Origin of the sequence: Mesorhizobium sp. M7A.F.Ca.US.007.01.2.1 (assembly GCF_003998165.1) — a bacterium.
Taxonomy (GTDB): Bacteria; Pseudomonadota; Alphaproteobacteria; order Rhizobiales; family Rhizobiaceae; genus Mesorhizobium; species Mesorhizobium ciceri.
This window is the reverse complement of the sequence record NZ_RZQP01000022.1, coordinates 1-51,024: the sequence shown is the minus strand read 5'-3', so window position 1 is coordinate 51,024 and position 51,024 is coordinate 1. Positions and strand designations below refer to the sequence as shown.

44 protein-coding genes are annotated in these 51,024 nt (G+C 62.2%); 32 read left to right on the top strand and 12 right to left on the bottom strand.

Annotated elements, in window-relative coordinates:
* Window positions 1-27: 27 nt before the first annotated feature.
* Window positions 28-1,983, bottom strand: coding sequence for an acetate--CoA ligase (acs, locus tag EN949_RS06800; protein WP_013529021.1), 1,956 nt, complete (start codon window positions 1,981-1,983; stop codon window positions 28-30).
* Window positions 1,984-2,285: 302 nt separating this feature from the next.
* On the opposite strand from acs, the gene EN949_RS06795 reads away from it, so the two are divergent.
* Complete coding sequence (locus tag EN949_RS06795) at window positions 2,286-2,558, top strand: usg protein (protein WP_013529022.1); 273 nt, start codon at window positions 2,286-2,288, stop codon at window positions 2,556-2,558.
* A 241-nt stretch (window positions 2,559-2,799) separates the two neighbouring features.
* Here EN949_RS06795 and EN949_RS06785 read toward each other — a convergent pair whose 3' ends face one another.
* Both EN949_RS06785 and EN949_RS06780 read right to left on the bottom strand, forming a co-directional pair.
* Window positions 2,800-3,834: an aldo/keto reductase gene (locus tag EN949_RS06785; protein WP_063169459.1), complete on the bottom strand. Its 1,035-nt coding sequence runs from the start codon at window positions 3,832-3,834 to the stop codon at window positions 2,800-2,802.
* Between the two features lie 54 nt (window positions 3,835-3,888).
* Window positions 3,889-5,070 carry an MFS transporter gene (locus tag EN949_RS06780; protein ID WP_127365736.1) on the bottom strand — a complete coding sequence of 394 codons (1,182 nt, stop codon included), beginning with the start codon at window positions 5,068-5,070 and terminating at the stop codon, window positions 3,889-3,891.
* Between the two features lie 125 nt (window positions 5,071-5,195).
* Between EN949_RS06780 and EN949_RS06775 the strand changes: the two genes are divergently transcribed.
* Window positions 5,196-6,074: a LysR family transcriptional regulator gene (locus tag EN949_RS06775; RefSeq protein ID WP_127365734.1), complete on the top strand. Its 879-nt coding sequence runs from the start codon at window positions 5,196-5,198 to the stop codon at window positions 6,072-6,074.
* Window positions 6,075-6,118: 44 nt separating this feature from the next.
* Here EN949_RS06775 and EN949_RS06770 read toward each other — a convergent pair whose 3' ends face one another.
* Window positions 6,119-7,168, bottom strand: coding sequence for an aldo/keto reductase (locus tag EN949_RS06770; protein WP_127365733.1), 1,050 nt, complete (start codon window positions 7,166-7,168; stop codon window positions 6,119-6,121).
* Between the two features lie 110 nt (window positions 7,169-7,278).
* The gene (locus tag EN949_RS06765; RefSeq protein WP_063173292.1) at window positions 7,279-7,941 is read right to left on the bottom strand and encodes a YggS family pyridoxal phosphate-dependent enzyme; all 663 of its coding nucleotides are present in this window, start codon (window positions 7,939-7,941) and stop codon (window positions 7,279-7,281) included.
* A gap of 155 nt (window positions 7,942-8,096) precedes the next feature.
* Here EN949_RS06765 and leuS point away from each other — a divergent pair, with 155 nt between their 5' ends.
* The 3 genes from leuS to EN949_RS06750 all read left to right on the top strand — a co-directional run bounded on the left by leuS (window position 8,097) and on the right by EN949_RS06750 (window position 14,266).
* Window positions 8,097-10,721, top strand: a complete 2,625-nt coding sequence (gene leuS / locus EN949_RS06760) for a leucine--tRNA ligase (protein WP_127371019.1) — start codon at window positions 8,097-8,099, stop codon at window positions 10,719-10,721.
* A complete protein-coding gene (gene lptE, locus EN949_RS06755) occupies window positions 10,708-11,286 on the top strand; it encodes an LPS assembly lipoprotein LptE (RefSeq protein WP_013529029.1) in 579 nt (192 codons plus the stop codon). Before leuS ends, lptE begins: the two co-directional genes overlap by 14 nt.
* A 298-nt stretch (window positions 11,287-11,584) precedes the next feature.
* Window positions 11,585-14,266 carry a DNA translocase FtsK gene (locus EN949_RS06750; protein WP_127366566.1) on the top strand — a complete coding sequence of 894 codons (2,682 nt, stop codon included), beginning with the start codon at window positions 11,585-11,587 and terminating at the stop codon, window positions 14,264-14,266.
* 103 nt (window positions 14,267-14,369) lie between these two features.
* On the opposite strand, the gene EN949_RS06745 is transcribed toward EN949_RS06750, so the two are convergent.
* Both EN949_RS06745 and fsa read right to left on the bottom strand, forming a co-directional pair.
* Window positions 14,370-14,753 (bottom strand): hypothetical protein, encoded by a 384-nt coding sequence (locus EN949_RS06745; protein WP_127218570.1) that lies wholly within the window; start codon window positions 14,751-14,753, stop codon window positions 14,370-14,372.
* A 345-nt stretch (window positions 14,754-15,098) separates the two neighbouring features.
* Window positions 15,099-15,755 carry a fructose-6-phosphate aldolase gene (fsa, locus tag EN949_RS06740; RefSeq protein WP_024504222.1) on the bottom strand — a complete coding sequence of 219 codons (657 nt, stop codon included), beginning with the start codon at window positions 15,753-15,755 and terminating at the stop codon, window positions 15,099-15,101.
* Between the two features lie 90 nt (window positions 15,756-15,845).
* On the opposite strand from fsa, the gene EN949_RS06735 reads away from it, so the two are divergent.
* From EN949_RS06735 to EN949_RS06700, 8 genes are all read left to right on the top strand, one after another.
* The gene (locus EN949_RS06735; protein ID WP_127371020.1) at window positions 15,846-18,029 is read left to right on the top strand and encodes a primosomal protein N'; all 2,184 of its coding nucleotides are present in this window, start codon (window positions 15,846-15,848) and stop codon (window positions 18,027-18,029) included.
* Between the two features lie 54 nt (window positions 18,030-18,083).
* The gene (locus EN949_RS06730; RefSeq protein WP_063169453.1) at window positions 18,084-18,779 is read left to right on the top strand and encodes an aspartate/glutamate racemase family protein; all 696 of its coding nucleotides are present in this window, start codon (window positions 18,084-18,086) and stop codon (window positions 18,777-18,779) included.
* 95 nt (window positions 18,780-18,874) lie between these two features.
* Window positions 18,875-19,270 carry a DUF4345 family protein gene (locus tag EN949_RS06725; RefSeq protein ID WP_013529034.1) on the top strand — a complete coding sequence of 132 codons (396 nt, stop codon included), beginning with the start codon at window positions 18,875-18,877 and terminating at the stop codon, window positions 19,268-19,270.
* A gap of 246 nt (window positions 19,271-19,516) precedes the next feature.
* On the top strand, window positions 19,517-20,077 hold the full coding sequence (locus EN949_RS06720; RefSeq protein WP_013529035.1) for a F0F1 ATP synthase subunit delta: 561 nt from the start codon (window positions 19,517-19,519) through the stop codon (window positions 20,075-20,077).
* Window positions 20,077-21,606 (top strand): F0F1 ATP synthase subunit alpha, encoded by a 1,530-nt coding sequence (gene atpA, locus EN949_RS06715; protein ID WP_013529036.1) that lies wholly within the window; start codon window positions 20,077-20,079, stop codon window positions 21,604-21,606. The genes EN949_RS06720 and atpA overlap by 1 nt, the downstream gene beginning before the upstream one ends.
* Window positions 21,607-21,638: 32 nt before the next feature.
* Window positions 21,639-22,523, top strand: a complete 885-nt coding sequence (locus EN949_RS06710) for a F0F1 ATP synthase subunit gamma (protein WP_013529037.1) — start codon at window positions 21,639-21,641, stop codon at window positions 22,521-22,523.
* A gap of 70 nt (window positions 22,524-22,593) precedes the next feature.
* Entirely contained in the window at window positions 22,594-24,186 is a 1,593-nt protein-coding gene (gene atpD / locus EN949_RS06705) for a F0F1 ATP synthase subunit beta (protein ID WP_027163462.1), read from the top strand.
* Window positions 24,187-24,288: 102 nt separating this feature from the next.
* Window positions 24,289-24,696, top strand: coding sequence for a F0F1 ATP synthase subunit epsilon (locus EN949_RS06700; RefSeq protein ID WP_013529039.1), 408 nt, complete (start codon window positions 24,289-24,291; stop codon window positions 24,694-24,696).
* Window positions 24,697-24,747: 51 nt separating this feature from the next.
* Here EN949_RS06700 and EN949_RS06695 read toward each other — a convergent pair whose 3' ends face one another.
* Window positions 24,748-26,268 (bottom strand): mannitol dehydrogenase family protein, encoded by a 1,521-nt coding sequence (locus EN949_RS06695; protein ID WP_063169452.1) that lies wholly within the window; start codon window positions 26,266-26,268, stop codon window positions 24,748-24,750.
* Window positions 26,269-26,363: 95 nt separating this feature from the next.
* On the opposite strand from EN949_RS06695, the gene uxaC reads away from it, so the two are divergent.
* The 8 genes from uxaC (at window position 26,364) to EN949_RS06655 (ending at window position 33,612) form a co-directional block, all read left to right on the top strand.
* Window positions 26,364-27,824 (top strand): glucuronate isomerase, encoded by a 1,461-nt coding sequence (uxaC, locus tag EN949_RS06690; protein WP_164782479.1) that lies wholly within the window; start codon window positions 26,364-26,366, stop codon window positions 27,822-27,824.
* Window positions 27,825-27,857: 33 nt separating this feature from the next.
* Window positions 27,858-28,835 (top strand): TRAP transporter substrate-binding protein, encoded by a 978-nt coding sequence (locus tag EN949_RS06685; RefSeq protein ID WP_024504231.1) that lies wholly within the window; start codon window positions 27,858-27,860, stop codon window positions 28,833-28,835.
* A gap of 59 nt (window positions 28,836-28,894) precedes the next feature.
* Window positions 28,895-29,422, top strand: coding sequence for a TRAP transporter small permease (locus tag EN949_RS06680; RefSeq protein ID WP_024504232.1), 528 nt, complete (start codon window positions 28,895-28,897; stop codon window positions 29,420-29,422).
* Window positions 29,423-30,703: a TRAP transporter large permease gene (locus EN949_RS06675; RefSeq protein ID WP_013529044.1), complete on the top strand. Its 1,281-nt coding sequence runs from the start codon at window positions 29,423-29,425 to the stop codon at window positions 30,701-30,703.
* Window positions 30,704-30,807: 104 nt separating this feature from the next.
* Window positions 30,808-31,581 (top strand): FadR/GntR family transcriptional regulator, encoded by a 774-nt coding sequence (locus tag EN949_RS06670; RefSeq protein ID WP_063173283.1) that lies wholly within the window; start codon window positions 30,808-30,810, stop codon window positions 31,579-31,581.
* Window positions 31,582-31,603: 22 nt separating this feature from the next.
* Complete coding sequence (gene kduI / locus EN949_RS06665) at window positions 31,604-32,455, top strand: 5-dehydro-4-deoxy-D-glucuronate isomerase (RefSeq protein ID WP_127371136.1); 852 nt, start codon at window positions 31,604-31,606, stop codon at window positions 32,453-32,455.
* Window positions 32,452-33,210 (top strand): 2-dehydro-3-deoxy-D-gluconate 5-dehydrogenase KduD, encoded by a 759-nt coding sequence (kduD, locus tag EN949_RS06660; protein ID WP_127367430.1) that lies wholly within the window; start codon window positions 32,452-32,454, stop codon window positions 33,208-33,210. The genes kduI and kduD overlap by 4 nt, the downstream gene beginning before the upstream one ends.
* 66 nt (window positions 33,211-33,276) lie before the next feature.
* On the top strand, window positions 33,277-33,612 hold the full coding sequence (locus EN949_RS06655) for a cupin domain-containing protein (RefSeq protein ID WP_127367429.1): 336 nt from the start codon (window positions 33,277-33,279) through the stop codon (window positions 33,610-33,612).
* Between the two features lie 272 nt (window positions 33,613-33,884).
* Here EN949_RS06655 and EN949_RS06650 read toward each other — a convergent pair whose 3' ends face one another.
* Window positions 33,885-35,306 carry a coniferyl aldehyde dehydrogenase gene (locus EN949_RS06650; RefSeq protein WP_127371135.1) on the bottom strand — a complete coding sequence of 474 codons (1,422 nt, stop codon included), beginning with the start codon at window positions 35,304-35,306 and terminating at the stop codon, window positions 33,885-33,887.
* 447 nt (window positions 35,307-35,753) lie between these two features.
* Here EN949_RS06650 and EN949_RS06645 point away from each other — a divergent pair, with 447 nt between their 5' ends.
* Entirely contained in the window at window positions 35,754-36,416 is a 663-nt protein-coding gene (locus EN949_RS06645; protein ID WP_245267641.1) for a sulfotransferase, read from the top strand.
* Window positions 36,416-38,257, top strand: coding sequence for a DNA helicase RecQ (gene recQ / locus EN949_RS06640; RefSeq protein ID WP_127365758.1), 1,842 nt, complete (start codon window positions 36,416-36,418; stop codon window positions 38,255-38,257). The genes EN949_RS06645 and recQ overlap by 1 nt, the downstream gene beginning before the upstream one ends.
* Before the next feature lie 275 nt (window positions 38,258-38,532).
* On the opposite strand, the gene EN949_RS06635 is transcribed toward recQ, so the two are convergent.
* Window positions 38,533-39,429: a LysR family transcriptional regulator gene (locus EN949_RS06635; RefSeq protein WP_127365759.1), complete on the bottom strand. Its 897-nt coding sequence runs from the start codon at window positions 39,427-39,429 to the stop codon at window positions 38,533-38,535.
* A 277-nt stretch (window positions 39,430-39,706) separates the two neighbouring features.
* On the opposite strand from EN949_RS06635, the gene EN949_RS06630 reads away from it, so the two are divergent.
* Entirely contained in the window at window positions 39,707-40,441 is a 735-nt protein-coding gene (locus EN949_RS06630; protein WP_127365760.1) for an SDR family oxidoreductase, read from the top strand.
* 74 nt (window positions 40,442-40,515) lie between these two features.
* Window positions 40,516-41,115: an NADPH-dependent F420 reductase gene (locus EN949_RS06625; RefSeq protein WP_127365761.1), complete on the top strand. Its 600-nt coding sequence runs from the start codon at window positions 40,516-40,518 to the stop codon at window positions 41,113-41,115.
* A 94-nt stretch (window positions 41,116-41,209) separates the two neighbouring features.
* Here EN949_RS06625 and EN949_RS06620 read toward each other — a convergent pair whose 3' ends face one another.
* Both EN949_RS06620 and EN949_RS06615 read right to left on the bottom strand, forming a co-directional pair.
* Complete coding sequence (locus EN949_RS06620; RefSeq protein ID WP_063173274.1) at window positions 41,210-41,491, bottom strand: hypothetical protein; 282 nt, start codon at window positions 41,489-41,491, stop codon at window positions 41,210-41,212.
* Between the two features lie 341 nt (window positions 41,492-41,832).
* Window positions 41,833-43,914, bottom strand: coding sequence for a sensor histidine kinase (locus tag EN949_RS06615; RefSeq protein ID WP_127365762.1), 2,082 nt, complete (start codon window positions 43,912-43,914; stop codon window positions 41,833-41,835).
* An 11-nt stretch (window positions 43,915-43,925) separates the two neighbouring features.
* On the opposite strand from EN949_RS06615, the gene EN949_RS06610 reads away from it, so the two are divergent.
* From EN949_RS06610 to EN949_RS06580, 7 genes are all read left to right on the top strand, one after another.
* Window positions 43,926-44,639 (top strand): response regulator transcription factor, encoded by a 714-nt coding sequence (locus EN949_RS06610; protein WP_127365763.1) that lies wholly within the window; start codon window positions 43,926-43,928, stop codon window positions 44,637-44,639.
* A gap of 223 nt (window positions 44,640-44,862) precedes the next feature.
* Complete coding sequence (locus EN949_RS36435; RefSeq protein ID WP_164782478.1) at window positions 44,863-46,674, top strand: collagen-like protein; 1,812 nt, start codon at window positions 44,863-44,865, stop codon at window positions 46,672-46,674.
* Between the two features lie 85 nt (window positions 46,675-46,759).
* Window positions 46,760-47,560, top strand: a complete 801-nt coding sequence (locus EN949_RS06600; protein WP_127365764.1) for a DUF6065 family protein — start codon at window positions 46,760-46,762, stop codon at window positions 47,558-47,560.
* Window positions 47,541-48,275 carry a L,D-transpeptidase gene (locus EN949_RS06595; protein WP_082826592.1) on the top strand — a complete coding sequence of 245 codons (735 nt, stop codon included), beginning with the start codon at window positions 47,541-47,543 and terminating at the stop codon, window positions 48,273-48,275. Before EN949_RS06600 ends, EN949_RS06595 begins: the two co-directional genes overlap by 20 nt.
* 428 nt (window positions 48,276-48,703) lie before the next feature.
* Window positions 48,704-49,120, top strand: a complete 417-nt coding sequence (locus EN949_RS06590) for a hypothetical protein (RefSeq protein WP_245268594.1) — start codon at window positions 48,704-48,706, stop codon at window positions 49,118-49,120.
* A 71-nt stretch (window positions 49,121-49,191) separates the two neighbouring features.
* The gene (locus tag EN949_RS06585; RefSeq protein WP_127365765.1) at window positions 49,192-49,794 is read left to right on the top strand and encodes a DUF3011 domain-containing protein; all 603 of its coding nucleotides are present in this window, start codon (window positions 49,192-49,194) and stop codon (window positions 49,792-49,794) included.
* 990 nt (window positions 49,795-50,784) lie between these two features.
* The coding region (locus EN949_RS06580) for a DUF1403 family protein (protein ID WP_127371656.1) at window positions 50,785-51,024 on the top strand (240 nt) is incomplete at its 3' end.

Below are 51,024 nucleotides of genomic sequence, written 5' to 3'. Positions count from 1 at the left end.
CGCTGACAGTGCCCAGCGCGGCCTGCATCAGCTCTTCTTGTTCTGCCGGTTGGCGACCAGATCATCGACGACGGCCGGGTCGGCCAGCGTCGAGGTGTCACCCAGGGCAGAAAAATCGTCCTCGGCGATCTTGCGCAGGATGCGACGCATGATCTTGCCGGAACGCGTCTTCGGCAGGCCCGGCGCGAACTGGATCTTGTCGGGCGAAGCAATGGCGCCGATCTCCTTGCGGACATGGGCAACAAGCTCCTTGCGCAGCTCCTCGGTGGGTTCGGCACCCTTCATCAAGGTGACGTAGCTGTAGATACCCTGGCCCTTGATGTCGTGGGGATAGCCCACGACCGCGGCCTCGGAAACCTTCTCATGGCTGACCAGCGCCGATTCGACTTCGGCCGTGCCCATGCGGTGGCCGGAAACGTTGATGACGTCGTCGACGCGGCCGGTGATCCAGTAATAGCCGTCGGCGTCGCGGCGGCAGCCGTCACCGGTGAAGTACTTGCCCTTGTAGGTCGAAAAATAGGTCTGCACGAAGCGGTCGTGATCGCCATAGACGGTGCGCATCTGGCCCGGCCAGGAATCGGTGATGCACAGATTGCCGTCGGCCGCACCTTCCAGCACCTTGCCCTCGCCGTCGACCAGCTGCGGCTTGATGCCGAAGAAAGGCCGCGTCGCCGAACCCGCCTTGAGGTCGGTCGCACCTGGCAGCGGCGTGATCAGGATGCCGCCGGTCTCGGTCTGCCACCAGGTGTCGACGATCGGCACCTTGCCGTTGCCGACGACGTTGAAATACCACTCCCAGGCTTCCGGGTTGATCGGCTCGCCGACCGAACCCAGCACGCGCAGCGACTTGCGCGACGTCTTCTTCACGTGCGCATCGCCGGCGCCCATCAGCGCGCGCAACGCCGTCGGCGCGGTGTAGAAGATATTGACCTTGTGCTTGTCGATGACTTCCCAGAAGCGCGACTGCGACGGATAGTTCGGCACGCCTTCGAACATCAGCGTGGTGGCGCCGTTGGCGAGCGGGCCGTAGACGATGTAGCTGTGGCCGGTGACCCAGCCGACATCGGCGGTACACCAGTAGATGTCGCCGTCATGGTAGTCGAAGACATATTGGTGGGTCATCGAGACGTAGACGAGATAGCCGGCGGTGGTGTGCAGCACGCCCTTCGGCTTGCCGGTCGAACCCGACGTGTAGAGAATGAACAGCGGGTCCTCGGCCTTCATCTTCTCGGGCTTGCATTCGGCTTTCACCGTCGCGATCTCGTCGTGATACCAGACGTCGCGGCCTGAAACCCAGCCGGTCTTGCCGCCGGTGCGTCGCACGACCACCACCTTTTCGACTTTCGTTCCGGCTTTCGCGGCGATCTCGATCGCCCTGTCGGTGTTTTCCTTCAAAGGGATCGGCTTGCCGCCGCGCAGGCCTTCGTCAGCCGTGATAACGAAGGTCGACTTGCAGTCGTCGATGCGGCCGGCCAGCGCATCCGGCGAGAAACCGCCGAAGACGATCGAATGGACGGCGCCGATGCGCGTGCAGGCCAGCATCGCATAGGCGGCTTCCGGGATCATCGGCATGTAGATGGTGACTCGATCGCCTTTCTTGACGCCGTGTTTCTTCATCACATTGGCGAGCCGGCAGACATGCTCGTAGAGCTCGTTATAGGTGACCTTCTTGTCGTCGTAGGGATTGTCGCCTTCCCAGATGATGGCGGTCTGGTTGCCGCGCTTCTTCAGATGCCGGTCGATGCAGTTGTAGGAAACGTTGGTCAGTCCGTCCTCGAACCATTTGATCGAGACCTTGCCGTCGAAGGAGGTGTTCTTGACCTTGCTGAACGGCTTGAACCAGTCGATGCGCTTGCCGTGCTTGCCCCAGAATTTGTCCGGGTTCTTGACGCTGTCGGCATACCATTTCAGGTAGGTGTCATTGTCGATCAGCGCGTTTTTCTTCCACGCCGGCTGGACGCGATGGACATGAACCTCGGACATTCCTGACTTTCCTCCCGAACCAATCGCCGGCTTGAAATGCCGGCGGGATCGCGGCGACACGGCCGCGAATTCGGCGGCATTATTACCAGTTCCGCCGTTACGGCAACATTAGACGTTGGATTCGCGCGGCGGGATGCCGCAGGGAGCTTCTCCAGGGCTGTCAGCACTCGAAGAGGTGCGCTGCTAACCGCATGTTTTCGCAAGCTAAAGCCGGTTCAGATGAAGAAAAAATCAATAGACGGTTAATCAGCGGCGCGCACAATCAGCCGTGGGAGGACAGGCGAATCAACCTGGGGACCGTCATGCGCGACCATGCCGAAATGGACCTGATGCTCAAAGGCTATGGCTTGACCACTGCCAAGATTCTTTATCACTTTCCCGATCACCCGCATCTGCTGCAGAGCTTCATCTGGCAGGACTACGATCTCGCGCCGAAGTTTCCGGTGCTGATCAAGTTCATCGAATTCTGGAAGGCCAAGCTGGACGGGCCGCTGCATTCGATCAGCTACACCCACCAGAAGCTGATCGCGCCGAATGAATGGCGCAAGGTGGATGGGGAGTTTGTGCTGCACTAGGGGCAAGTTTCGCAGCAACGGCTTCTTGAGGTCGGCGTTCTACGACGCCCCCCTCTGTCCTGCCGGACATCTCCCCCTCAAGTGGGCAGATTGGCAGCTCCACCGACAACGCCGCCCCTTGTTACGCCTGCGATTGGCGAAAGTCGCCGCGACATCCGATCTCCCCCTTGAGGGGGAGATGGCCGGCAGGCCAGAGGGGGGCGCTGGCCCGCGAACCTTGCGCCATGACGGCCCGATGCGCTCAAACCACCGGCGGGTTCAACCGGGCAAAGCCTTCCTGCCGCCGATACGGGAAGTACGGGTAGGGCGCGGTGACTTCGCTTGCCGCGTCGAGCTGCCTTATCTGCCCCGGCGTCAAGGTCCAGCCGACGGCGCCGAGGTTCTGGCGCAACTGCTCCTCGTTGCGGGCGCCGATGATGACCGACGATACGGTCGGGCGCTGCAGCAGCCAGTTGATGGCGATCTGCGGCACGGTCTTGCCGGTTTCCTCGGCCACGACATCGAGGGCATCCATCACTCGATAGAGATGCTCGTCCTCGACCGGCGGACCGAAGCTTGCCGTGTCGTGCAGCCGGCTCTTTTCCGGTAGGGACTGGCCACGGCGGATCTTGCCGGTCAGGCGGCCCCAGCCAAGCGGGCTCCACACCAATGCACCGACGCCCTGGTCGAGGCCGAGCGGCATCAGCTCCCACTCATAGTCGCGGCCGACCAGCGAATAGTAGACCTGATGGGCGACATAGCGCGGATAGCCTTGGCTGTCGGCTTGCGCCAACGACTTCATCACTTGCCATCCGGAGAAGTTGGAGACGCCGACATAGCGCAGCTTGCCGGCACGGATCAGGTTGTCCAGCGTCGACAGCACCTCCTCGATCGGCGTGCCGGCATCGAAGGCGTGTAGCTGCAAAAGGTCGATGTAGTCGGTGCCGAGGCGCCTCAGCGCATCATCCACGGATCTGATCAGCCGCGAACGTGACGAGCCGTAATCGCCCGGCCCATCGCCCATCGGCAGCGCGGTCTTGGTCGAGATCAGCACGGCATCGCGGCGGCCTTTTATCGCGTCGCCAAGCACCTGTTCAGAAGCGCCGTTCGAATAGACGTCGGCCGTGTCGAACAAATTGACACCGGCCTCCAGGCAGATGTCGATCAGCCGCCGCGCTTCCCTGGCGTCGCTGTTGCCCCAGGCGCCGAACAGCGGGCCGGAACCGCCAAAGGTTCCCGCGCCGAAGGAGAGTGCGGGCACTTTCAAGCCCGATGCACCGAGACGTCGATAATCCATCTTTTTACTCCTGGTGGTATGAAGGGGTGTCGAAAGCGGGTTTGCAGAGGACGGTCACGAGCGGATGGAGGCAGGCTCGCCGAGCGCTGGGGTGCGATCGAGACGCAGCGCCAGTCCCGCCACGGCGAGTGCCGCGAGCGGCAGCAGGGCGGCGACCCAGGTGAGGGAACCCAGACCAAGGCCGTGGGCAATCACCGCGCCGCCAAGCCAGGCGCCTGCGGCGTTGCCGAGATTGAAGGCGGCGATGTTGAAGGACGAGGCGAGGCTTTGGCCGGCACCTTGCGCCTTGTCCAGCACCCACATCTGCAACGGCGCCACGGTGGCAAAGGCGGCGGCACCGAGCAGGCCGACATAGATGACGGCCATCACCTGGCTGTGGATGGCGAAGGTCATCGTTGCGAGCACCAGGGCCAGCACCACCAGACTGCCCAGCACGGCCGGCACAAGCCAGCGGTCGGCGACCTTGCCGCCAAGCAAATTGCCGGCGATGAGACCGCCGCCGAAGACGAGCAGGATCGGCGACACGGCTGCTTCCTTGAAGCCGCTGATCTCGGTCAGCAACGGAGCGATATAAGTGAAGACGGCGAAGACGCCGGCATAGCCGAGCACGGTGGTGGCGAGGCCGAGCAGGACGGGGGTGCGGCGCAAAACGGCGAGATCGGCGCGCAGGTCGCTCTTTTCGGGCGCCGTCCGGCTGCGTGGCACCAGAGCCAGGATGACGGCGAAGGCGGCCACACCGACCACTGTCACGGCCCAGAAGGTCGCGCGCCAGCCGAAGGCCTGGCCGAGCCATGTGCCGAAGGGCACGCCGAGGATGTTGGCGATGGTCAGGCCGGTGAACATCAGCGCGATCGCCGAGGCTTGTCTGTTGGGCGCGACCAAGCCGGTGGCGACCACCGAGCCGACGCCGAAGAAAGTGCCGTGGGCAAAGGCGGTGATGATGCGGGCGCCCATCAGCGTCCAGTAGTCGGGCGCCAGCGCGCAGGCGAGATTGCCGAGCGTGAAGATCGCCATCAGCGCCAGAAGCACGGTCTTGCGCGGCCAGTTGCCGGTGGCGATGGTCAGCAACGGCGCGCCGATGACGACGCCAAGCGCATAGCCCGAAATGAGCTGGCCGGCGGCCGAGATCGAAACGCCGAGATCCTTGCTGACATCGAGCAGCAAACCCATAATGACGAATTCGGTGACGCCGATGCCGAAGGCACCGGCGGCGAGGGCGTAGAGAGCAAGAGGCATGGCGGTTCCCACTTCGGCGATGATGAGCGCCTTGTCCAAATCCGCGCCCGACCCGGAAGATCGTGTTGCCATGCATTGTGAACCAGACTTGCTCCAGGCATATTTTCTGTGAAATAGATTCACAGATGGCCAGATCCGACACCAACCGCTCCGGCGAGATCGAAGTCTTCGTGCACGTCGTCGAGGCGGGCAGCTTTTCGGCCGCGGCACGCGCGTTGCGCATGACGCCATCGGCGGTTAGCAAACTGATCGCGCGGCTGGTCAGCCGCTCGACGCGCAAGCTGCAACTGACGCCGGAAGGCAGCGCATTCTACGAGAGCGGGCTGCGCATCCTGGCCGACATGGCGGCGGCCGAGCGCGAGGCTGCGGCGGGTGCGGCGCCGCGCGGGCGGCTGCGCGTCAACACCTACGTGCCCTTCGGCGTGCACCGGCTGATCCCGCTTTTGCCGCGCTTCCTCGAACGCTACCCCGAAATCTCGGTCGATCTGGTGCTGACCGACAGCGTCATCGATTTGATGGCGGAGCGTGCCGATGTCGCCATCCGGGCCGGGCAACTCGGCGAATCACGGCTGGTGGCGCGCAAGCTCGGCCAAAGCCGGATGGTGGTGGTTGCCGCCCCGTCCTATCTTGGAGCGCGTGGGACACCGCGCCTGCCTGCCGAACTCGACCGTCATAATCGGCTTGCCTTCGGCTTTGCCCGCTACAGCGACGGCTGGCCGTTCGCGGACGGTACATCCTTCACGGTTCCCGTCAGCGGCAATGCGATGGCCAGCGATGGCGAAGCGATGCGGCTGATGACGATTGCGGGTGCGGGCATTGCCCGGCTGGCGCGCTGGCATGTCCAGCCCGATATTGCCGCCGGCCGGCTGGTGCCGGTGCTGGAAGACTTCAACCCTGGCGATGTCGAACCGACACATGCCGTCTATGTCGGCCACGGCAAGCACCTGCCGGCCAGAGTGCGGGCTTTTCTCGATTTTCTGGTCGAGACCGTGCGGATGGCCTGACATCTCCGGAGCCACGGCTCCCGAGATGTCAGCGGGGGCTGTATTTATGCTTTCGGCGTGAACGCCGCCGGACGGCGGCCCGCTGCCTGGCGCTCCAGCATCCAGCCTGGATATTCGGACGGCAGGGCGCTGACCTCGTCGAGACGAACCAGATCGTCGGTGTCGAGCTTCACCTCAGTGGCGGCAAGGTTCTGCTCCAGCTGCTCCATGCGGCTGGCGCCGATGATGACGCTCATCACGAAGGGCTTGGCCAGGACATAGCCGAGCGCCACCGTGGCGACGCTCACATCATGTTTTTTGGCTATGTCGCGCATGACGGCAACGGCCGCCCAGGCGCGGTCCTCATTGACCGGCGGGAAGTTGAAGGACGCGCGGCGGCCTTCGCCATTGCCGGGTGCGCCGGGGCCATATTTGCCGGAGAGCAGGCCACCGGCCATCGGCGACCACACCATCAGGCCGAGTTTTTCCTCGTTGAGCAGCGGCACGATTTCGCGCTCGAGATCGCGGCCGGCGATCGAATAATAGGACTGCACGGTCTCGAAACGGGCGAAACCCTTGCGCTCGGCGATGCCGAGCGCCTTGGCGATGCGCCATGCCGCCCAGTTGGAGACGCCGACATAGCGGACCTTACCGCTGGCAACCAGATCGTCGAGCGCTCGCAGCGTCTCGTCGATCGGCGTCACCGTGTCGGTGCCGTGCAATTGATAGAGATCGATATGGTCGAGCTGCAGCCGCTCCAAGCTGGCATCGACCGAATCCATGATGTGGCCGCGTGACGAGCCGCGCTGGTTGGGGCCTTCACCCATGGCGCCATGCGCCTTGGTGGCGATGACCACATTCTGCCTATTGATCTTGAGATCCCTGAGCGACTGGCCGAGCAACCGTTCGGATTCGCCAAAGGAGTAGACGTCGGCCGTATCGAAGAAATTGACGCCGGCGGCAAGCGAATGGGCAACGATCTCGTTGACGCCCTTCTGGTCGAGGCTGGCGATCAGGCCCCATTGGGCATTCTGACCGGCGGCGCCGAAGGTCATGGTGCCGAGGCACAGTTCGGAGACGAACATCCCCGTGTTTCCAAGCTGGTTGTAGCGCATGGTGGCGGCTCCAGAGAGTTTGTGAAGACGCAAAGCAAATAGGAACGGTACGTTTCGTTTCCAGTCCTGGAGCAACGAGCCTCTCGGATTGGCCCAAAGGCCGTTGCGTCTCAGCGAGTGCCGAAGATCGCCGAACCGACGCGGACGCTGGTGGCGCCGAAGGCGATTGCTGTTTCGTAGTCGCCGGACATGCCCATCGAGAGTTTGGCGACGTCGGCTTCCTTGCTAAGCTTCTCCAGCAGCGCGAAGTGGGGACCGGGGTTCTCATCGGCCGGCGGGATGCACATCAGGCCTTCGATAGCGAGGCCATGCACCTCGCGGCAGCGGGCGACGAAGGCCACGGCGTCGCGGGGCTCGATGCCGGCCTTCTGCGGCTCGGAGCCGGTGTTGACCTGGACATAGAGTTTTGGCGCGCGGCCCTGTTTGGCGATCTCCTTGGCGAGTTCGGCGGCGATCTTCTCGCGATCGACCGTCTCGATGACGTCGAACAGTGCTACCGCTTCCCTAGCCTTGTTGGATTGCAGCGGGCCGATCAGATGCAGTTCGATGTCGGGAAATGCGTCCTTCAGATCAGGCCATTTGGCTTGCGCCTCCTGCACCCGGTTCTCGCCGAAGACGCGCTGGCCGGCTTCGATGACCGGGCCGATGTCGGCGGCATCAAAGGTCTTTGAGACCGCGACCAGGGTCACGGCGCCGGCTTCGCGGCCGGCCTCGCGTTCGGCGGCGGCGATCTTCGCCTTGACCGCGAAAAATTGCTGAACGGCGTCACCCATATGCAAATCCTGCTGTTTTGACCGGCGTTTTTGTCAGACGCGGTACCCATATGGTTGACGGGTTTGCCAAACCATGGTGAACACCCGGACCACATTCCCTGAACTGCCGAGCCATCGCCCGCAGTTCGCGCATGCTTTTAAGTGAAAAACGTCCCATGGCAACCGAACGATACAATCCGCGCGCGTCAGAGCCCAAATGGCAGAAGGCCTGGGACGCCAAGAAGCTGTTCGAAGCGCACAATGACGATCCGCGCCCGAAATACTACGTGCTGGAGATGTTCCCCTATCCGTCGGGGCGCATCCATATCGGTCATACCCGCAATTACACGATGGGCGACGTGGTGGCGCGCTACAAGCGGGCCAAGGGCTTCAACGTGCTGCACCCGATGGGCTGGGACGCCTTCGGCATGCCGGCCGAAAACGCGGCGATGCAGAATAAGGTCCACCCCAAGGAGTGGACCTACCAGAACATCGCCACCATGCGCGAGCAGCTCAAGGTCATGGGGCTGTCGCTGGACTGGGCGCGCGAATTCGCCACCTGCGACGTCGATTACTACCACCGCCAGCAGATGCTGTTCCTCGACTTTGTCGAGAAGGGGCTGGTGACGCGCAAATCCTCCAAGGTCAACTGGGATCCGGAGGACATGACGGTGCTTGCCAACGAGCAGGTCATCGACGGGCGCGGCTGGCGCTCGGGCGCGCTGGTCGAACAGCGCGAACTGACGCAGTGGTTCTTCAGGATCACCGACTTCGCCCAGGATCTGCTGGATTCGCTCGAAGGCCTCGACGAATGGCCGGAAAAAGTGAAGCTGATGCAGCAGAACTGGATCGGCCGCTCGGAAGGCCTGCTGATCCGTTGGCCTCTGGCCGACGCCTCTGATGGCGAGCATGAGCTGGAAGTCTATACGACAAGGCCCGACACCATCTTCGGCGCTTCCTTCATGGCTGTCGCCGCCGATCATCCGTTGGCCAAGAAGGCCGCTGCGCACAATCCGGCACTGGCGAAGTTCATCGAGGATATCGGCCATATGGGCACCTCGGTGGCGGCGCTGGAGACAGCTGAGAAGAAGGGTTTTGACACCGGCCTCCGCGTCGTCCATCCGTTTGACGACAACTGGACGCTGCCTGTCTATGTCGCCAATTTCGTGCTGATGGAATACGGCACCGGCGCCATTTTCGGCTGCCCGTCCGGCGACCAGCGCGACCTCGACTTCGCCAACAAATACGGCCTGCCGGTGATTCCGGTGGTGATGCCGGAAGGCGAGAATCCGGCGACGTTCCAGATCATCGATGAAGCCTATGTCGATGACGGCGTGATGATCAATTCGCGCTTTCTCAACGGCATGAAGCCGGATCAGGCTTTCGACGAAGTCGCCAAACTGCTGGAGCAGAAGACGATCGGCAACCGGCCGATGGCCGAGCGCAAGGTGAATTTCCGCCTGCGCGATTGGGGCATTTCGCGCCAGCGCTACTGGGGCTGCCCTATCCCGATGATCCATTGCGAGGCTTGCGGCGTGGTGCCGGTGCCGAAGGCGGACCTGCCGGTGAAGCTGCCCGACGATGTCGATTTCGACCGCCCGGGCAATCCGCTCGACCGTCATCCGACATGGCGGCATGTGAAATGTCCGCAATGCGGCAGGGATGCGCGGCGCGAAACCGACACGATGGACACGTTCGTCGATTCGTCGTGGTATTTTGCCCGCTTCACCGCGCCGTGGGCACATGAACCGACCGATCCCAAGGCGGCCAACGAATGGCTGCCGGTCGACCAGTATATTGGCGGGATCGAGCACGCGATCCTGCATCTGCTCTATTCGCGCTTCTTCACCCGCGCCATGCGGGAGGCCGGCCATGTCGATCTGGCCGAGCCGTTCAAGGGCCTGTTCACGCAAGGCATGGTGGTGCACGAAACCTATCGCGTTGGCTCGGCATCGAACGGCCGCTGGCTGGCGCCCACCGAAGTTCGGCTGGAGGACGTCGACGGCAAGCGCAGCGCCATCGAGATCGCCACCGGCGAGACCGTCTCCATCGGCCCGCTGGAAAAGATGTCGAAGTCGAAGAAGAACACGGTGAGCCCGGAAGACATCACCGATGGCTACGGCGCCGATACGGCGCGCTGGTTCATGCTGTCGGATTCGCCTCCCGAGCGCGATGTCGAGTGGACCGACGATGGCGCCGCCGGCGCGCATCGCTTCATCCAGCGCATCTGGCGCCTGGTGTCGACGGCGGCGGAAACACTGGCCGGCATCAAGCCCGTGGCGGCCAGCAGCGGCGAGGCCGCGGTGGTTTCCAAGGCCGCGCACAAGATCCTCAAGGCGGTCGGAGAGGATATCGAGAAGCTCGCTTTCAACCGCGCCATCGCCCGCATCTACGAACTGGCCAACGCGCTGACCACGCCGCTTAACGAGGTGGCCGAAGGCAAGGCCGATGCAGCGCTGAAAGGCGCCTGCCGGCAGGCGGTGGAGATTCTCGTGCATCTGATCGCGCCGGTCATGCCGCATCTGGCCGAGGAGTGCTGGGCAACGCTCGGCGGCACCGATCTCGTTGCCGAACGGCCGTGGCCGGTCTTCGATCCGGCGCTGGTCGTCGACAACGAAGTCACCTATCCGGTACAGGTCAACGGCAAGAAGCGGGGGGATTTGACAATTGCCCGCGACGCGGACCAAGGTGCGGTCGAAAAAGCGGTATTGGCTCTCGACTTCGTGCAGAAAGCACTCGAAGGGAAGGCTCCGCGCAAGGTGATCATCGTGCCGCAGAGGATCGTCAATGTCGTTGCCTGATCGGGAAAAGACAGAGTTGAGCCATTTGCTGCGCCGCATGGCGCTTGCCGGCCTGATAGGTTCGCTCGCGCTTGTCTCGGCCTGCACGGTGCGGCCGCTCTATTCGAGCGCGCCACTGTCGGGTTCGCAGGCCAGTGCCAGTGCCGAACTGGCGTTGATCGGCATCAAGCCGGTCAATACGCGTTACGGCCAACAGGTGCGCAACAATCTCATTTTCGGGTTTGGACGAGGCGCCGGCGAGCCGGCCTCGCCGGCCTATTCGCTCAATCTCGGCGTGACCGAAGCGGTCGAGTCCGCGGCACTTGTGCAGGTCGGAACCGACGAAGACGAGCCGACCGCCGGTTCCGTGACGCTGACCGGCAGCTATACGCTGGCCGATGCGAAGACCGGCGTGGTGATCGCATCCGGCAAGCGTTCGATCACCTCGTCCTTCGACAGGCCGCGTCAGGAATTCGCCGCATACCGGGCGCAGATCGACGCCGAGAATCGCGCTGCGCGAGAGTTGGCGGAAGCGCTGCAGCTGTCCATTGCCCAGGACCTTGTCCGGCACGGCAAGACCGGCTAGCGCACCTCATCTGCTTCACGAAAACGGTGGCGCCCCAGGCATGACGGGATGATCGTGGGATCATGACCAGATTCCCGAACAGAGCCAGATTCTGAACAGAGATTGTCCGAAGAGACCCATCGGCCTGCTACGGCACAGCGAGTAGATCGCGCCACCGGCGAGGCGACGATCGTGCCACGTCGCTCGCAGACTGCCACGAAGATTTTGGCGCTCAGGATCGTCGGCGACCCATCCGGGAAGCAACTGTTAACCACTCGCTCCCTATTGCTCGGCAGACATTTCACAGTGAGTCTTGAGAATGGAAGCCAAGCGTTTTTCCCGGGTCAATTTGTCGACGGCCGCACCGCCTGATGATCCCGAGGGGAAGCGCTTCGAGAGCATTGGCGACAGGGGTGATCAGCGAAGTTCTTCCGCCGCAGGCGCCCTTGATCGTATGGCTCGCAAGGAGCCGGACGGTCGGCAGCCCGCCACACGCCAGGCCGGCTATTCCGCGCCTATGGTCGATCTCGGCGGCAACAAGCGGCCCTATATGGAGCCGCGGAGTGGCTCGGACGACACGCCTTCGAAAATCGGCGATATCGAGAGCCCTGCCTGGCAGGAATATTTCTTCCTTGCACCCAACGTGCGTTTTACACGCACGCCGGATTATGAGGCCAGGAAGCATCATCCGCAGCACGAGCGTGTCGTCGAACACGGCGCGACGCGCCCGGCACAGCAAGCCGTTGCGCAACCCATGGTCGGCAGGGCGTCCTCCGCGCCCTCGCTCCTGGCATTGCCGGCGTCGGTGAAAAGCCCTGCCTCCCAGCCGCAGACCGGGCACGCCACGCAAGGGCCACTGCCGCCGGCTGCTGCTTTTGTCCCGTCCGTGCGCGCCAGGGAGAGGGTGCCAGCCGTTGCGCCGGTGCCGCCGAGGACGGTCGCAACGGGACGGGCATCCGCGCGTGCGTCCGTTGCTCCGGGCGCCCCGATCAAAACCGAAAGGCTGCGCTGGCCATATCTTTCGGATCATGCCTTCTTCGAGGCTATGGCACCCTATCTGGTCGACGTTTCGCCGCCGGCCCGGCAAACCGGTTCAGCGTCGCCTGCGCCGCTCGCCGCAGCGCCAGTCACCACTATGCCGATCGACATCCGTCCGACGACAGGGACCGATGCCACCGCCTTGTTTCGTGTCATCGACTGCCTGCCGGGCCAGGCCTTGAAGCCGTTGCCGGATGTTTGGCCGGCCAATTCGAACCAGGCCGTCGCCCAACCTGACGTGCCGGCGAGCAATGCGCCGTCGCCGATCCAGCCTGTCGCAATTCCAGCCGCCAAAAGCGTCGCCGTTTCCGCGCCGGCCGCGCCAAGTGCGAACGTCCCTGCCAAGGCCGTTGGCGCCCGCTCTGCACGCTTGCCTGGGGCTGGAAAGGTCGTGCTGTCAACCGCGGGCGATCCCTATGAGCTTCCCTCGGAAGAGCTGTTGCAGCAGCCACCGGAGGGACAAGGCTTCTACATGTCGCAGGAGCGGCTCGAGCAGAACGCGGATCTCCTGGAAAGCGTGCTCGAAGACTTCGGCGTGCGTGGCGAGATCATTCATGTTCGTCCCGGCCCGGTCGTCACGCTCTATGAATTCGAGCCGGCGCCGGGCGTCAAATCTTCTCGCGTCATCGGGCTTGCCGACGATATCGCCCGCTCCATGTCGGCGATTTCGGCGCGCGTCGCCGTCGTGCCCGGCCGCAACGTCATCGGCATCGAGCTTCCGAACGAGATGCGCGAAACCGTCTATTTCCGGGAACTGATCGAATCCGAGGGCTTCCGCAAGACAAGCTGCAAGCTGGCGCTGTGTCTCGGCAAGACGATCGGCGGTGAGCCGGTCATCGCCGAGCTGGCGAAGATGCCGCATCTGCTCGTGGCCGGAACCACCGGCTCCGGCAAGTCGGTCGCCATCAACACCATGATCCTGTCGTTGCTCTATCGGCTGAAGCCGGAAGAATGCCGGCTGATCATGGTCGATCCCAAAATGCTCGAACTCTCTGTCTATGACGGCATCCCGCATCTGCTGACGCCCGTCGTCACCGATCCCAAAAAAGCCGTCACCGCGCTCAAATGGGCGGTGCGCGAGATGGAGGACCGCTATCGCAAGATGGCGCGCCTCGGCGTGCGCAACATCGACGGCTACAACGAGCGCGCCGCCCAAGCCCGCGACAAGGGCGAAACCGTCGTCATGACGGTGCAGACCGGCTTCGAAAAGGGCACCGGCGAACCGCTTTTCGAACAGCAGGAAGTAGACCTGGCGCCGATGCCCTACATCGTCGTCATCGTCGACGAGATGGCCGACCTGATGATGGTCGCCGGCAAGGAGATCGAAGGCGCCATCCAGCGTTTGGCGCAGATGGCGCGCGCTGCTGGCATCCACCTGATCATGGCAACGCAGCGCCCCTCGGTCGACGTCATCACGGGCACGATCAAGGCCAATTTCCCAACCCGCATTTCCTTCCAGGTGACGTCGAAGATCGACAGCCGCACCATCCTGGGCGAGCAGGGCGCCGAGCAGCTGCTTGGCCAGGGCGACATGCTGCACATGATGGGTGGGGGACGCATTTCCCGCGTGCACGGTCCCTTTGTCTCCGACGCGGAGGTCGAGCATGTGGTCGCACATCTGAAGGCACAGGGCCGCCCCGAATATCTGGAAACCGTGACGGCCGACGAGGATGAGGAAGAGGAGGAAGACGACCAGGGCGCGGTCTTCGACAAGGGATCGGTTGCAGCCGAAGACAGCGATGCGATCTACGACGAGGCGGTCAAGGTGGTGGTGCGCGACAAGAAGTGTTCGACCTCCTACATCCAGCGCCGCCTCGGCATCGGCTACAACCGCGCCGCATCCCTGGTCGAGCGTATGGAAAAGGAAGGATTGGTCGGCGCACCCAACCATGTTGGCAAACGCGAAATCATCATGGGCCGGCGCCAGCCGGCGACCGTGCCTGAGGATGACGGCGCGGACTGAGCGACCCCGGCCGTTATGGGATCATGCTTCAGGGGATGCTTCAGCTGCGGGTCAAGCTCGTGAATTCCATCACCTATCCCAGCCTAAACCTTAAGCATCTACACTAGCGGTTAGTGACGGCCTTTCCAATGCTGACGACCACATAGGATAACCAGCCAATGACATGCCCGAAGAAATAGATGCACAGTCCCAAATATGTAAGCAACGCAATCACAAATAGCTTCTCACCTAACGCAACATTCGTCACGAAGCCTTGAGGCAACAGGGCAAGAATCCAACCGAAGTGAAGGCCCCAGCTACACCCCCATTGACCACACGTCCGGTTGGCACTCAGCACCGTTGCGCCAAGCCACACGACCGAAATCACTATGAAACTCACCCACGAATAACGTTTGTCCCGAATGAGGCCGTAGATTGAAAATGCCTTTGCGAAAGCGAGTCCTATTGATGCAAGAACAGAAAAGGCGATTGAGATTAGAAGGCTCATGTTCGACCCAGTAGCTAAAACATCGAAGCTACAGCCAGCACCTTTACAAAGGGTTCGACCAAGTCATCGTTTTTTAAGTTCGTCGAAGGGCATCTCTCTAGCGTGATATCCAGGGTATGCTTCAGCAGCGTGTCGATCTGGTGAACTCGATCAAATATCCTGTTTTGAACTTGTCGCTCTCGATTTCAGCTGGATGCAATGCTGCGATGCAGTAAAGCCAAAAGAGCTAGTGCAAGGCACGCAAAAACAAAGACATGGAAAGTCACCCCACCCGCAGCACATAAAAAAGACCGGTTGCCCGGTCTTTTTTCACTGCAAGCGCATTGGCTTCAGCCGATCGCCATCTCAGCCAATCGATTGGCCGGTCTTGGCCCAGTCGGCGAGGAAGGCGGCGAGGCCCTTGTCGGTCAGCGGATGGTTGACCAGGGCCTTCAGGGTCGCCGGCGGCGCGGTCACGACGTCGGCGCCGATCAGTGCCGCCTGCTTGACGTGGTTCACGGTGCGCACCGAGGCGACGAGGATCTCGGTCTGGAAATCGTAATTATCATAGATCTGCCGGATCTCCTGGATCAGCTCCATGCCGTCGATGCCGATGTCGTCGATGCGGCCGACGAAGGGCGAGATGAACGAGGCGCCGGCCTTGGCCGCAAGCAGCGCCTGGTTGGCCGAAAAGCACAGCGTGACATTGACCAGGCGGTTCATCTCGGTGCGGATGGTCTTGCAGGCCTTGAGGCCGTCCAGCGTCAGCGGCACCTTGATGCAGACATTGTCGGCGATCTTGGCCAGAACCTTGGCTTGCTGCATCATCTCGGAATATTCGGTGGCGGTGACTTCAGCCGAGACCGGACCCTTGACGATGTCGCAAATCTGTTTGGTGACCTCGGCGATCTTGCCGCCGGATTTGAGGATCAGCGAAGGATTGGTGGTGACGCCGTCGAGCAGCCCCAGATCGTTCAGTTCACGGATATCCTTGACGTCGGCGGTGTCGACAAAAAATTTCATGGCGGGTCTCCTGAAGATTTTCATGTGCATGTCATGCACATTTGGGGTCGGCCTTTGATCTAGACCAAAGTCAGGGCAAGGTCACGCCTCATGATCGAAGATTCGCCCTTTGTCGCAGCCGCACCGGTGCTGGTGCCGATGCCCGCCGAACGCCCCTACACCTATGCCGTGCCGGCCGGCATGCGCGTGGTGCCGGGCTCGATCGTGCGTGTGCCGCTCGGGCCGCGCCAGGTCGCCGGCATCGTCTGGGATGGCGCGGTCGAGAAGGTCGACGCGAAAAAGCTGCGCCCCATCGAACAGGTCTTCGACTGCCCGCCGATCGACCGCGCGATGCGCCGTTTCGTCGACTGGGTGGCGCAGTACACGCTATCGCCACCGGGCATGGTGGCGCGCATGCTGCTCAGGGCGCCGGAGGCTTTCGACCCCGAACCGTGGATCGAGGGGTTGCAGCGCACGCTTCTCGCACCCGACCGGATGACGGGTGCCAGGCAGCGCGTGCTGGAGACGGCCGAAGGCGGCCTTGCCTGGACGCGCTCCGGCCTCGCTCACGCCGCCGGCGTGTCCTCGACGGTGATCGACGGCCTGAGGGCGCAAGGCGTGTTCGAGACCGTGATGATCCCGCCGCGCCCGGTGGTGGCCGCGCCCGATCCCGGCTACGCTATTCCGGAACTGATGCCGGACCAGGGCGCCGCGGCGCAGATGCTGCGCGCCAATGTCGCAGCCGGCGTGTTCAACGTCGCGCTGCTCGACGGCGTCACCGGTTCGGGTAAGACCGAGGTCTATTTCGAGGCGGTGGCGGCTGCGCTCGACCAGGGGAGGCAGGTTCTGATCCTGCTGCCGGAAATCGCGCTGACGCATGCCTTTCTCGAGCGCTTCCAGCAGCGCTTCGGCGCCAAGCCGGGCGAATGGCATTCCGACCTGCCGCCGCGGATGCGCGAGCGGGTTTGGCGGCAAGTGGCGGAGGGCGGCGTGCGGGTCGTCGCCGGCGCGCGCTCGGCGCTGTTCCTGCCGTTCAAGGAGCTCGGCCTTATCGTCGTCGACGAGGAGCACGACCCTGCCTACAAGCAGGAGGACCGCGTCTTCTACAATGCGCGCGACATGGCGGTGGTGCGCGGCCATATCGGCAGCTTCCCCGTGGTGCTGGCGTCGGCGACGCCGTCGGTCGAAAGCCGGGTCAATGCCAGCCAAGGTAAATATAACAGGGCGGTGCTTTCCGCTCGCTTCGCCGAGGCAGCACTTCCGCATCTGAAGGCGGTCGACATGCGGCGTGCGCCGCCGGCGCGTGGCGGTTTCCTGTCGCCGGTTCTGCTCGACCAGATGCGCCAGACGCTGGAGAGGCAGGAGCAATCGCTGCTGTTCCTCAACCGGCGCGGCTATGCGCCACTGACGCTGTGCCGGGTCTGCGGCCATCGCTTCGGCTGCCCGGTCTGCTCGGCCTGGCTGGTCGAGCACCGGTTTCGCGGGCAACTCGTCTGCCATCATTGCGGCCACAATGAGCGCCGCCCCGAAGCCTGCCCGGAATGCGGCACGCTGGATCATCTGGTCGCCTGCGGGCCGGGTGTCGAGCGCATCGCCGAGGAGGTCGTGACGCATTTCCCCGACGCGCGCACCATCGTCTTGTCGTCCGATCTGATGGGCGGCGTGCGGCGGCTGCGGCTGGAGCTGGAAGCGATCGCCGATGGCGAGGCCGACATCGTCATCGGCACGCAGCTCGTCGCCAAGGGCCACAACTTTCCCAACATGACTTTGGTCGGCGTCGTCGATGCCGATCTCGGACTTGCCAATGGCGATCCGCGCGCCGCCGAGCGCACGTTCCAGCTGCTCAGCCAGGTCACCGGCCGCGCCGGCCGCACCGGCAAGAAGAGCCTTGGCCTGCTGCAGACTTTTCAGCCCGACCACCCGGTGATTCGGGCGATCGTCTCGGGCGACGCCGAGGCATTTTACGAACGTGAGATCGCCGAGCGCGAACGGGCTGCCCTGCCGCCCTTCGGCCGGCTCGCGGGTGTCATCGTCAGTGCGGTGACACGAGCGGAAGCCGAGGGCCACGCACGTGGCCTGCGCCGCGCCGCACCCGAGGCGTCAGATCTGTTCGTGCTGGGGCCAGCCGAGGCACCACTGTCACTGCTCGGCGGCCGCCACCGCTTCCGGCTGCTGATCCAGGGCGAACGGCGCGCCGACATGCAAGGTTTTATCAGGGCCATGCTGGCCAACGGGCCGAAGCAACGCGGCTCGGTCCGGGTGCAGGTCGACGTCGACCCGCAGAGTTTTTTGTAAGGTTGCGCTTTCAGCGATAGGTTGCCCGCAAGCCAGCGAGATGTGGAAACTCATATGAAGACCCTTGGCCTGCTCGGCGGCATGAGCTGGGAATCGACCGCCATCTACTATCGCCTGCTCAACGAGATCGTGCGCGAACGGCTGGGTGGGCTGCATTCCGCGAAACTGCTTCTGTGGTCGTTCGACTTTGCCGAAATCGCCGAGCGGCAGCATCACGGCGACTGGGACGGTGCCGGCGTGCTCCTCGTAGAAGCGGCGCGCAAGCTTGAGGCCGGCGGCGCGGAAGGTCTGCTTTTGTGCACCAACACCATGCACAAACTGGCCGATCAGGTGCAGGCGTCGGTGTCGATCCCGCTGATCCACATCGCCGATGCCACCGCAGTGGCGGTCAAGCGTGCCGGAATGCAGCGTCCGGCGCTGCTGGCGACGCGCTTCACCATGGAGCAGGATTTCTACAAGGGCCGGCTCGCTGACAGATTTGGCTTGGACCCCGTGGTGCCGGATGCGGCCGGGCGCGACATGGTCCATCGCGTCATCTACGACGAGTTGTGCCAGGGCATGGTCAAGGAGACTTCAAAGGCGGCCTATATCGCCGAGACCGAACGCCTGCGCCGCGAAGAGGCGGCCGACAGCGTCATCATGGGCTGCACCGAGATCACCATGCTCATCGGCCAGCAGGATTTCGACATCCCGGTCTTCGACACGACGCGCATCCATGTCGAGGCGGCTGTGGAATTCGCGCTCGGTTGATGCGCGCTGCCTAAAGTACCTGGACCCATCTGGCGCGGGGGCTTTCCTCCGTTAGAATGCCCGGAATTTCAAAACAGGCATTTCGAGGGGACAAGATGGATTTTGCGCTTCCATGGCCGACGAGCCAGGGCGAATGGCTGGCTTGGTCGAGCGCCGTCTTCACGGTGCTGCTCGGGCTTTTGTTCTTCCTGGCGCCGGGTCTCGCCTTTCGTGCCCTGCGCCTGCAGGTCAAGCCAGAGAAGGCTGCGGCGATCGCCGAGGGGCGCGGCAGGATGTCGGGCTTTTATCTGGGTGTCGGCCTGTGCTGTATCCTGCTGGCGCAGCCGCTGATCTACATGGCGCTTGGCTTCTCCTGGCTGTTCACTGCCTTCGGCCGGCTGCTGTCGATGATGTCTGATGGCGCCAACACGCCTTTCAATTGGGTTTCCATTGTGCTGGAATTGGTCCTGGCGGCGTTGCCGCTCGCCTTCGCCTTCGGCTTTCTGCCCTGAATCATTGGGTATTCCGCGATCGAAGACGGGCGACTTTCGCCGGATGCGACAATAGTGCCTGAAAACCATGCGGAACGACGCATTGCGGTCTTAAAATGCCTGTGCTAGACGGCAATCGACTTTCGGCCGGGGATAGCGGAAGCCGCGCCTCCGTGCTCGAAAAAATGCAGTAAGGTCAAAGATTTAGCCAGAGTTTTTGCTCGCGCCAACAATCTACGGCCTGTCAGACAAGAGAAAAGACGGTCCGTGGCTCAATCGTCATCGCCAATCTCAGGTGTCGCAGAACGCTATGCGGGTTCGCTGTTCGAACTCGCCCTGCAGGCAAATTCCGTGGCCAAGGTCGAAGCCGACCTCAACAGTTTCGAAATCATGCTCGCGGGCAGCGCTGATCTCACCCGGCTGATCAACAGCCCGGTGTTCTCCAGCGAGGACCAGGCGAAGGCCATCGCGGCGATCGCCGACAAGGCCGGGATCACCGGCCTCACCGGAAATTTCCTGCGCGTCGTCGCCCGCAACCGCCGGCTGTTCGCCATTCCCGGCATGATCAGGGCGTTCCGCCAGATATCAGCCGAACACCGTGGCGAGACCGCTGCTGAAGTGACGTCGGCTCACGCGCTGACGGCTGTCCAGCAGACCGAACTCAAGGCGGCGCTGAAGAGCGTTGCCGGCAAGGACGTGGCTATCTCCGTCACCGTCGATCCGTCGCTGCTCGGCGGGCTGGTGGTCAAGATGGGCTCGCGCCAGATCGATACGTCGCTCAAAACCAAACTCAATTCGCTCAAGCTTGCACTGAAAGAGGTCGGCTGATGGACATCCGCGCCGCGGAAATTTCCGCAATTCTGAAAGACCAGATCAAGAATTTCGGCAAGGAGGCCGAGGTCTCCGAAGTTGGACAGGTGCTGTCCGTCGGTGACGGTATCGCTCGTGTCTACGGCCTCGACAATGTCCAGGCCGGCGAGATGGTCGAATTCCCCGGCGGCATCCGCGGCATGGCGCTCAACCTCGAAGCCGACAATGTCGGCGTCGTCATCTTCGGCGCCGACCGCGACATCAAGGAAGGCGACATCGTCAAGCGCACCGGCGCCATCGTCGACGTTCCCGTCGGCCCAGGCCTGCTCGGCCGCGTCGTCGATGCGCTCGGCAATCCGATCGATGGCAAGGGTCCGATCAAGGCAGTCGAGCGCAAGCGCGTCGACGTCAAGGCGCCCGGCATCATTCCGCGCAAATCGGTGAACGAGCCGATGTCGACCGGCCTCAAGGCCATCGATGCGCTGATCCCGGTCGGCCGCGGCCAGCGCGAGCTGGTCATCGGCGATCGCCAGACCGGCAAGACCGCCATCATCCTCGACACGATGCTCAACCAGAAGTCGGTGCACGACAACGGCCCCGAGAAGGAAAAGCTCTACTGCGTCTACGTCGCCGTCGGCCAGAAGCGCTCGACCGTCGCGCAGTTCGTCAAGGTGCTGGAAGAGCGCGGCGCGCTCGAATACTCGATCATCATCGCCGCCACCGCTTCCGACCCGGCGCCGATGCAGTTCCTGGCGCCGTTCGCCGGCTGCACCATGGGTGAATATTTCCGCGACAACGGCATGCACGCGCTGATCAGCTATGACGATCTGTCGAAGCAGGCCGTCGCCTATCGCCAGATGTCGCTGCTGCTGCGCCGCCCGCCGGGCCGCGAAGCCTATCCGGGCGACGTGTTCTACCTGCACTCGCGCCTGCTCGAGCGCGCCGCCAAGCTCAACGACGATCTGGGCGGCGGGTCGCTGACCGCTCTGCCGATCATCGAGACGCAGGCCAACGACGTGTCGGCCTACATCCCGACCAACGTGATCTCGATCACCGACGGCCAGATCTTCCTCGAAACCAACCTGTTCTTCCAGGGCATCCGTCCTGCGGTGAACGTCGGTCTATCGGTGTCGCGCGTCGGCTCGGCCGCGCAGATCAAGGCGATGAAGCAGGTTGCCGGCTCGATCAAGGGCGAGCTCGCGCAGTACCGCGAAATGGCGGCCTTCGCGCAGTTCGGCTCGGATCTCGACGCTGCCACGCAGCGCCTGCTCAACCGCGGATCGCGCCTGACCGAACTCCTGAAGCAGCCGCAGTTCTCGCCGCTGAAGACGGAAGAGCAGGTCGCGGTGATCTTCGCCGGCGTCAACGGTTATCTCGACAAGCTGCCGGTCAACCAGGTCGGCAAGTTCGAGCATGGCCTGCTCAGCCACATGCGTGCGGCCGGCAAGGACGTTCTCGACGCCATCCGCAAGGAAAAGGCACTGTCGGACGATCTGCGCGCCAAGCTGAAGGCCGAGATCGACGCTTTCGCCAAGACCTTCGCCTGAGCGAAGCGACAAGACGGGATCAGGTTTGAAGCATGCCTTCATTAAAAGACCTTCGTAACCGTATCGCCTCGGTCAAGGCGACGCAGAAGATCACCAAGGCGATGCAGATGGTCGCCGCGGCGAAGCTGCGCCGTGCGCAAGAGGCTGCGGAAGCGGCGCGCCCCTATTCGGAGCGCATGGGTTCCGTGCTGGCCAACATCACCCAGGCGATCGGCGGCGGTGGCGATGCCCCGGCGCTGATGACCGGCACCGGCAAGGATGATGTGCATCTGCTCGTCGTCTGCACCGCCGAGCGCGGCCTGTGCGGCGGCTTCAATTCGCAGATCGCCCGTCTTGCCCGCGACCACATCCGCAAGCTTTTGGCCGACGGCAAGCAGGTCAAGATCATCTGCGTCGGCAAGAAGGGTTTCGACATCCTGCGCCGCGACTACGCGTCGCTGATCATCGATCGCGTCGATCTGCGCGAGGTCAAGACACTCGGTTTCGTCAATGCCGATGCCATAGCCAAGAAGGTCATCCATCTCTTCAACGAGGGCGGCTTCGACATCTGCACGCTGTTCTATTCGCAGTTCAAGTCTGTGATCAGCCAGATCCCGACCGCGCAGCAGATCATTCCGGCGGGCGTTGCTTCGGCTCAGGCGGAAGTGACGGATGGCGGCAACGCTGTCTATGAATACGAACCGGAGCCGGGCGAAATCCTCTCCGATCTCATTCCGCGCAACATCTCGGTGCAGGTTTTCCGGGCACTGCTCGAAAACGCGGCCGGCGAGATGGGCGCCAAGATGAGTGCCATGGACAATGCGACGCGCAACGCCGGCGAGATGATCAACAAGTTGTCGATCACCTATAACCGCCAGCGGCAGGCGCAGATCACCAAGGAACTGATCGAAATCATTTCGGGCGCCGAGGCGCTCTAGGCGCGGTCCACGGGTTTTTTGCCCGCGACCGGACCGCGTGAGAAACAAAGGACGAAAAAGGGTAAAGACGATGGCGAAAGCAGCGACCCCCCAGAAGGCAGCCCCCAAGGCCGCAGCCGCGAAGGCAGCAGCCCCCGCGAAGGCGGCAAAGGCTCCAGCAGCAGCCGCGAAGGCGGCCCCGGCCAAGGCAGCAGCACCGGCGAAGGCCGCAGCTGCCAAGACATCGGCAGTGGCCAGCAAGGCAACCGGCGTTGTCGGCAAGGTCCGCCAGGTCATCGGCGCCGTCGTCGACGTGCAGTTCGGCGATCACCTGCCGGCGATCCTGAACGCGCTCGAGACGACCAATGTCGGCAACCGTCTGGTGCTCGAAGTCGCCCAGCACCTGGGTGAAAACACCGTGCGCTGCATCGCCATGGACTCGACCGAAGGTCTGGTTCGCGGCCAGGAAGTGCGTGACACCGGCGCGCCGATCACCGTGCCGGTCGGCCCGGGCATGCTCGGCCGCATCATCAACGTCATCGGCGAGCCGGTCGACGAAGAAGGCCCGGTCGACGCGATCGAAATGCGCTCCATCCACCAGCCGGCTCCGACCTATGTCGAGCAGTCGACGGAAGCACAGATCCTGATCACCGGCATCAAGGTGCTCGACCTCCTGGCTCCCTACGCCAAGGGCGGCAAGATCGGCCTGTTCGGCGGCGCCGGCGTCGGCAAGACCGTGCTGATCCAGGAACTGATCAACAACATCGCCAAGGCGCATGGCGGCTATTCGGTGTTCGCCGGCGTCGGCGAGCGCACCCGCGAAGGCAACGATCTGTATCACGAGTTCATCGAATCCGGCGTCAACAAGAAGGGCGGCGGCGAAGGCTCCAAGGCCGCGCTCGTCTACGGCCAGATGAACGAGCCGCCGGGCGCGCGCGCCCGCGTCGGCCTGACCGGCCTGACGGTTGCGGAGTATTTCCGCGACCAGGGCCAGGACGTGCTGTTCTTCGTCGACAACATCTTCCGCTTCACGCAGGCGGGTTCGGAAGTGTCGGCTCTGCTTGGCCGTATCCCGTCGGCGGTGGGCTATCAGCCGACGCTCGCCACCGACATGGGCGCGTTGCAGGAACGCATCACCACCACCACCAAGGGCTCGATCACGTCCGTGCAGGCGATCTACGTGCCCGCCGACGACTTGACCGATCCGGCGCCGGCGACCTCGTTCGCCCACCTTGACGCGACCACGACGCTGAACCGCGCCATCGCCGAAAAGGGCATCTATCCGGCGGTCGATCCGCTGGATTCGACCTCGCGCATGCTCGACCCGCTGGTCGTCGGCGACGAGCATTACGGCGTCGCGCGCCAGGTGCAGTCGATCCTCCAGCGCTACAAGTCGCTGCAGGACATCATCGCCATCCTGGGCATGGACGAGCTGTCGGAAGAAGACAAGCAGACCGTGGCCCGCGCCCGCAAGATCGAGCGCTTCCTATCGCAGCCCTTCTTCGTCGCCGAAGTGTTCACCGGCGCGCCGGGCAAGCTGGTCGACCTCGCCGACACCATCAAGGGCTTCAAGGGCCTCTGCAACGGCGACTACGATCACCTTCCGGAAGCTGCCTTCTACATGGTCGGCGGCATCGAGGAAGCGGTCGAGAAAGCACAGCGCCTCGCGGCTGAAGCGGCGTAATCAAGCGAATAGCGAATAGGGAGTAGCGAATAGGGAATATGGGCCGGCGAATTCTTCTTCTGACTACTCGCTGCTCGCTATTCGCTATTCGCTAAATTGATCATGGCTGAAGCTTTCAAGTTCGAACTGGTCTCGCCGGAGCGCCTGCTTGTTTCCGAGCAGGTTGAATCCGTCGTCATTCCGGGCGCCGAAGGCGAGATGACCGTGATGGCGCATCACGCGCCGGTCATGACCACGATCAAGCCGGGTGTCGTCACCGTGAAGACCGCAGCGGGCGGCGAAGAGCGCTATGTGGTGTTCGGCGGCTTCGCCGACATCGTTCCGGCCGGCTGCACGCTGCTGGCGGAATCGGCTGTCGCGGTGAAGGATGTCGACCGCGCCGATCTCGCGCGCCGCATCCAGGAAGCCAAAGAAGACGCCACTGATGCCAAGGACGACGAGGCTCGCAGCAAGGCGGAACAGTTCCTTAGCCAGCTCACCACGCTGGAAGGCGCCATCCTGCCGGCTTGAAATTCGGTTCGATGAAAGAGTAAAAAGCGGGGCCTTGCCTCGCTTTTTTGTTTAAATGCCCAAGGCTGCGAAAGCCAATGTCGGGCCGTCTCGTCGCAGGTGGACGAGATGCACGGCCACGAGCTCGATCAAGGTCTGGCGCTCGGCATGGTCCTTGGCGAAGCCGGCGAGGTCGAACACAGCGGTCACGGTTTCGTTCGCCGGCAGTTGCTCGCCCAAAAGTGCCGTCAACGCCGCGTCGAGCGGGTCGGTGAAATGGCCCTCCGGCAAGGTTTTTCCTCGTGCGGCGCAAGCAGCGATCCAGGCAGCCACCACCAACGTGAGATGGACCAGCTCGGTACCGGCTTCTAGACATTCGATGGCGGAAGCGACGATGCGCTGCGGCAATTTCTGGCTGCCGTCATTGGCGATCTGAGCCGTACGGTGGGCAAGTGCAGTGTTGGAAAAACGCTCAGCGAGCTCCGCGGTGTAAGCGCTCGGGTCGAGCCCGGCATCCTCGGGCAGGGTCGGGATGGCTTCCGCCCACAATGCATCGACGAATTGCCGGATCGCCGGGTCGGCGAAGGCGCGGTCGACGGTGGCATGACCGCTGAGCAGGCCAAGATAGGCGATGGCCGAATGCGAGCCGTTGAGCAGCCTGAGCTTCATGTCCTCGAACGGGCCGACGTCGCGAACCATGGTGACGCCGAACTGTTCCCAGTCCGGGCGGCCCGCTGGGAAATTGTCTTCGACCACCCATTGGCAGAACGGCTCGGTCATGACAGGCCAAGCGTCCTCGGCACCGAGTTCTTCAGCGATCCGCGCCCGATCGGCATCGGTGGTTGCCGGCACGATGCGGTCGACCATGCTTGAAGGAAAGGCGACCTGATGGGCGATGTGATCGGCAATTCCGACATCATTCGATTGGGCGAGCCCGGCATCTCGCAACTGGGCGAATTCAACCAACAGCCGATGCAGCGTGGCGCCGTTGGCCGGCAGATTGTCGCAACAGAGCACGGTAAAGGGCGGCGTGCCGGCGGCGCGTCGCCGGGCAAGCGCCTCGGTCAGGAAACCATGCGCTGTCTTCGGCATCTGCGGATTGGCCAGATCATGGGCGATATCGGGATGAGCAGCGTCCAATCCGCCGCCAGCCGCCCTCAGATAGGCCTTTTCGGTGATCGTAAGCGTGACGATGCGGGTGCGCGGATCGGTCAGCGCGGCCAGTACCGCGCCCGGATCCTCCGGCGCCACCAGCATCGCGGTAATCGAGCCGATGACCTGAAGTTTTTCGGTTCCACTGCTTCTGATCGCCAGCGTGTAGAGCCCATCCTGCGGCGTGAGTGCGTCGCGCGTGTCGGCGCTGCGCAGCGAAACGCCTGTTATGCCCCAATCCGTCTCGCCGGCCGCCAGGCAATCGTCGACATAGGCGGCCTGGTGGGCGCGATGGAAGGCGCCGACGCCAAGATGCACGATGCCCGGGACGATGCGGCTGCGATCATACGAAGGCGTCGCGATCGAAGCCGGCAGTGCGCGCAACGTCTTCGTGGAAAGGCGTTCGGTCGTCGTGGTGCGACTGGTCTGGTCGGATGACATGAGTGGCCTCGGCAGGGATCGGCAAAGCGGCGTAACATTCGATTTCCCGCCACACAATGGGCCGAAAAGTCATCATACAACAACCTAATTTTTGTATGTTGACATTATTTCTTGCCGCCCCTACCGATAGCGGCCCTGGGAGGATTGCCGTGCCACTGACCGATGCGGATCTGCTGTTTCCCGCCGATGCGCATTCGCGCTCGGTTGCCCGCGATCTCTATGCCGGGATCAAGGACCTGCCCCTGGTCAGCCCGCATGGCCACACCGATCCGCGTTGGTATGCGCTGAACGAGCCTTTTCCGGATCCGGCGCAACTGCTCATCGTTCCGGATCACTACATTTTCCGCATGCTGTTCAGCCAAGGCATCCGCCTTGAGGATCTCGGCGTGGCGACGCTGGACGGCGCGCCGGTCGAGACCGACGGCAGGGCGATCTGGCGGCTTTTTGCCGAGCACTATCATCTGTTTCGGGGCACGCCGACCCGGCTATGGTTCGATCATGTGCTCGCCGATCTGTTCGGCATCGACGAACCGCTGAACGCGGCGACCGCCGACCGCCACTACGACACCATCGCAACGCTGCTGCAGTGGGAGAATTTCCGGCCCCGTGCGCTGTTCGAGCGCTTCAACATCGAGGTCATCGCGACAACGGAAGGTGCGCTCGACGATCTCAAATGGCACCAGATGATCCGCGACAGCGGCTGGCAGGGCCGTGTGGTTACCGCTTATCGGCCGGATGCTGTCGTCGATCCCGATTTCGAAGGGTTCTCGACCAATCTCGACCGGCTCGGCGAAATCACCGGCTGCGACACCGGCAGCTGGGCCGGCTATCTCGATGCGCATCGGCAGCGGCGCGCCTTCTTCAAGAGTTTCGGCGCGACCTCGTCCGACCACGGCCACCCGACGGCCGAGACCGCCAATCTTTCGGATGCGGCGGCGCAAGAGCTGTTCAATCGGGTTCGCCGTGGTTCCGACGACGAGCGTGAGCGAAAACTGTTCCGCGCCCAGATGCTGACCGAGATGGCCAAGATGAGCCTCGACGACGGGCTGGTGCTGCAGATCCATCCCGGCTCCTGGCGCAATCATTCGTCGGCTGTTTTCCAAAAATTCGGCCGCGACAAGGGTTTCGATATCCCGACCCGGACCGACTATGTCACGGCGCTGAAGCCACTGCTCGACTGCGTCGGACTTGAGCGCGACCTCACAATCGTTCTCTTCACGCTCGACGAAACAAGCTATGCGCGCGAACTGGCGCCACTCGCCGGTGTCTACCCGGCGCTGAAGCTCGGGCCGGCCTGGTGGTTCCACGACAGCCCGGAAGGCATGCGGCGCTTCCGCGAGATGACCACCGAGACCGCCGGCTTCTACAACACCGTCGGCTTCAACGATGACACCCGTGCCTTTCCCTCGATCCCGGCGCGCCACGATGTGGCGCGGCGGGTCGACTGCGCGTTCCTGGCGCGTCTCGTCGCCGAGCATCGGCTGCGCGAGGACGAGGCGCATGAGCTGGCGCGGGAGCTTGCCTATACACTTGCGAAAAAGGCCTACCGGCTCTGAGCCGGGCGCTTTGGTTTTTAAAGGGAGGAAGTCATGTTGCATCTTTCGAAATTGACGGCAGTCACATTCGTTTTCGGCTCGTTGCTGGTCGGCATCGCCAACGCCGAAACCGTGCTGCGGTCGTCCGATACCCATCCCGACGGCTATCCAACCGTCGAAGCGGTCAAATATATGGGCGAGCTGATCAAGCAGCGCACCAATGGCCGCTATTCGGTCGAGGTCTATCATTCGGCGCAGCTCGGCGAGGAGAAGGACACGATCGAGCAGACGCAGACCGGCGTCATCGATCTCAACCGCGTCTCGATGGGGCCGTTCAACGGCATCGTTCCGCAAACCGCGGTGCCGTCGCTGCCCTACATGTTCCGCTCCGTCGAGCATATGCGCCATGTCATGGACGGGCCGATCGGGGACGAGATCCTGAAAGCCTTTGAGACTCACGACCTTGTCGGTCTCGCCTTCTACGATTCCGGGGCACGCTCCTTCTACAACACCAAGAAGGACATCACCTCGATGGCCGACATGAAGGGCATGAAGTTCCGCGTCATCCAATCCGACGTGTTCGTCGACATGGTCAATGCGTTGGGCGCCAACGCCACGCCGATGGCCTATGGCGAGGTCTATTCGGCTTTGCAGACAGGCGTCATCGACGGCGCCGAGAACAACTGGCCGAGCTTCGAATCCGCCAAGCATTTCGAGGTCGCCAAGCATTACACGCTCGACCAGCACCAGATCGTGCCCGAGGTTCTGGTGATGTCGAAGGCGAGCTGGGACAAGCTCGCCCCGGAAGACCAGGCGATCGTGCGGCAGGCGGCCAAGGACAGCGTCGTCAAGATGCGTGAATTGTGGGACGCGCAGGAGAAGAAGTCGCGCGACATCGTCGAGAAAGCCGGCGTCAAGGTCAGTGAGATCGACAAGCAGCCGCTGATCGATGCGATGAAGCCCGTCTACGAGAAATATCTCTCGACCCCCGAGTTGAAAGATCTCGCCGCGCGCATCCAGGCGACCAAATAATCCGTTCGCGGCAATGGTGGCGCGAGCTTGCGCGCCACCGTCCAGGGGGAAGCGCGCATATGAAACCATTCTGGCTGGCAATAGAACGGCTGCTGTCAATGCTGGCGAGGCTTGCGCTGTGGGTCAGCGGCATCGGACTGACGCTGATGACCGTGATCATCTTCTGGCAGGTGTTCTCACGCTATGTGCTCAACAGTTCGCCAAGCTGGACGGAACCCTTCTCGGTGATTTTGATGGGGTGGTTCATCTTTTTGGGCGCGGCCGTCGGTGTCCGCGAACGCACGCATCTGGGCTTCGATGTGCTGCTCTATTTCCTGCCGCCCGCCGCAAAGGCGGTACTGCGCAGCATTTCGGATGTCGTCGTGCTCGCCTTCGGTCTCGGCATGATCGTCTACGGCGCCCAGCTCACCCGGCTGACATGGAACACGGTGATGCCGTCTCTCGCTTTCCCGGGCGGCGTCAGTTTCCTGCCGGTCATCCTGGGCGGCGCGCTTGTCTGCCTGTTTTCGCTCGAGCGGCTTGCCGGGCGGTTTGCCGGACTGCCGGTCGATGCCGATCAGTACGCCACGGGCGAGGAGGGTCTCTAGATGGCATTGACGGTTCTGTTCGGCACCTTCGTCTTTCTTCTGATCATCGGCACACCGATCGCCTTCTGCCTCGGTGTCGCCAGCTTCGCCACGGTTCTGGTGCTGGGGCTGCCGCCGCTGGTGGTGTTCCAGCGCCTCAACTCCGGTGTCAGCGTGTTTTCGCTGATGGCCATCCCGTTCTTCATCTTCGCCGGTGACCTGATGGTGCGCGGCGGCATTGCCGCCCGCCTTGTTGCGCTCGCCGGGGCGTTGGTCGGCCACCTGCGAGGCGGGCTCGGCCAGGTCAACATCGCCGCCTCGACCATGTTCGGCGGCATTTCCGGCTCGGCGGTGGCCGATGCCTCGGCGGTCGGCGGGCTGATGATCCCGCAGATGAAGGCGCGCGGCTACGGCGTCGATTATGCTGTCAACATCACTTCGGTCGGCGCCATCATTGCGCTGCTGATACCGCCTTCGCACAACATGATCATTTATTCGATTTCGGCCGGCGGCCGGATCTCGATCGCCGATCTGTTCACCGCCGGCATCATACCGGGCCTGCTGCTGGCGCTATCTCTGATGGTCACGGCCTATTGGGTCGCCAGCCGCCGCGCCTATCCGACCGAGCCGTTCGCCGGCTTCGGCAGGGCGCTGCAATTGCTCGTTGCCGCAATTCCCGGGCTGATCCTGATCGGCATCATCTTCGGCGGCGTTCGCTCCGGCGTCTTCACCGCCACCGAAAGCTCCTGCATCGCCATCGTCTATGCTTTCCTGGTGACCCTGCTGATCTATCGCTCAATGAGCTGGAACGACTTCGTCACCGCGACCACCGCTGCCGTGCGCACAACCGCAATGGTGCTGATGATCATCGGCTGCGCCGCCGCCTTTGGCTGGCTGCTGGCCTATCTCCGGGTGCCGGCCGCTCTGGTCGCCTTCCTGCAGTCCGTATCCGACAACAAGCTGGTCATCTTGCTGTTGATCAACGTCGTGCTTCTCATCCTCGGCACGTTCATGGACATGTCGCCGCTGATCATCATCACCACGCCGATCTTCCTGCCGGTGGTCATGGCCTACGGCGTCGATCCGGTGCATTTCGGCGTGATCCTCATTCTCAATCTCGGCATCGGCTTGTGCACACCGCCGGTGGGGGCAGTGCTGTTCGTCAGCTGTGCGATCGGCCGGATCCCGATCTGGACGGCGATGCGTTCGATCTGGCCATTCTATGGGGCGGCTTTCGCTGTGTTGATGCTTGTCACCTACGTGCCGGAAATTTCGTTGTGGTTGCCGCACCTGTTCCACTAGAGCAGTTCACGGGAACGGCGAACTGCTCTAACCCTTTGTTTTGACGCAATTCCGGACGGAAACCGTTTCACATTTTTCCTGGAATTGCTTTAGGAGACCATCACGTGTCCGCTGCATCCGCCGATCTCAGGGTCGAGAGAAAACCCAAGCTGTCGGAGACCGTCGTTGCGGCGATCCGCAAGCAGCTGCAGGCGGGCGAAATCCTGCCTGGCCACAAATTGCCGACCGAGGGCCAGCTGACCGAGACCTTCGGCGTCAGCCGCACCGTCATCCGCGAGGCGCTGGCCAAGCTTGCCGCCGACGGCCTGGTCGAGCCGCGTCAAGGCGCCGGCGTCTTCGTCACCGAGCATATCTCGACGATGTTCGGAGCGCTTGCCGCCGACATGGGAGCCAAGGATTCGATCGCGCTCAACGTGCTCGAGGTACGCCTGGCAATCGAGATCGAGTCGGCCGGGATCGCCGCTATTCGCCGCAACGCCGCGCAGGAGGCGGCGATCCAGGAAGCCTTCTTCGAATTCGAGCGGCTGCTGCTTGCCAGCGAGCCGACCGGCCCGGCCGACCTCGCCTTCCACCGCGCCATCGCCAGCGCGACCAACAACCCATTCTATGTCGAGATGCTCGACGTGCTCGGCCGGCGCGCCATTCCGTGCGACGTGACCTCGCCCTGGTCGACCGAACTGGCGCAATCCGACAGCTACCAGCGCGGGCTGCAGCGCGAACATCTGGTGATCCTCAATGCGATCACATCGGGCGATGCCGAAGCGGCGCGCGAGGCAATGCGCGCGCACCTCACAGCCAGCCAGCAGCGCTACCGCGAACGCCTGCATGCGCGGCAGGCTTTCTATGCCAGTTCGGTCAGGGCCGCCGCCGGCGAATGACCCATTTCAAGTCAGGACGAAAATGAGCCAGAGCCATACCGATTACACATCCCGCTTTGCCATAGACCCGGTTGCCGCCGCGGCGATGGGAACCGATGAACTCCGTCACAATTTCCACATTGACGGCCTGTTCCAGTCCGGCCGCATCAGCCTGACCTACACCCACTACGACCGCATGATCGTCGGCGGCGCCGTGCCGATAGGCTCGCCGCTCCAACTGGAGGCGATCAAGCCGACCGGCACCAAAGGTTTCCTCGACCGGCGCGAGTTGATCGCCGTCAACATCGGTGGCGTGGGCGTCATCACGGCCGGCGGCCAGTCCTTCGAATTGCAGGCGCGCGACATGCTCTATCTCGGCATGGGCACACAGGATGTGTCCTTCGCCTCAGCGGACGAGGGGGCGCCGGCGAAGTTCTATCTGCTCAGCGCGCCGGCGCATCTGGCTCATCCCAGCCGGCTGATCCGCATCGGCGATGCAAAGCGCCTCGATCTTGGCAGCAAGGATGCCTGCAACGAGCGTTCGATCTTCCAGTTCATCCATGCCGATGGCGCAAAGACCTGCCAGCTGGTGGTCGGCATGACCCAGCTGGCGCCGGGCTCTATCTGGAACACCATGCCTTGCCATGTGCACGACCGGCGCATGGAGGCCTATCTCTATTTCGACCTGGCCGAGACGGCGCGCGTCTTCCACTTCATGGGCGAGCCGGACGAAACGCGCCATCTCGTCATGGCCAACGAAGAGGCCGTGCTGTCGCCGGGCTGGTCGATCCACTCCGGCGCCGGCACTTCCAATTATGCGTTCATCTGGGCGATGGCCGGCGACAATGTCGACTACACCGATGTCGACCCGGTGGCGTTAGGCGATCTGCGGTGAGCGACCCCTTCAGCCTTGCCGGAAAACGTATCCTGGTCACCGGCGCCAACACCGGCATCGGCCAGGGCATCGCCGTATCGATCGCACGCGCCGGCGGCACGGTGATCGGCGTCGGCCGCTCGTCGATGGACGATACGGCAAGAAAAATCGCAACGATGGGCGGGCAATTCGAGGCGGTGAGCGCCGATCTTGCCGACACGTCAGCCGCCGGCCCCTTGCTCGACCGCGTCTGGGACAAAAGCGGCCCGCTCGACGGGCTGGTCAACAATGCCGGCATCATCCGGCGCGCCGATGCCGTCGATCTCAGCGAGGCCGATTGGGACGACGTCATGGATGTCAATCTGAAGGCGGTTTTTTTGCTCTGCCAAAGCTTTGCCAGGCGTGCCTTGGCCGCTGAGCGGAAAGGCAAGATCGTCAACATTGCCTCGGTGCTGAGCTTCCAGGGCGGCATTCGCGTGGCGTCCTACACCGCCTCGAAGCATGGCGTGCTGGGCATCACCCGGCTGCTTGCCTGCGAATGGGCGCAAAAAGGCATCAACGTCAACGCTATCGCGCCAGGCTATATCGAAACCAACAACACGCAGGCGCTGCGCGCCGATCCCGACCGCAGCGCCGCCATCCTGGCGCGCATCCCGGCCGGTCGCTGGGGCGAGGCGGGCGATATTGGCGATGCCGCCGTCTTCCTGCTGGCGCCGGCGTCGAACTACATGCATGGCGCGGTGGTGCCGGTGGATGGTGGCTGGCTGGCACGCTAGGTTTTGACGCAATTCCGAACGGAAACCGTTTCACACTTTTCCTGGAATTGCTCTGAGGAGACGACGATGACCGCAAAGATCTTCGCGCATGCCGGCGAGGGCGCCTGGACGGCGACACCGGACGGCAACAGGCGCCGCATTCTCCTGCACACTGACGAGTTGATGCTGGTCGAATTCGGCTTCGACAAGGGTGGCGTCGGCGCCCTGCATTCGCACCCGCACGTCCAGGCAAGCTATGTCGCCGATGGCCGCTTCGAGGTGACCATCGACGGTCGGACCGAGATCGTTGGAACGGGCGGGAGTTTCATCGTGCCGTCGGGCCTGGTGCACGGGGTCAAGGCGCTCGAAGCGGGGCGGCTGGTCGACAGCTTTACGCCGCACCGGGCCGATTTCCTCGGCTAGAGCATTTCACCGTTTCACGGAAACGGCGAGCTGCTCTAACTCTTTGTTTTGACGCAATTCTAGACGGAAAACCGCTTCACACTTTTCCTGGAATTGCTCTAACGAGGGGTAAGAGATCGAGTGGGGAATGACCCGCACCCCAGAAAGAGGCGCGGGTCTGTTGCCTGGGCGCTTGTGGCGCCGCGGTACTCAAGACATCACCGCAGGATGAGGACCCTGCCGCACCGTGGTGAAGATAGTCTTAATGCACCGGGGCTGCGTAGCTCGGTCGGTCAGGTGATATGCCGCAGCAGGCTGAAAAGCCGCTCGAACGTCTTGCCGTAGGGCGGGCGCAGCAGGCTTCCCGCACTCAGCCGCGACTGCAGGAAAACCGGCTTCTCCTTGCTGAAGGTGCGAAAGCCCCATTCGCCGTGATAGGCGCCCATGCCGCTGGCGCCGACGCCGCCGAAGGGCTGGTTTTCCTGCACCAGATGCAGCATGCAGTCGTTGACGGTGACGCCGCCGGCAATTGTCTCGTGCAGGATGCGTTGACGGTTGCCGCTGTCGCGGCCGAACCAGTAGAGTGCCAGCGGGCGGTCGGCCCCGTTCACATGGGCGATCGCCTCGTCGATCCCGGTGTATTCTACGATGGGCAGCACCGGCCCAAAGATCTCTTCGCGCATCAGTCGCAGGTTTGCGCCGGCATTGCGGACCAGGGTCGGCAGCAACTTCCCGCTATTGGCGTCAAGTTCCTCGCCGGCCGGGTTGATTTCGGTGACATCGGCGCCGGCGTCACGCGCTTCAGTGACCATGTCGCGCAGGCGCTGGTGGTGCCGATCGCTGATGATGGCGGTATAGTCGGGGTTGTCGCGTAGAGTCGGGTAGAGCTTGGCGATCGCCGTTGCGAGCTTGGCAGCGACCGTGCCTGCTTGCCCCTTCGGCACCAGAAGATAATCCGGCGCGATACAGGTCTGCCCGGCATTCAACAGCTTACCGTATGCAATGCTGGATACCGCCGCGTCTAGGTCGCAGGATGGATCGAAGATTGCCGGCGACTTGCCGCCCAGTTCGAGCGTGACCTGGGTCAGATTGGCGGCCGCGGCGGTCGCGACCTGGCGTCCGACCGCGGTCGAGCCGGTGAACAGCAAATGATCGAAAGGCATCGACACGAAGGCCTTTCCCATCTTCGCATCGCCGCTGATGACGCTGAGCTCATCGGGTGCGAAATGCTCGGCAACGAGTTTGGCCAGCAGCGCGGAAAATGCCGGCGTCAGCTCGGAAGGTTTGATGAGCACGCGGTTGCCGGCCGCGAGTGCCGCGATGACCGGCGCGACGGCGAGCTGGAAAGGATAATTCCAGGGCGACACGATGCCGATGACACCGAGCGGCTGCGGGATGAGGCGATTTCTGCCGGGCAGGAACGGCATGGTGGTGGCAACGCGGCGTTCGCGCATCCAGCCCCTGAGGTGCGACAGCGCGTGGCGGATGCCGGCGCGTACGACGAACAGTTCCGCAAGGCGCGTCTCATGCGCGGAACGGCCGCCAAAGTCGGTGTCGATGGCGGTGCAGATGTCGGCTTCATGCCGCTCGGTCAGCGCGAGCAGCCGTTTGAGGCGATCCTTGCGAACGTCAAAGTTGGGGAAAGGCTGCGCCTCGAAGGCGGCGCGCTGCAGGTGGAACCGCTCGCCGAGAACATTCTGTCTGGTCTGCAGCATCGCGCCCTCCCTGGCTTGCCGGACGGAGCTTACATCGTGGTGCGTGGCGGAATCCAGCGGGGGTGCAGGTATCCTAGGGGAAGCCGCTTTCGGATGTGCACGGCATCCGGCTGGCAGGCGCCGATGGCCGCATCAACGGCAGGTTCCTGCAAAGGGGGCGTTGTGGTTGGATGACGGCTGCGCTACTCCAAAGCGTCACGCAGAGAGTCGTCTTGACCGGTTTCCACATCCTCTCCAGTCTACGAAATTCCAGCCCGGTGTCCGCCTGATGCTGATGTCGGCGACGAGCATCTTGGCCATGGACCCCAAGCGGCGCGTTCCGCGCCGCGCGGCCCAGCGGAATTCCGGATGAAGGGCGCTCACAGGCTTGAGGCTGCGTTTGGGGCGGCTGCGCGAAGGGTTGTGCGGGAGTTCCTGCGGTTCGTGCCGCTGTCTCTGAGACAGCGCATGCAAAGACGCAGATATGCACGCGCGACGCCCGCCAACAGAATTTTCATTTCGGGCTGCGCACGCAGCGGGACGACGCTGACACAGCGGCTGATGAGGTGTTTCGAGGACATTTTCGTCCATCCGCCCGAAGCGCGATACGCAATGCTGGACATGTTGGACCGGCCGGAATCGAACCTCGTCGTCAAGCGCGATGCGCGCGGTTTTGCGCATCTGGCGAAGCTACCGACCTCCATCGGCTTGATCTATTGCGTGCGCCATCCATTCGACACGCTGACAAGTTCGCATCCGCAAACACGCAACCAGCGTCGGTTCCACGTCACGCCGCAACGCTGGCTGACCGAATACGACGCGCTGATCCGGCTGAAGAAGGCACAACCGCACCGGCAGATCCTTTTCGTCCGCTACGAAGACATGATCGGCGCGCCCGATGCGCAGCAGGACAGAATCGCGCAGTCATTCGGACTGACACCGCGCATTCGTTTCAGCGAGGACCCGGACAATCCGATCCGGGTGGCTTCGTTGAGAAAATGGGAACGGAATGAAGAATTCAGGACCTATCTCGGCGGCCTGCCCCCGGCATTTCTCGCCCGCGTCCAACGTTTCTGCGCCGAGTTCGGCTATGACATGCCAATAAGCACGCCGACCGTGGACGCGCGGTGATGCAGGCACCGGCGGCCCTCGCGACAGAAGAGCTGGATCCCAAGCGGCGCGTGCTCAAGGACGTGTTCGGCTTCGATGATTTTCGCCCCGGGCAGGCCGATGTCATGGACGCGCTGCTGGCCGGGCGTCATGTGCTGGCTGTGATGCCGACTGGTGCGGGCAAATCGCTTTGCTACCAGGTGCCGGCGCTTGTCCTGGGCGGGCTCACCATTGTCGTCTCGCCGCTGGTGGCGCTGATGCAGGATCAGGTCGCCGCCTTGCGGCTTGCCGGCGTGGCCGCCGATACGATCAATTCCTCGATCGACCGCGATGCCAATATCGCCGCATGGCGTCGCGTCGCCTCGGGCCAGACGCGCCTGCTCTATCTCGCGCCGGAGCGGTTGATGACCGAGCGCATGCTCGAGGCGCTGGCCAGGCTCGATATCAGCCTGATCGCCGTCGACGAGGCGCATTGCATTTCTCAATGGGGGCCGGCATTCCGGCGCGAATACGAGGACCTGTCGCGTCTGCGCGGCATCTTTCCCAGCGTGCCGATCATCGCGCTGACGGCAACGGCGGACGAAGGCACGCGCACCGACATCGAATCCCGGCTGTTTGCCGAGCGCGTCGAGACCCTGGTGCTGGGCTTCGACAGGCCGAACATCAAGCTTGCCATCGAGGCCAAGCAGGACAGCAAGCGGCAATTGCTGCGCTTCGTCGAGCGCCATCCCGGCCGCAGCGGCATCGTCTATTGCCTGTCGCGCAAGAAGACGGAGGAGATGGCGGCCTTCCTCGAGAAGAACGGCGTCACCGCGCTCGCCTATCATGCCGGCATGAGCAAGGAGGCGCGTGACGCCAACCAGAACAGCTTCATGACCTTGTCCGGCGTCGTCATGGTGGCGACCATCGCCTTCGGCATGGGCATCGACAAGCCTGACGTCGCCTATGTCTTCCACACCGACATGCCGGGCAGCCTGGAGGCCTACTACCAGGAGATAGGCCGCGCCGGCCGCGATGGGCGGGACGCCGAGGCGCATATGCTGTTCGGCCTGGGCGATATCCGCATGCGCAGGTTGTTCATCGACGACGAGGATGCGCCGCCCGAGCACAAGAGGCGCTCGCATGGCCGGCTCGACACGCTGATAGGCTATTGCGAGACGGCGCAGTGCCGCCGCCAGGTGCTGCTCGGCTATTTCGGCGAGGAAGCGCAGCCTTGCGGCAATTGCGACACCTGCCTCGACCAGGCACCGCGCGCCGATGGCGGAGCCGAGGCTCGGATCATCCTGACGGCGATCGCCCAGAGCGGTGAGCGTTTCGGTGCCGGTCATGTCATCGACATCCTGCTCGGCCATGAAACCGAGAAGGTGCTTGCCAGGAACCACCAGAGGCTCACGAGTTTCGGCAGTGGTCTGGCGCACAAGAAGGATTTCTGGCTGTCGCTGATCCGGCAACTCGTCGCCGGCGGGTTCCTGATGCCGGATCCGGCCGGCCATGGCGGCCTCGCCATCGCCGAAAAAGGCCATGCGCTTGGCCGTGGCGAGATGCCGTTCCATTATCGCGTCGAGGTGCGCAGCCGCGCCTTGCGCGGCAAGATGCGCTCCGGGCAGGATCTCGGGCAGTCGGCTGTGGACACCGGGCTACTGGCCGCGCTTAAATCCTTGCGCCTGCGGCTCGCCAAGGAGCGCCAGGTGCCGGCCTATGTGGTGTTCTCCGATCGCACGCTGATCGACATGGCCGAGCGCCGCCCGCACGACCTCGACGCCTTCGCTGAAGTGAATGGGGTTGGGGCGGCAAAGCTCAAGGAATTCGGCCAGGTTTTTCTGAGTGCGATTGCCGAGCACCGGTCGGGTGAGGCGGCCTGAGGTCAGATCAGCGACTGGTCACGCGCCGTGAAGCAGAGGGATCTTCGGAGAAGGCATCCGTTCCGAAACCTCCTGTGCCGCCGCCGCCCATTCCTCCACCGCCCATGCCCCCAGGGACCGATTAGTTCAACGTTTTCTGGCCGGCCGGTCGACAGATCAGGCCCAGACTGAGGCGTGCATCGACTTCATGGCCGAGCATTTGCAACCGCAATAGATGCCGCTGTCCGCTTGCAGGCACCTATCCACTGCAAGCGTCGCGGGCGACCCGCCGGGCGTCAGTCGCGCGATGTGGACAGTCCCGCGAGAAGCGGAGCGTAGGCGGCGAGCCTGCGGGATACGAACTCAGTGAAGAGCCGCACGCGCTTCGTCTTGCGTGTCTCCCCATGTGTGAGAAGCCAGAGCGTTCCGTACAGGTGCAGGTCGGTGCCCGGCACCCTCACCAGCAGGGGGTCGGCATCTCCGACGAAGCACGGCAGTGTCGTGATCCCGAGACCTTGCCGTACGGCAACGATCTGCGCCTCGGCGTCCGTGATCCTGAATGGAACTCCCGTGGTGCCAACCTCACCCGCGCTGGCCCACTCTGGAATTCCATGAACGCTTATGACGATCCACCGGATGGGATCAGGTGCGCCCGCACGCCACGCGGCCAGCCGGTCGCGGGACATGTAGACGCCGCCAAACACCTCCGCTCCCTTCAGGCCGTGAAGATTGAGCGGCAGGGTTTTGCGGTCGTAGACGACGCGGATCGCCACGTCGGCCTCTCGGTTGGTCAGATTTGCCAGCTCGCCGGACGACAGGATTTCCATCTCGATGTCTGGATGCAGGTGCGCGAAATCGGCGAAGTCCGGCATGAGCAGGTGCGTCGCGAGGGGCGGTGCCAGCGTCACCCGCAGAAGTCCGCGTACGCTCTGGTCGCGCCCGAAGACGCGCGTCTCCAGCTGGTGCGACGACGCTTCCATCTGGTTCGCGAGATCGAGGACCTCCTCGCCCGCAGCGGTCAGGCGGTAGCCCGAAGGCAGCTTTTCGAACATTTGCGCCCCGAGGCGTTCCTCAAGCTGTGCGATGCGTCGCAGCACGGTCGAGTGATTCACCCCGAGCTGCGCGCCGGCAGCCCGCACCGAGCCTCCGCGTGCGACGGCTAGAAAGTAGCGAACGTCATCCCAGTCGATCATGGTGCAATCCGGCACCGCGCGGTGCGCCTTCCAAAGCCCGTATCTAACACATCCTACAGCAGTAGGGGCGGGATATCGTGGCTTGTGTCGACAAGGGCGACGCTATTCCGAACGGCGGACACGGATCGTCGCGGGCTGGCGTCAATCCTGAAAGCGGATCGATTCTGCACCACCGATGTGCGCGCTTCCGCACTCACCGCGCGACCCCGGCGGGCCCATCTAAAGGTTCTCGGGGCGTCCCCGAACGACCAAAGACAGAGCCTGGAAGGATTAAGTCATGGGAAAACTGGATGGTAAGGTTGCGGTTATAACGGGTGGTGCCACCGGCATCGGCCTCGCCGCTGCAAAGCGCTTCATCGAGGAGGGCGCCTTCGTCTTCATCTTCGGCCGCCGGCAGGAAGCGCTAGACGCCGCTGTGGCCGAGCTCGGGCCCAATGCCCGCGCGGTGAAGGGCTCGGTCTCGGATGAGGCCGACCTCGATCGGCTCTACGCGGCGGTGAAGGCCGAGTGCGGAAGCCTCGACATCATCTTCGCCAACGCCGGGGTGGGAAGCCTGCTTCCGCTCGGCAAGCTCACCGCCGGGCACATTGACGAGACCTTCAACACCAATGTGAAGGGTACGATCTTCACGGTCCAGAAGGCGCTGCCGCTGATGGGCGAGGGCGGTTCGATTATCCTGACCGGATCGAGCGCCGGCACCACGGGCGCGCCCGCATTCAGCGTCTATAGCGCGAGCAAAGCGGCGGTGCGCAACCTCGCGCGGACCTGGGCGGAAGACTTGAAAGGCACCGGCATCCGGGTAAACGTGCTGTCGCCCGGGCCGACGGCGACCGAACTCGCGAAGGCAGCGATAGGCGAGGAGGGCTTGAAGGTCTTCGCCTCGATGAATCCGCTTCAGCGTATGGCCGATCCAGCGGAGATCGGGGCGGCGGCTGCGTTTCTCGCGTCGCCCGACAGCAGCTTCATGACTGCCAGCGAGGTCGCCGTCGACGGGGGCTTGGCGCAAATCTGACCCGCTACGCCCCGCCGTTCATTCCATTCGATATCCCGAGCCCGCAGGGCCTGGTAAACTGAAGGAGAGTATACATGAGCTACGCAATTATCGGCTTCGGCAAGATCGGCCAGGCTCTTGCCAAGGCATTTGCCCGCAAGGGCCTCGAAGTGTCCGTGGCAACCACGCGCGACCCCGAAAGCTTTGCATCCGACGCGGCCGCGATCGGACCCACGATCATCCCGAAAACACTGGCGGACGCCGTCAAGGCGGACATCATCTTTTTGGCTGTCCGCTTTGAATCGTACCCGGATGTCGCGAAGGCGCTGCCAAGCTGGGAAGGCAAGACGATCATCGACGCGACGAACGTGTTTCCAGTCCCCGAAGAGCTGGACGGTCTGCCGTCCTCCGCCTTCGTCGCGAAGGCGTTCACCGGCGCCAAGCTCGTCAAAGGCTTCAATCACCTGATTGCGGCCACCTTGGCTGCCGATCCGATCGTCGAGGGCGGGCACCGGGTCGTCTTTCTGTCGAGCGACGACGAGGACGCGATCGCTCCCGTGGCGGCCTTGGCCAGACAACTCGGGTTCGCACCGGTCAAGCTGGGGAAGCTCAACGAGGGCGGCGCATTGGTGCACGCACGTGGCCGCACTTGGGGCCAGCTGATCTTCCAGGACCTGTTCAAGAAGGAGCAGTAACGGATTTATCGTGCGCCGACAGAGTGGCAGGCGTTCGATGCCGGCCAACATCGTCGGCAAAGAGCCAAGCGCGCGAAGGGACGTGCTTGAAAGCTTACATCTGCCTGGGATCCTTCGGCCGACATGTGCCTGCCACCCAGGAATCGTAGTTGCAATAGCTGATGTCCCAGCCGGCATCGCGCCTTTTGGAAATTGCCTCACGGCCGCCCGCGCGGATGGGTCCGAAGCCACCCCAACTGCCATCCGAGCCTTTGTAATTTCCCATGACGCGATAATTGCAGTTGTTCACGACGACGTTGCCGTCCATCGACACGCATGCCGATGCAACAGTGGCAAGGCTGAAGAAAGCTGCGATGGCGAGAGAGGCTTTGCGCATCGTGGTCTCCTAACTGGGTTCGGCGAACCAACCGTTACGAGATCGTGGGCCGGGCCTCTTCCCCATTTGGGCTAAACCGGCTGGTAAATTCACAGCGGCATGGCTGCGCTTGCGGACAGAAGCGATGTGCGGAGATGCCGAATGGGCCTGCCCATCGCCGAAGCTTTACGGCCTCCGCGAAGGCCAGAGTGTCCCGGCTCGAGCGGCTCTATCGCCGCCTCTCTACCAGATCCGCAAGATTTGCCGGAGGTTAACGGTAGACAATGAGCGGCCGCAACTGTGTCTCTTTCCGGCCATTTTCTTCAGTCCTGGTTCGGCCCAAAGGCCATATGTCAGGGGGATCACTTTTCAGGGGCAGGCCAGTTCCGCTCGACGGGCAGTGAGAGGCGGAATGTCGACCCGTTGACGTCGCTGGCGGCCAGTATGAGACCGCCGCCATGCTGCCGGGCGATCTCGCGTGAAATGTAGAGCCCTAAACCGGAGCCGTTTACCAGTTGGCCCGCGGCGCGATAATACCTCATGAATATGAACTCGTGGTCGTCGGGCGCTACGCCAGAGCCCTGATCCGCCACGTGTACAAACGCCATGCCCTGCTCAGTCGACAGCCGGATCGTCACAGAGCTGGTCACCGATGAGTATTTCAGGGCGTTCTGGATCAGATTTTGTATCACAATCTCCAGCAGGTTGCGGTCACCTTTCACAATCACTTCATCGCCGTGAGTGAAGCTAACACGTCCGGCCGCAGCATCATCCAACCCCGCTTCGGCGGCGTGCAAAACCTCATTCAGGTCGAACATCTTGATCCTGGGAAGAGTTTCGTGCCCGCCATTGAGCCGGTCGAAGGCTAGGACGTTTTCAATCAGCGATGACATCCTTTTGACGGTCTGGCGGATCCTTGTGGTGCGCAACTTGATATTGTCGGCGCTTTCACCTGCAGAAGATGACAGATTGTCGGCGGCGGCAGAGATGACGGCCAACGGGCCGCGAAACTCATGAGATACCAAGGCCACAAAGTCCCGCTGCTGAGCCAGAGCATCGTTGGCGGTGTCCAGAGCCTGCCTGAGCTTGAGTTCAAGCAGGTGACGTCGATCCACTTCCACCATGAGCGAGGTGTTTCTTTCCCCAAGCTCAGCGGTCCTTTCGCGCACCTTGATAGTCAGCTCCTGCTCGGCCAAGCGCGACACTGCGATGACGCGGTCCTTTTCCTCGCTCAAGCTGCGCTCGGCAAGCCGCGTTCTCTTCGCGACGGCCGCGCTGAGCAACGCCAGGTGAATCACGGTCCCGCCGGCCAAGAATCTGGACAAAGAGCCATCCAGTTGGAACGGGTTGGCCCCAGTATACATCATCTGCATAACCAGCATGACAGAGATTACGCTCAAAAATGCAATCGCCGACAGCAGATATTGATACCGTCGCCGCACAATGAGCAGATAGAGCACCAGCAGCGAAATGAAGATGAGAGACAGCTGCTGCAGTCGCGATACGAAAAACCCGACGTCGCCGTAGCGTCCCACAATCGCAAAAGCCAAGGCGATGCCATTGAGCAGTACAACGCCCTGGGAGATGCGCCACGCCCAGATCAATTGGCGGTGAAAATCAAACAGTCTAGATAAAAATAATATCAGAACTATACTGTATAAGCAAACGATAATACCCCAAATGAGGTGTATGGTTTTCGGCTCTAGAGACCTCAGAATTTCGGATGCGTATCCCATGTGGAAGAGACTTATTAGCCCAGACTCTATGATAACCGCGATGTATAGAAGATATAAAGAATCCCGGAGCCATACGGCATACAGAAAATTGGTGAAGATCATGACGAAAATCGCGCCAACCACCATGCCCATGATCCAATCGTCGGATCGGCGATACTCTTCATAGCCTTGACTCTGCCAAAGGTTCAGCGAAGTGGTGATCGAGGTCGACGATTGGAGTCGGATGTAATAATCGGTTCGGGTGGACGGCACGGAAATTGGGAAGACGGCCGGATATGCGTCGGCGTCTGCTCCATCCCCTAGGTTGAGTCGGCCAGGGGGCAAGACCGAATAACCTCCCGCCCCGTCAGAGACATACAGCGTGATGTGTTCGATCAAGGGCCGTTCTACCTGCAGCAGCCATTGCCTTGGAGCCGTGGAGGCAGACAGGGAGAACCGGACCCAGATTGCGCCCTTTTGATAGCCCTGCGTGAGCATCGAAGGGATGGGTTCGAACTGGATGTTGGAGCGCTTGGAAACGATATCATTGAACGTGAGCGCGCCGGTGGGATCATGAAAGATTGCGAGGTGACCGCTGAGTGAAACCGGAGCCTTGAGGCCGTCCGTCGGTTTCAGCGGAAGCGCCCATAACGTTTGCGGCACAAGACACACAAACAATATAGACAATGCGGCGAATAAATGAAATCGAATGGTATCAGATTGCTGCATGGGGTCCGTAGATGATCGGAGAAGGCTACAAGCATGGCGATGTCGTGATCTCCCCCCTTGTTTATCTTGTCGATGACGACAGGGATTTCCGCGAGGAGATGGTCTTCGGACTATCCAGATTGGGCCTGAACGTACATGGATTCCACAATGCTGCCGCCCTCTACCGAGCCTGTGCCGCCAAGCCGGCTGAAATCGTCATTCTCGACATTGGCCTGGAGGGCGAAGACGGCCTTTCCATAGCTACCCATTTGCGGGCCTTACAATCGGTCGGGATCGTCATGGCGACGGCCCGGAGTTCCATCGACGACCGGCTCAATGGTCTTGAAGCGGGCGCTGACGCTTACCTCGTCAAACCCATTGATGTTCGGGAGCTTGCTGCCACGGTGATGGCGGTCAATGAACGTCTCAACAGGCGCCGCGCCCCTTCGTCGTCTCCGGCCCCACGATGGGCCCTGGAGGAAGGCGGCTGGGTGCTTACCGACGGCATGGGCCATCGCCTTCGCTTGACCACCTCGGAACGGCACTTTTTGGAACGCTTGTTCAGTGAGCGTGGCAAGACCGTCGATCGCCGCGCGCTCGTCGAAGCCATGGGCGCAGACATCTATGACTTCAACTATGCCCACCTGGACACCATCGTGAGCCGGCTGCGTCGAAGAGCCAAGAAATCCGACATGCTTCTCCCCTTGCACGCAATTCGCGGGTCAGGCTTTGCCTTCCCCGATTAGAATGATCGTGCCGACCCTGTCCAGAGAGAAGATTGCCGATCTCATCAATTTGGAAGATGACAGGGAAGGAATTCGAGAAGCATCCTCAAGCGACTGACAGTAAGTGTAAGGATATGACAGTTACTGCGATTGTGAATAATTGCGAGATTAATTACTTCAAGGAGAGGGTTGGATAAATCCGCATTCGTTAGATGGCTCGCCTTCTATGCATAATCGAACAGGAATGTATCGTGCGCATGGCGAGGTAGATAACGAGGGCGGCGGTGCGCAGAAGGGGTGCGGGATGCGGCAGCATAAGAGAATTTTATTTGCCAGTTGTTCTATTCTAACGTTCGCATCCATCTATGTCGCGATTACCCCCGCGCTAGCCGGGGCGCCAAGCAACGAACAACTCTATCAGATGATTTTGGACCTGCAGCGAAATCAGAAGCAGATGGCGCGCAAACTTGAGGCCGCGTACGCCGAGACTGCTCAGGTTAAAGAAGAACTGGCCACCCTCAAGGGTTCGGTGGCCCAGAGTCGCGAGATGGCTGCGCTATCCTCGGTTGAGAGGCGCATGTACCTGTCAAATCCGCAATCCGACACTCGTGCCGTTGCCGCGCCCAATGTGCGTGTCGGATTCGGCGCGGGAACCAACGGTCACGACCCGTATGCCTTTACCGACGGTTCCGTGGCGCTCCCGCTCGGTGAAAAATACGGCTTCCAGGTCGATGCGATTGGTGGCGTGACGCCAAACAGTAACTTCACAGGTGCCGCCGCGCATCTGTTCCGCCGTGATCCGAAAGTTGGGGCGCTGGGTCTGTATGGAAGCTACCTTCACGGCGGAGGTGGTTACGATGATGGTGGAGTTCTTGAAAACGGTTATGTCGAAGGCAAGCTCGGCGTTGAAGGCCAGTACTATCTGGGCCGGGTCACGCTTGAGGGACTTGCCGGTATAGAATGGAACTCACTTGAAGAGGACGTCAGCCCGTTCGCCGAAGGCAGGGTCGGGTACTATCCTACGGATAACTTCAAGGTTAATGGCGGCCTGCGTCATCGCGACGCCTTTGGTGGTAGAACGCAACTTGTTGGCGGCGCCGAGTACCTGACCGAGTTCGGAAGCGGGATAGCGACTTCTATCTACAGTGATTTCAGCTTCGATCTGACGAACAGCGACGTCTCCTCAAGCGGCGATTTTTCTGCGATGGCCGGTTTGAGATTCCACTTCGGCACCAATGGCGATCGAAGCGCCCCGAAGACAGTCTTCTGCAAGGATCCGGACCAGAATTTCGAGTGCGCGGTCACGGATGGTCAGAACGATTATTATGCCGACAAGCCAGGTCGTTCCTTGATTCAGCGTGATCGTGGCGACTTCCTTCCATCGCACATCGTAAAAGACGTTGGCAACTTGCCGACGCCTTCCACCAATGTTTGGGGACAGCCGGGGGCGCCTGGCGCACCCGGCGAGGCTGGTACGCCTGGAGTGCCCGGCGCGTCTGGACCTCCCGGCGCGCCCGGCGCGGAGGGACCTGGCGGACCTGCTGGGCCTGTCGGACTGCCCGGATCGGACGGGACACCTGGAGCGCCCGGCGATACCGGCGCGTCTGGACCTCCCGGCGCGCCCGGCGCGGAGGGACCTGGCGGACCTGCTGGGCCTGTCGGACTGCCCGGATCGGACGGGACACCTGGAGCGCCCGGCGATACCGGCGCGTCTGGACCTCCCGGCGCGCCCGGCGCGGAGGGACCTGGCGGACCTGCTGGGCCTGTCGGACTGCCCGGATCGGACGGGACACCTGGAGCGCCCGGCGATACCGGCGCGTCTGGACCTCCCGGCGCGCCCGGCGCGGAGGGACCTGGCGGACCTGCTGGGCCTGTCGGACTGCCCGGATCGGACGGGACACCTGGAGCGCCCGGCGATACCGGCGCGTCTGGACCTCCCGGCGCGCCCGGTGCGGAGGGACCTAGCGGACCTGCCGGACCTGCGGGACCGGAGGGACCTGCCGGACCGGTGGGGCCGGTGGGACCGGAGGGACCTACCGGACCGGCAGGCCCATAGTGCCTCCTTCTATCCTGGTCATGCCGCTACGGTTGGCGACGTGATCAGCAACTTAGAATCGAATCGTTTGAGGATAGCGGAGAGTATGACCGGCCCTCGTCTTGACTGCATGATCCAGGCTCCGAACCCGCCTGAGCTTGTCGCCGCGGAGGGGACGCGAGATTGGATGGATGCGACCGACCAGCATTTCGCCTACCGCTGCACGCCGCTTTCAATCGCCAATGCCAGCGGATGGGAATTGCTGAACCCCATAAATGTGACTGTTACTTGGAACGGATACAACACTACAAAAGACGTCGCCTTCCATGTAAACGAACCGAACGTCACGCACCGATTCATCAGCTCGACCTTCGGGCACGGCATAGTAACCTTTCATCCGGGTTACGTGTTTCGCACCGAGCCGGGCTGGATGGTGTGGGCTCGCGGCTCTCCCAACCGGATGAAGGACGGAATCGCGCCCCTGGACGGCTTGGTGGAAACCAACTGGCTGCCGTTCAGTTTCACCATGAATTGGCGCTTCACCCGCCCTGGGTCTGTCACTTTTGCCAAGGACGAGCCATTCTGTTTCGTCACCATGATGCCAAGTGTCGCTATCGAGCAGGTGCAGCCGGTCATTCGTCCGATGGAGGACGATCCTGAGTTCCATAAAGAACATAAGGTTTGGAATAGCGAACGTCGACGGTTTTCGGCCGGCCTGCAGATGAACGACGAGCTTACCAAGGAGATGAAGTGGCAGAAGCACTATCTGCAGGGTGTTTCGCCGACGGGGAAATCGGTCGCGGATGACACTCACCGAGTAAAGCGAACTCTAAAGCGGCCGATCCACATCGACCAGTTGCGGGCCCAGGAAAAAGGTTCGCCAGTAGATGAAGCTAGCCAAGAGTAAGCGGCCTGTGCGCATTCCTCCAGTTGGATCGCTAGCATTTGGCCGTTCGATTAACGGGTCGGTTTCGAGCAGAGACGAAAGACCGGAATGCATCCGCCAGTTCGTGCGGTCGGGCTTTGTATTGGCGCTGGCGGCGCTCCTTGTCGGTTGCCTGGCGGATGGAAAAGGTAGCCCGAATACGGCTACAGAGTTAGTTCGCGTGAAAGCCGCTTACGCGAGGGAGCCGCATGAGGTCTTCATCGTCGATCGCAGCAAGTTTGACCAACGCTTTCTGCCTGTCGATGTGACGCCCCCGGAACGCTTGCCTGCCGGTACGGTGTTGATCGATACACGGCAGAGGTTCCTCTATCTATACCGCCTCAATGGGATGGCGCGGCGCTATGGTGTCGCCGTCGGGGCTAGCGGTTACAGTTGGTCGGGCATTGCCAGCGTAGGGCGTAAGGCGGAGTGGCCCGCATGGCATCCGACTGACGACATGCGTAACCAGTCGCCCGACCTGCCGCGCATGATCAGGCCCGGCACGCACAATCCGCTCGGCGCGCGAGCTCTCTATCTGTACAAGAACGGCGTGGATACGCTTTATCGTATCCACGGCACCTCAGAGCCCTGGACCATAGGAACTGAAGCGTCCTCAGGGTGCATTCGCATGCTCAACGAGGATGTGATCGAACTCTACAGTCTGGTGCCGAAGGGAGCAAAGGTCATCGTGAAGTGAAGCGAATTGAACAGGCACAGGCCAACGCTTGCTGTCGGATGCCGTTGGACAATACCCACGCCGGTGGCACAGGTGACGGCAGATTTCTGCTTCTATCCATATTGCGTCATAGAGGGAGAATTTAAGACATAGGCGTCGCTGCTCGTATCGATATCACTCGCGAATAAGGTTTTGGATACCTTAACCGTCATCTCTGTCCGTCATAATCGACGTTTAGGTATTCTTTTTTACACCTTTTGCGTGTATTGAAATAAAAATTCAATGGACGCGTCTATATGTCAGTTCTCGTCAGTGACGGCATGCCATTCGTCTTCCCGTTCGCCGTCGGCATCAGTCAGGGCGCGAACGTCCGAAGGACAAATCCAGGCTGATGGGTTGGCAATTGAACGGACCGAGTGAAAGGACCTATGATGAGGCGCTCTCTATTCATGCTGGTTTCCGCCGCGCTATTGAGTACCGCCGTTGCGGGTCCAGCGGCAGCGCAGACCGCCGCTGAAACAAACCAGACCCTTGACGCGCTGTTCGGCAGTCACACAACCTATCAGCAGTTCTTCGACAAGCTGCAGAAGGCTGTCAGTGCCGGCGACAAGCAGACCGTCGCGTCGATGATCGATTATCCCTTCCGCGCCCGGATCGGCGGCAAGGCGATCAAGATAAACGACGCCGCGCATTTCGTGACGGATTACGACAAGATCGTTACCGCCAAGGTCAAACAGACCGTCCTCAAGCAGACCTACCCGACGCTGTTCGCCAATTGGCAAGGCGTCTCAATCGGTGATGGCGAGGTCTGGTTCTCCGGCGTCGGAGACGGCAACACCATCAAGATCACCGCGATCAACGACTGACACCTGGCGGAAGAAATTCCATTTCGATGACACCGACGCAACCGGTCGTTGACCACTCCGGAGGGGTTCACATGCTACGTTACATGTTCATTGCTTTGCTCGCGCTCGGCTCATCGTGGATGATCTCTGATGCCCGCGCACAATCGACCGTCGAATGCCAATCGAGGCACTATCAGTATGGCGAATGCTGGGCGGGCCCGCTGAGCAAGCCGCAACTCATTCATCAGACTTCTGGAAGTCCTTGTATTTTGAACCGGACCTGGGGCTACAATCCACGCAGCAAATATATTTGGGTCGCGCAAGGCTGCTCCGGAATTTTCGCCGATGTCGGCGGCTACCACCATGGACGTGGCGACAGCTTTGATCCCAATGCCCGCATGTATGACCATCGCGGTCATGACGTCGGCGCGATGGTTGGCGGAGCTATTCTCGGCGCTCTGATCGAGGGGATGGCGGACGATCATCACAATCGACGGCACACGACGAGTAACTACCGCCCCGATAGCAGCTACAATGGTTGTCATGGCATGGGATGCAAGGTCGACAATCCTGACCAGGCAATCGATACTCGACCGCAATTTGACAGGCAGGGAGAGCCAAACTTTGATGTGCATGGCAACTACCAAGGATGCCATGGTGCAGGCTGCCTTGTCGACAATCCTGACGCGGAGTGAATTGAAGGACGAAGGAAGCCGGTCACGATTGTCAAAGCGGGGCTCTTAAATCTTTCCCGCAGCATCAATCTTGATCTTCATCCTGGCATCACCACGGCAGACTTCGTTCACCTGCTTCTTGGTTTCTCCTCGAAGCGGTGGAGGCAGCCGAACATGTTCTCTATCTCCTCCTGCATCGTGGCGGCGCTGAGACGATAAGATCGAGGTTCTTATGATGTCGGCCCATAGGGGCTTGTGCGGAAGCCTCTTTGTACCACGAAATGCACCAAAAGAGAGCCGATATTCGGAAAAATCGTTGCGAATCAGGCTGTTATGGGAAATCGATGGCGGAGAGGGAGGGATTCCCTTTCACCTCTATGATACTGAAAATACTAGTCTTTTCGCGCTTTTTGTTACACAGTTTGTTACACAGCTACAACTACGATTTATAACCGCTCTAAGCTCGCAGCTTTTGGGCTCGCCTGCCCAATCCATCCGATCTGTCGAAACCGATGGCTTGTAGGACACTCCCGCGTGTGTACGTTGGGGCTTGGGTCAGAAGGTGACCCACAGCAAAGACGGGAGCGCCGCAGCGCAAAAGATCTCATCGGTCAAGGAACAGATAGTGAAGTAGCCTGTGACAATCGGCGCCAGCATCACCTCCAAAGCCGACCAGGAAAAACCCGCAAAAAACGTCGCCCTCAGATACCCCGTCGGCAATGAATATGGGACCGAAGTTGCGCGGCAGATCGGGCGTTAGATGCCTTCATGACATCTGAACCTGAGCAGGCTCCTACGCCGCGAGCCGGCACATTTCCGAACGGAGTTTCGTCCGGCTGCGCAAAAAGGTGCCCTGTCGAGACTTACTTGTTGGCCAAATGGCTTAGCAGGGACGAACTCGTGAAGAGATTGATAATGCAACACTATCAGTCGTTGTGCTGATCCGACAGGCTGTGCGTTTTGGCACGAAAATCATGGCGAAAAGCGCACCGGCACTTTACTCTCCAAATTATGATTCGCCTCGATCCCGCGACCGCCAGCTCCTCTGCGCCGCCCTCCGTTCCCGCGTGGGCGATCACAAGCGCCGGCGCGCCGAGTGACGGCGACGCCGCCTTCCGGGCCGGCGCCGCCCTGGGTGCCCTCGACACGCTCGCCCGCGCGCAGGCAGCCTGGGCCGGCGCTTGGCGGCAGCGGCTGGCGGTTCGCTGCGCCGCCTCCAGCATGCGGCTCGCCGGCCGCTGCCGCCAAGCG

Excerpts from the sequence above, each read along its gene's own strand:
- acs (WP_013529021.1), bottom strand. The coding sequence starts at position 1,983 with ATGTCCGAGGTTCATGTCCATCGCGTCCAGCCGGCGTGGAAGAAAAAC.
- EN949_RS06795 (WP_013529022.1), top strand. The coding sequence starts at position 2,286 with ATGCGCGACCATGCCGAAATGGACCTGATGCTCAAAGGCTATGGCTTG.
- EN949_RS06785 (WP_063169459.1), bottom strand. The coding sequence starts at position 3,834 with ATGGATTATCGACGTCTCGGTGCATCGGGCTTGAAAGTGCCCGCACTC.
- EN949_RS06780 (WP_127365736.1), bottom strand. The coding sequence starts at position 5,070 with ATGCCTCTTGCTCTCTACGCCCTCGCCGCCGGTGCCTTCGGCATCGGC.
- EN949_RS06775 (WP_127365734.1), top strand. The coding sequence starts at position 5,196 with ATGGCCAGATCCGACACCAACCGCTCCGGCGAGATCGAAGTCTTCGTG.
- EN949_RS06770 (WP_127365733.1), bottom strand. The coding sequence starts at position 7,168 with ATGCGCTACAACCAGCTTGGAAACACGGGGATGTTCGTCTCCGAACTG.
- EN949_RS06765 (WP_063173292.1), bottom strand. The coding sequence starts at position 7,941 with ATGGGTGACGCCGTTCAGCAATTTTTCGCGGTCAAGGCGAAGATCGCC.
- leuS (WP_127371019.1), top strand. The coding sequence starts at position 8,097 with ATGGCAACCGAACGATACAATCCGCGCGCGTCAGAGCCCAAATGGCAG.
- lptE (WP_013529029.1), top strand. The coding sequence starts at position 10,708 with ATGTCGTTGCCTGATCGGGAAAAGACAGAGTTGAGCCATTTGCTGCGC.
- EN949_RS06750 (WP_127366566.1), top strand. The coding sequence starts at position 11,585 with ATGGAAGCCAAGCGTTTTTCCCGGGTCAATTTGTCGACGGCCGCACCG.
- EN949_RS06745 (WP_127218570.1), bottom strand. The coding sequence starts at position 14,753 with ATGAGCCTTCTAATCTCAATCGCCTTTTCTGTTCTTGCATCAATAGGA.
- fsa (WP_024504222.1), bottom strand. The coding sequence starts at position 15,755 with ATGAAATTTTTTGTCGACACCGCCGACGTCAAGGATATCCGTGAACTG.
- EN949_RS06735 (WP_127371020.1), top strand. The coding sequence starts at position 15,846 with ATGATCGAAGATTCGCCCTTTGTCGCAGCCGCACCGGTGCTGGTGCCG.
- EN949_RS06730 (WP_063169453.1), top strand. The coding sequence starts at position 18,084 with ATGAAGACCCTTGGCCTGCTCGGCGGCATGAGCTGGGAATCGACCGCC.
- EN949_RS06725 (WP_013529034.1), top strand. The coding sequence starts at position 18,875 with ATGGATTTTGCGCTTCCATGGCCGACGAGCCAGGGCGAATGGCTGGCT.
- atpA (WP_013529036.1), top strand. The coding sequence starts at position 20,077 with ATGGACATCCGCGCCGCGGAAATTTCCGCAATTCTGAAAGACCAGATC.
- EN949_RS06710 (WP_013529037.1), top strand. The coding sequence starts at position 21,639 with ATGCCTTCATTAAAAGACCTTCGTAACCGTATCGCCTCGGTCAAGGCG.
- atpD (WP_027163462.1), top strand. The coding sequence starts at position 22,594 with ATGGCGAAAGCAGCGACCCCCCAGAAGGCAGCCCCCAAGGCCGCAGCC.
- EN949_RS06700 (WP_013529039.1), top strand. The coding sequence starts at position 24,289 with ATGGCTGAAGCTTTCAAGTTCGAACTGGTCTCGCCGGAGCGCCTGCTT.
- EN949_RS06695 (WP_063169452.1), bottom strand. The coding sequence starts at position 26,268 with ATGTCATCCGACCAGACCAGTCGCACCACGACGACCGAACGCCTTTCC.
- uxaC (WP_164782479.1), top strand. The coding sequence starts at position 26,364 with ATGTTGACATTATTTCTTGCCGCCCCTACCGATAGCGGCCCTGGGAGG.
- EN949_RS06685 (WP_024504231.1), top strand. The coding sequence starts at position 27,858 with ATGTTGCATCTTTCGAAATTGACGGCAGTCACATTCGTTTTCGGCTCG.
- EN949_RS06680 (WP_024504232.1), top strand. The coding sequence starts at position 28,895 with ATGAAACCATTCTGGCTGGCAATAGAACGGCTGCTGTCAATGCTGGCG.
- EN949_RS06675 (WP_013529044.1), top strand. The coding sequence starts at position 29,423 with ATGGCATTGACGGTTCTGTTCGGCACCTTCGTCTTTCTTCTGATCATC.
- kduI (WP_127371136.1), top strand. The coding sequence starts at position 31,604 with ATGAGCCAGAGCCATACCGATTACACATCCCGCTTTGCCATAGACCCG.
- EN949_RS06655 (WP_127367429.1), top strand. The coding sequence starts at position 33,277 with ATGACCGCAAAGATCTTCGCGCATGCCGGCGAGGGCGCCTGGACGGCG.
- EN949_RS06650 (WP_127371135.1), bottom strand. The coding sequence starts at position 35,306 with ATGCTGCAGACCAGACAGAATGTTCTCGGCGAGCGGTTCCACCTGCAG.
- EN949_RS06645 (WP_245267641.1), top strand. The coding sequence starts at position 35,754 with ATGCAAAGACGCAGATATGCACGCGCGACGCCCGCCAACAGAATTTTC.
- recQ (WP_127365758.1), top strand. The coding sequence starts at position 36,416 with ATGCAGGCACCGGCGGCCCTCGCGACAGAAGAGCTGGATCCCAAGCGG.
- EN949_RS06635 (WP_127365759.1), bottom strand. The coding sequence starts at position 39,429 with ATGATCGACTGGGATGACGTTCGCTACTTTCTAGCCGTCGCACGCGGA.
- EN949_RS06630 (WP_127365760.1), top strand. The coding sequence starts at position 39,707 with ATGGGAAAACTGGATGGTAAGGTTGCGGTTATAACGGGTGGTGCCACC.
- EN949_RS06625 (WP_127365761.1), top strand. The coding sequence starts at position 40,516 with ATGAGCTACGCAATTATCGGCTTCGGCAAGATCGGCCAGGCTCTTGCC.
- EN949_RS06620 (WP_063173274.1), bottom strand. The coding sequence starts at position 41,491 with ATGCGCAAAGCCTCTCTCGCCATCGCAGCTTTCTTCAGCCTTGCCACT.
- EN949_RS06615 (WP_127365762.1), bottom strand. The coding sequence starts at position 43,914 with ATGCAGCAATCTGATACCATTCGATTTCATTTATTCGCCGCATTGTCT.
- EN949_RS06610 (WP_127365763.1), top strand. The coding sequence starts at position 43,926 with ATGATCGGAGAAGGCTACAAGCATGGCGATGTCGTGATCTCCCCCCTT.
- EN949_RS36435 (WP_164782478.1), top strand. The coding sequence starts at position 44,863 with ATGTATCGTGCGCATGGCGAGGTAGATAACGAGGGCGGCGGTGCGCAG.
- EN949_RS06600 (WP_127365764.1), top strand. The coding sequence starts at position 46,760 with ATGACCGGCCCTCGTCTTGACTGCATGATCCAGGCTCCGAACCCGCCT.
- EN949_RS06595 (WP_082826592.1), top strand. The coding sequence starts at position 47,541 with ATGAAGCTAGCCAAGAGTAAGCGGCCTGTGCGCATTCCTCCAGTTGGA.
- EN949_RS06590 (WP_245268594.1), top strand. The coding sequence starts at position 48,704 with ATGCTGGTTTCCGCCGCGCTATTGAGTACCGCCGTTGCGGGTCCAGCG.
- EN949_RS06585 (WP_127365765.1), top strand. The coding sequence starts at position 49,192 with ATGCTACGTTACATGTTCATTGCTTTGCTCGCGCTCGGCTCATCGTGG.